Raw genomic sequence first — 57,671 nt, 5'->3', positions numbered from 1 at the left:
GAGTATTAACAGGGATATTATAATTTGCTTCATTAATCTTAAGTGCGGTGTTTTTAATTTTTCTAACTATACTTTCTTCAATATTATGATCTAATGCAAAAGACCTCTGGGACTTATACGATTTAATCCAAGTATCATAGATATAGTTACAAATAATATTGCTTGCTTCAGCCATAATAACAAAGAAATGTTAATCATTTAAAAATAATGCGTACTAAAATGCGCATTATCAGATATTTTCTTATATTTGTTTTATCATTACAAGTATGTAATGTATTTTTGCGATTCTTCATATAGAAAATATTTGAAGCATTCGCTTTGAATCTCGCGTTAGAAAACTGGTAATTTTATAGAAACGAGATGATAAGTAAGATGCTCACGTCCATGGCGTGGGCTCACTTATTGTTTCCAGGTATACCAGTACCTCTAACGCAGTAAGTTGAGTTCCACGCCTTTTTTATTGCACATATTTTTAGGCAAAACTCAACTTCTATTCTTAGCAACGCTTTTTTAAGTCTCGCAATACCATTAAAAGAATTAGTGGGGAAAGACACTGCCTCCGTCTGGCTGCAACAGGCACCGGCAGTTGGCTTTCCTATTCAAAAAAACTTTAAATGAAATGCCTATGCAGTAAAAAATCTCATCTACTCTTTAAGTCATCGTTGAACTTTCGACTGTAAGAGTTTAGTCTCTAGACTAATAAAAAAGGGCCCTCTAATTCGTCGCCAAACTACCTAGAGGACCATAGCTAATAAAACTAACATTTTACTAAACCAACCCAATATTATGAATAATTTTTCATTTTCTAGGGGTAGAAAGGCTTTTTGTTTCCTGTTTTTAATGGGAAGTGTATTGTCTTTTTCGCCCATTCGAGCCAATACTTTTCTGCGGCAAGCTATTACTACAACCCAACAATATCAAATACAGGGAACTGTCACCGACGGTGACAATCCTTTAGCAGGCGTAAGCATTTCGATAAAAGGAAAATCCAGTGGTACCGTAACGGATTATAATGGCCATTACACCCTTTCTGCATCATCAGGCGATATACTAGTTTTTTCATTTATCGGCTATAGAAAACAAGAAATTCTTGTGCAAAATCGTACTACAATTAACATCACCCTACAAGAAAATACAACAAAACTTCAGGAGGTAAAAATCAATGCGGGATACTACTCTGTAAAGAACAGTGAACGTACTGGAAGTATTTCCAAAATTACTACGAAGGACATAGAGAAACAGCCTGTTACCAATGTATTGGCAGCAATGCAGGGACGTATGGCAGGAGTCAATATCACACAAACAACAGGAACACCAGGTGGTGGGTTTGATATCCAGATACGCGGACAAAACAGCCTGCGCGTTAATGGAAACAATCCGTTCTATATCATTGATGGAGTTCCCTATTCCTCTGATCCAATTGGTACTGGTATCAATTCGGCAGTACTGCCTAATCAGCCCAGTCCGCTCAACAGTATCAATCCCGACCAAATTGAAAGTATTGAGGTGCTAAAAGATGCAGATGCCACTTCAATTTATGGCTCTCGCGGTGCTAATGGTGTGATATTGATTACCACCAAAAAAGGCAAGCCTGGAAAAACCCAATTCACAGCCAAACTTTTAACAGGTACGGGAACCGTTACGCGATTCATGGACTTGATGAATACCGAACAATATATTGCTATGCGAAAAGAGGCTTTCGCCAATGACGGTATCGATCCAATACCGTATTATGCATACGATGTAAACGGAACATGGGATCAAACCCGATATACTGATTGGCAAAAAGAATTAATGGGAGGTACTTCTCTCATTACTGACATTCAAACATCGCTTTCAGGCGGTTCGCAACAAACACAATTTTTGGTAAGTGCCAATTTCAATAAACAAACCTCTGTCTTACCCAGTGATTTTGTCTATAAAAAAGGCAATGTACGTCTGAATGTAAACCATACCTCTGATAATAAAAAATTCAATATTACTTCTTCCGTAGGCTATACGGCACAGAATAACAATCAAGCCCGTGGAGATTTGATGAGAGAAGCAGTAACCATAGCCCCAAATGCACCTGCACTCCATAGCCCTGACGGTTCATTGAACTGGGAAAATAATACTTTCAACAACCCTTTGGCTAATCTTGAAGGAGAGTATACCGCCGACACCAATGATCTCATTGCTAATGCTGTGATGTCCTATCAATTGAATGATGCTTTACAATTCAAAGCAAATTTTGGATATACCGCTCTTGCCAATGCCGAAGTTACTGCTAACCCATCAACACGATACAATCCTGCATATGGGATAGGTCCGGAATTTTCCTCATTAATCGTAAGCAATGCCGACCGTAAATCTTGGATTATTGAGCCACAGTTGAACTGGAATAAAATCCTCGGAAAAGGGAAACTGGATGCACTGGTGGGGAGCACTTTCCAAACACAAAATAGTAAGCAGCTCTCACAATATTCCTTTGGCTTTTCAAGCAATAGCCTTATTTATAATCTGGCATCAGCTTCCAATATCTTTACATTGGTAAGCGATGAATCAGAATACAGGTACCAAGCTTTTTTTGCGCGTATCAATTATAATTGGAACAGTAAATATATTGTTAATGCTACCGGTCGTCGTGACGGTTCCAGCCGTTTTGGTTCAGGAAAGCAATTTGCAAATTTTGGAGCTGCTGGTCTTGCCTGGTTATTCTCAAAAGAGAATTTATTTAAAGACAATAGCGTTTTAAGTTTTGGTAAAATCAGAACCAGTTACGGTATTACTGGCAACGACCAAATTGGCGATTATCAATACCTAGACACCTACAGCTCTTCGGGAGTGAATTATGGTAACATTGTTGGGCTGCAACCAAGTCGTTTATTCAATCCAGAATTTGGATGGGAAACCAATAAAAAATTTGAAGTGGCACTGGAAACAGGTTTCCTGAATGACCGTATCTTTTTTACTGCAGCTTGGTACGACAATCGATCTTCCAATCAATTGACCGGAATACCGTTACCTGGAACTACAGGATTTTCATCTTTGCAGGCCAACCTGAATGCAACAGTGCAGAATCGGGGTGTAGAACTGACTTTACGCACTGTAAACTTTCAAGCCAAAGATTTCTCATGGATAACGAATATCAACCTGACTTTCGCAAAGAATAAACTTTTAGAATTTCCCGATTTGAAAAGTTCAAGCTACGCCAATCAATTTGTAATCGGAGAGCCACTCAATATCCAAAAAACATATCATTTTACGGGTATTGAATCACAAACTGGATTATACGCTTTCAAAGATGCAAACAATGATGGCATGTTGACAAGTGCCGAGGACAAAACTGCTATAAAAGACTTTAATCCCGAATATTATGGCGGTTTTCAAAATACCTTGAAATACAAACGTTGGCAGCTTGATTTCCTTTTTCAGTTTGTCAAGCAAATCAATTATAATGCATCAACATATTTTAGTTTTCCGGGTTCCCCAAGCAATCAGCCAACTACAGTGCTAAACCACTGGCAACAACCCGGAGATATCGCTGCTTATCAAATTTATACAACAGGTTCAAACAGTGCAGCTGTCGAAGCCTCGTATAAATATTATGAAAGTGATGGTACTATAAGTGATGCTTCCTATGTGCGATTGAAAAACATTTCGCTCTACTATGACATACCTGTAAAAGATCTTCAATGCAAATTGTTTTTCGAAGGACAAAATGTTTGGACACTTACACATTACAAAGGTGCAGATCCTGAGTTTAAATCGGCAGGATATCTTCCTCCTCTGCGTATCCTTTCAGCTGGTGTACAGTTTAGTTTTTAATTATAAAAATGCACAGATGAAATGGGCATAACCTAAAATTGGTCGCGAAAACCAATGAAAATATGCGAATTACATATGACATTTAAAAAACAATAAATATCAACATATGAAAAAGTTCAATATTAATTTATACTTCTGGAATACCAAAAATTCGCTGTGGGGAATGGTATTCGACGCTTTATGGATACTGGCTCTTGCTTTACTTATGAGTGCCTGTGATGATTTTATAGATGTGGAGCTGCCAAACTCTCAATTGACAACAAATACTGTTTTTGAAGAAAAAGCAACGGCAAATGCTGCAATGACAGATATTTATTCAAAAATACGCGATACTGGACTATTGACGGGCTCGCCAAGTGGACTATCTCATTTATTGGGAATTTATACGGATGAACTGGATTTTTATGGTGTGTTGGCAAGCGCTCCACCATTTTACAACAATTCATTGATTGCTTCCAACCCCGATGTAAAAGAATTCTGGAATAGTACTTACAATCAAATTTATGCTTCCAATGCTGTAATTCTAGGCGTGTCAATTTCTTCTATGCTCTCTGCAACAGATCAAAAGCAGCTCATAGGTGAAGCACTATTTGTTCGTGCGCTGCTTCATTTTTATCTGGCTAATATTTATGGAGATGTGCCGTATGTCACTACTACAGCTTATGCTGAAAATCGTGTGGCTATTAGAATTCCGGTAGCCTCTGTTTATGCCAAAGCAAAAGCTGATTTAGAGCAGGCGATAATTTTGTTACCAGAAGAATATGTAACTTCTGATCGAGTACGTCCCAATAAATATGCTGCTCATGCGCTGCTGGCACGAGTAGATTTGTATGCTGGTCTTTGGAATGAAGCGTCAAATGAAGTTTCGGCTGTACTGAACAATACAACGCAATATATGAATGAGGAAGACTTAGATAAAACTTTTCTCAAAGAATCTACAGAAACAATCTGGCAATTGGCTCCCGGATTTTCCAATGGTAATACCTTGGAGGCGAAAACCTTTAACTTTAATGAGGGACCTCCACCGATATCAGCTTTAACCAATGATTTTATGAACGCTTTTACAGCCAATGACAAACGAAAAGTCCATTGGACAAAAGCCATTACAGATGGGGTTACAACTTGGCACCACCCATTTAAATATAAATATGGAGATTCAAACACTTCTTTTGAATATTCCATCATACTGCGCTTGGGAGAAATGTATCTGATTAGGGCAGAAGCGCGCGCGTATTCGGGTGACTTAATTGGTGCAAAAGAAGATTTGAATACTATTAGGCATAACGCTGGATTGGCGGATACTTCGGCTATTACACAGGATGAAATCCTTAATGCTATTTTACAGGAAAGGCGCTTGGAATTGTTCTGCGAATTTGGTCATCGTTTTTTTGATCTGAAACGGTTTAACAAGATACAATCAGTTCTGTCAGCCATAAAACCGGGATGGGATCCACATGACGATTTGTTTCCGATTCCGGAAGCAGAATTAAATCTCAATCCAAATTTAAAGCCTCAAAATCCAGGATACTAATGGATTCTTTTTTATACAACTGCAAAATAATTTGGATTAGTTTTATTTTGTTTTTGATGACCTGTCTGGTAAACGGACAGGTCAAAAAAACACGGCCTCTTACCCAAAAGGATTATCATTTATGGAGTATGCTAACTCCTAAAAATACTTCGGATGATGGGGAATGGGTTAGCTATACATTATCGTATGAATCTGGCATGGATACTTTATTTGTCAAAAATTCAGTTACTGCCAAAACGATTGTTCTTCCCAAAGGGTATAGTGGAAAATTTGTCGGCAATTCGTGGTTTGGATTCTTGCTACCTGAGAATACATTTCAATTGATCAATCTGGACAATGGAAAAGCACAGAATATGGTAAACGTACAAGATTTCACTTTTATAAAGGATAATGTGTACCTAATAGTGTACTGCAGTGGGACAGATGGTAAAACCAACATTGTCATTAAAAACTTAAAAGGAGATACCATTGAAAAGGTAGATAATGTGACTTCGTTTTCGATGAATCCTAAAGGGAATGCAGTTGGGTATTGCACTTCAACGCAAATCGAGAATGCCGTTGGATTGCTCCAATTTGGAAAAAAGATTACCAACGCTATTGTTATCAAGAGTGCAGTAAAACAGTTTGAAAATATAGTATGGAAAAGAGACGGAAAATCAATTGTTTTTGTTGGGAAATCCAATGCTGCTAAACCTTTTATGGCAGATGCCGTTTTACACTATGTGATTGAAAGCCAAAAATTATTCGAATATGATACCACAACAGCTCCAAACTGGCCGAAGGATATGATATTAAATGCAAATTTCACTTCTTCCCTTGGTATTTCGGATGATGGGGATCGCATATTTTTTATGATGAAGAAAAATGATAAAACTATCGTACAAAACCATTCCGGCATTCAAATATGGAATGAGGCTGATAGAGATTTGTTTCCTTTGCGTAGTAAATATGGTGGAAAAGAAAGTCAGCCTCGCTTGGCAGCATGGTCTCCAAAAAATGGAAAGTTGATGACTGTTGGCGATAGTGTTCATTCGATTGCAATGCTGAATGGAAATCAACACTATGCAATAGTCTATGATCCGAACGAAAATAAACCATCATGGAAGCAAGAAGCCGACAGGGATTATTTTCTGCTCGACTTACATACAGGCAGTAAAACGCTATTCCTAAAACAACAATCCGGAGGTGTTGGAAATATAAGCTTATCTCCTGATGGAAAATATATTGCTTACTTTAGAGACCGTGACTGGTGGGTTTATTCTATTGCAAAGCAGATGCATACAAACATCACCCAAAAAACTGGAATCGCATTTTATGATGATTCGATGGACATGGCCGAAATACAACCATATGGTGTAGTTGGCTGGTCAGTTAATGATGGAACATTATTGCTTTATGACCACTTTGACCTTTGGCAAATAGACCCAGATAACGGCAATAGATCCCGATGTACCAATGGACGTGAACAAAATCAAATGTTCCGGATTATTGAAAATGCTAATGGGTATGCTGACGGAATTGTGTGGAAAGGAAATGAAATTGATGATGCGTTTTTAATTCTTAAATCAAATGCCCTTGATAATAATTTTTCGGGTTATTACACATTAGAAAATAAACAAAAGTTACTGCCTATTGTCTATACACAGAAATACATCAGTGCCATTCATAAATCAAAAGAAAATGATTCTTATATGTATTTGAGCGAAGATTTCAATATTCCACCATCATTGATTGTAAAATGTAAGGGCAAGCCGGAAAAGATTATTTTTCAAAGTAATCCACGGTCCGATCAATATGGATGGAGTACTTCAAAATACATCGATTATAAAAATGCCAAAGGAGTTCCTATGAAAGGGGTTTTGGTCTATCCTTTTGATTACAATCCAACAAAACAATACCCAATGATTGTTTACATTTATGAAAAACAAACGGCAATACGGCACAGGTATATCAATCCTACTTTGTTGAATGGCTCAGGACTGAATGCCAGTATCTTTGCCAGCCAAGGCTATTTTATATTATATCCGGATATTGTTTACACCTTAGGAAATCCAGGTTTTTCAGCAACAGATTGTGTAACGTCGGCAACTAATGCAGCAATGACAATAGCTCCGATAGACCGCAACAGAATTGGGTTGACCGGTCATTCATTTGGCGGATATGAAACTGACTTTATCATGACGCAAACAGACATGTTCGCAACGGCAGTAGCCGGCTCTGCCATCACAGATTTTGTAAGCTGCTACCTATCGATTAATATCAATCATTTTAAATTCGAGGGGTGGCGATTTGAATACGAACAATTAAGGATGGGGAAATCGTTGTTTGAAGATTTTGAAGGCTATCTGAAAAACTCACCTATTAGTTATGTTTCCAAAATCAAAAATCCAATATTTTCGTATACCGGAATCTTAGATACCCAAGTAAATCCTAATCAAAATCTGGAATTTTATTTGGCCTTACGTCGACTGAATAAGAAACACGTCATGGTATTATATCCAGATGATGATCATGTGATTATAAAAAAAGAAAATCAAATTGATTTAACAAACAAACTTTCAGAATGGTTTGGTTATTATTTGAAGGGAGAAAATAAACCAGAATGGTTTGAATCACAATAGCGTTTTGAAAATAAAGAAACAATGCAGTTCTAGCTTTACTGAACTGCATTGCCTTTTACAATTGGTAACTATTTAGTTAGGTATTTTATACAAAGGGACATCACAAGGTGCATTTGGCGCCGCTTTCCCTTTTAGTTGGCTACCTCCACTTGAAGTACAAATATTAGCACTAGAAACATTGCTACACTGAGCATCAGCATGACACGGATCTGCTTGTGATATAAATCGGTATCCTTGCACATTAGTAAGTGCTTTGTCACTGCTCATGGCTGTGGTTGTAAAAGCACCAACGATTCCTAAAACGATAACTGCCAGTGGCATAATCATTCTTTTTAAAAAAATTGCTTTCATAATAGTAATATTTTATGGTTATGATCTACTCTTTTACAGGTTTTCGATCGTATCCCTGACATCGGCCGATATATTTTAAAATGTTTTATTTTGTGGCAACTCTTGCAGGATGATTTTGGGTGACATATTCCCTTAACTTATAGCAAACTATCTCATGGTCGATCAGTGCATACAGTTTGTTTTCATATACTAACATAGCTTTCATCTTTTTTGCGGAAATTTTATAAATAGGAAAACTGGAACGATAGGTTTTGTCAGTCAGGTCGTATACATCTATTATACTCGCTCTTTTCCATGTAGCATCAGTTTCATACATACCAGGTAATTCTGAATTGACAAATAGCAATTTTCCCTGCACAGCGCTCAATTTATTAACAATCAAAGGCGGCACGGCAAAAGTTTTTTGATTACTGTTTTTAAGTTGCGTTAACTGTATCTGAGCATGACTCACTGTATCAATTGTTTTACCGCGATAATCTAGTTTTAAATTAGTATTAGCCACTATATATTGATTTCGATACAGATAGACATAAACAATCCGATTGAGAATGCTGTTGTATAACAAGCTGCCATCGGTGTCGAACTTTCCATCAAATTGGCTTTGTAATAATGAAGAATTATATTTAGCTTGTACTTTATTGCCAAGGTGTAAGGTGCCAATTCGATTTTCTCCGTTTATTGGTGATAAATAACGTACTGCCATATTCACGGAATCAATTGGAGTAAGTTGAGAAAAACGAGAACCATTGTTTATTCGCAATGACGCAGTCCAATTGGAAATACTTCCTTTAAATACATACGGAACCATTCCCTCAAAAACATAAAAGTTGTCCCCTAAAACTCTGATTTCAGGTCCTCGAAAAGGAACATTCCTTTGTTTTAACTTTATATGATAAATTGTTTTAGTTTGTAGTGCCGAATCCAAAACCATCACTTGTAAAGGAGCAGTATAATTCCCTAAATAAATTTTTCCATTTCCGCATCCGGCAAAATAGTAGGAGTTGTAAATTAAATCGGTTTGATGCACTAGCTCCGCCACATGCTGTGGAAATCGACGAATAAAGCTGTTGTGGTAGTGGGTAATGTTTTCAGAAATAATAAATAGAGAAGCCATTGTGCCAATTCCAAAAGCACCACAGATCAGAAGGACTATTATTTTTACTTTTAATCTCATGACTTTGTAATTTGAGAATAATTTTCATTGTTCTTAGGTAAGAGTATTATAGCAATTCCAGCTAATACAATGAAAAAACAGTTGAAAATAATATGTTGACTCCAAGACAATTTTTGGATTACACCTCCACAAGAACAGGGTACAAAAGAACTATATTTTAATAAGATGTATATATAAGCCGTAAATAAAACCATCAGCGTATATGAGGCTAAAAGTCCTATTAGTCTTAACTTATGAATTAGCAATAATATAGCAATGATTATCTCCAAAGTAGGTATAGCAAACAATATCCAACTGGCAAAAGGACTCAATAGAGGAGATTGCCCCAATTGAATTTTAAAGTTTTCAAATTCCAATAATTTACTGACTGCTGCATAAACAAAAAGTAAAATATAGAGTAAACAGATAGACTCTAAAAAAAAAATTTGCATTTTGGGATTCCATCTCATGACTTCATCTGTTTTTATTTTCCATGAAGTAAAATTCAGGATTTCAAAACAATAACACATAGCTTATTGGGAGCAAAACTTGATCAAAACGGATAAAAAACATTAATCTTCTTCAGAGAGAATACATGGGCAGATTTTCTGGGTAATTCATTTGGGGAATACCCAAATCTTTTTTTAAATGACTTTGAAAAATTAGGATAATTGTTAAAGCCATTCATAGTTGAAATATTTTTTAATGGAATAATAGTTTCTTCAATCATAAAATGAGCTCTTTTTAGACGTTCTTCATTGTAAAATTTATAAATGCTCGTCTTAAAAAAATGACGGAAACCATCTTTTAATTTATATTCGTTAGTTCCAAATTTTTTAGATAGCAATTTCAATGAGGGTAGTGGCTCTTCAAGATTAGCTAAAATATAATCATACAATTTTTGAATGAGCAAGGCATCAGCTTTTCTTGTTTTTAGTTGTTTATCCATATCATTATCAGATTCGATAGGATGATACGATTTTTTTTGTACTGGTGTGATCAGGCTCACTATATAGTAATCACAATCAATCAATTTTGCAAAACTGCAGTTAGTGAGTTGATGCAATTTTTCTTTTGTAACAAAATCAAGAGATAATACTATAGAAGATGGACTCGTATCATTTTTAATAGTACTTAAGAAATCATTTAGTTTGGCATACGAATCAGCTGTAAGAAGAGATTCTAATGATTTATTGACCAATTCAGATTTTGAATAACCTAAGAACGACATAATCTCAGGAGTGAAACTCTGGATAGAAAATGTATTGTTTAGCACAAAAGTAGTTTGTGAAATAAATTGTTGTGAATTATGTGGATTAACATAACCGCCATCAAAAATAGAGTCTCGCATTTCCTCCGCGACCATATTTATTAAAACAGCTATAGTCTCTAACCCATCTCCATAACCTTTTAATGGAATTCGGCTGTTAAAATTGCCTCTCGCCATTTCGAATAACATTTGATGAATTGCAACGATATGATTTTGTTCAATAGGCATTTGCATAATATGTAACTTGCGTTTTATAATTATAATTGATGCAATCCAAATAGTAATTCAGTTTACATTTTTTAAATTAGTTGATTTTTGAATTATAAGTATTTTTTCAAAAAGACTAAAGCATCTTCCTTTTTAGTAAAGATTTGGGTAGGCACAGTAGGCTTACTGATTTGTAAATAAAAAGTGCTTATCGTTAAAATTACTTTTTCATCAACTAATAAACCTACAGCTTCCGTTAAGAGAGAACCATATTGTGCTAGATAATCTCTCCCGGCTTTTTCGGTATCTATAACTCCACGAACATCACACAAAACAGGAAATGATTTTTCATTCTGAAATCGTATCCTGTCAGACACGACTCTTTTGGCTACCTTAAGATTAATAATGGTATTGGGTTTGTATTCAAAAAAGAGAATGCCCTCAGCAATCCTAAAATTTGCATAGTCGTTCTCATAAAAATCATGGGCTGCAATCATGTTTTATGCTATTTAATTTGTGTAGTAAATTAACAAAAATATAAACATTAGCTACTAAAGATGATGCCAATTCGGGATTATTTGTTGCTATTTGGTGTTTTAGTTGTCAATTCGGGAATTTGACTTGTCAGTTTGGGATTATTCAAAAATCATATAAAATACTTTCATTTATTATAATCAATTTTAGCAATTCATTATGAACCATTTAAACAATCAATCTTAAAATTAACCAACAAAAAATTAAAATGGCAAAAATCAAGCACAATAATTTTATAGATACAGTGGATGAAGTTTTTTCGAATGCAAAGAAAGAAGGCATATTACATCTTTATGCAGAAGATAAAATTTTAACAGGCAGAACAATCCAAATTAAAGGAAAAGAAATGTTCCATTTTGGGACAACAGGTTATCTTGGTTTAGAACAAGACAATAGACTTAAAGAAGCCGCGATCCAAGCCATTCGTGATTATGGCACGCAATTTCCTCTTTCAAAATCATACATTTCCCATCCACTATACCATGAATTAGAAAGTAAAATCGAACAAATGTATGGCATACCGCCTATTATTACCAAGAATAGTACGTTGGGACATTTAGCCATTATTCCAACTCTTATTAGGGATGAAGATGCAGTCATAATAGATCATCAGGTACATTGGAGTGTTCAAAATGCTTGTCAACTTTTAAAATTGAGAGGAATTCCGGTAGAAATGATTAGGCACAGCAATTTGGATATGCTGGAAGATAAAATCAAACAGTTAACCTCTAAATGCAACAAAATTTGGTATATGGCTGATGGTGTATATTCTATGTTTGGTGACTATGCACCCATTCCGGAATTATTGGCTTTAACTCAAAAATATCCTCAGCTTAATCTTTATTTTGATGATGTACATGGAATGAGTTGGAAAGGCAAAAACGGAACTGGTTTTATTTTTGATACCATCAAAGAATTACCTGAAAATTGTATTGTGGTGAGTACACTAAGTAAAACTTTTGGAGCCAGTGGCGCAACATTATTTTGCAAGAATCAACAACTGCGAGAAAAAATTAAAAATTTCGGCGGACCGTTAACCTTTTCAGCTCAGCTAGAACCTGCATCTGTAGCGGCTGCAATCGCCTCAGCAGACATTCATTTATCTCCTGAAATAGAAGTGAGACAAAAAGACTTAGCTGATAAAATCGGCTATTTTAACCAATTGTTGTCAAAGGGCGGCCTTCCCATAATTTCAAAAAATGATTCGCCAGTGTTCTTTTTGGGAATGGGTACACCCGCAACAGCTTATAACTTTGTCCAAAGATTATTCAAGGAAGGATTTTTTCTGAATTTGGGAATTTATCCCGCTGTGCCAATCAAAAACACAGGTGTCAGAATTACGCTGTCCAGTCACAATCAAATACAAGATATTAAAGCATTAGCAGAAACAATGGAATATCACTTTCCTAAAGCTTTGGAAGAAACAAATAATACCGAAAACAAAATCAGACATGCTTTTGGAATAGACAGTAGAAGAACTGAAAAGATTTCAGTATTAAAAGAAAATGAGCTTTTTATCGAAGAAAAAAACACCATCCAGAACATACAAAAAACAGAATGGAATCAATATATGGGTAAACAAAATATTTTCGATTGGGAAGGAATGATTTATTTAGAAAGAACATTCAGCCAGCATGATGACCCAACAAATAAATGGGATTTCTATTATTACACTATTAAAGACAATAAAGGTAGTATAGTATTAATGACCTTTTTCACTTATGGCCTATGGAAAGACGACATGTTAGCCACTGAATCTGTTTCCATCCATTTGGAAGAAATTAGAAAAACCAATCCATTATACCTCACTTCAAAAGTATTGAGTATGGGTTCTTTATTTACAGAAGGAAAACACTGTTTCATCAATCAGGAACATCCTTTAGCTGAAAAAGCAATAAAACTTTTATTGGACAATATAGAAGAAAAATACAATATATTAAATGCAGATATGCTGGTGTTAAGGGATTTTGAAGAAGGTAATAAATACAATAAAGCGATCTTTGATCAAGGATATTTCAAAATTGATATGCCGGAATCCTGTGTAATGCAAAACAAAGTTTGGCATACGTATAATGAGTTTACAGAAACATTGTCTCTTCGTTCCCGTAAACATTTCAATAAAGAGATAGAACCTTATGAAAAGCACTATGATGTTGCAATAAAAGACAAATTAAACAAATCAGAAATAGCAAGAGCATACCAACTCTACAACAATGTAAAAGATAACAATTATGCTATCAATACTTTTCGGTATTCCCAAGAAGTTTTCGAAAACATGAATGAAAGTCAAAACTGGGAGTTTATAATATTAGCATTGAAAGCAGATACCGAAAATTCATTTGTAGGAGTTATGTTTTGTTACAAAAATAGCAATCACACCTATGTTCCGGAATTAATAGGTATGGATTATAAATGGGCAAAAGAGTACCAACTATACAGGCAATTGTTATTTCAAACCATAAAAAGAGCTAATGCGCTCCAATTTCCAAAAATAGACTTTGGAGTCTCAGCCTCCTTTGAAAAAAGAAAGTTAGGAGCCCAAATAATTCCAAAGGTTGCTTATGTTCAGGCAAGAGACAATTATGCAATGGAACTTATGAGTACTTTGCAAAATGATTACAAATCAATTGCTAAAGGATGAAGATATTTGACACCTAATTTTAAAAGATATGTTTGAAAAAACGATTGAATCATTTAATGCTGTCTGCAATGAAATTTTAGAAGCAAACGAAACGATGCAAAATAAGGCTTGCAATGGAATTGTATTGTGTAATAAAACTTTAACGAACTTAAAAGAGATAGTGGATAAAAATGATTTTAACACTGTTCCGGAGGAGATCGATTTTTTCAAAAATATCAAACCCGTTCCAATGAGTTTATTGATTTATTTTACAGAAGTACGTTCCTGCGAACTAAGAATGCCAAAGGCGGGTAAAACCTATAAAGTTCAATTTCTTCAGAAAGAATTGCGAAAAATTAATAAATTCTTTTACAGAAATGCTGATTTTGTGCATTATATGGAACAAGGATACTGTTACCTAGATCATCAATTCTTTACTAGAAACCATCGGGATAATTTTCCATTCACGCCCATGACCGATTACTACCAATTTCCTGAATTTTCAACATCGCAAGACATGCTTTGGGCAAAAGTAAAAGCAATGTACCGATTCATTCATTACATCAGACAAGCACTGAAAAGGCTAAAAGTAGATGATTCTGAAATATTTGAAGAAAAAAAGCATAAAGTATTGGTGTGGACAGGACCAAAAACTGCATTAACAGAATTAATTTATGCCTTATTTTCGAATGGGGCAATTAATTATGGTGCGGCAGATATTAATACGATAACAGCATCATTTGAAGATTTTTTCAACATCAAACTAGATAACATCTATAAAACCTATACCGAAATCAAAGCCCGTAAAAGCAGTAAGACAAAATTTCTAGAAGAATTAACCTTAAACCTACAACAAAAAATGTCCAGAGAGGATCAAGAGTAAAGTTGTAACTACAAAAACCTAAAAGCAGTAATCCATATTTATGTGGATATACTGCTTTTTTTTATGCTAGAATCAATCAAAGAATACTTCTAGTAAAATTAAGATTTTACAAATTTAAAATGTTAATTTTTTTCGTACTACGAAGGCTGTTGGGATCAATCCAATAATTACCGCTAAATAGACCAACTGCTATCACTTAAAAACTGAAATCATAAGCGAATTCATTTTCATAGAATTATTTTCTAGTAAAACCAGGGCTTTACGAATTTTAACTGTTAAAATTTCACCGTACTACGAAAGCCATTGGGATAAAATCTGATAAAAGCAACTGAATTTTGTAAAGTATAAACAGGTACCTCTATCTTGACGAATTGTTACCTACTGCTTACTGAACCTAAAAGATCGATCATGAATGTTGACAGAATGGAATTTATGGCTTGGATGGAGCGAATCATGGAAAGATTCGACATCCTTATGGAATTGGTAACTGTAAAAAATCAGCATACTGCTATAGATGGCGAAGAGTTATTGGACAATCAGGATATTTTGCAGATGTTAAAGATAAGTGCACGATCCCTTCAGCGATACCGTTCCTCCGGCAAATTGCCTTATTATACAATCAGCGGGAAAATTTACTATAAGCTCTCGGACATACACCAGTTCGTGAGGGAAAGTTTTAAGACTCCTATCTCCAAAAAAAAAGCCAACGGTTGACAAATAGTTCCAACGGATACCAGTTAGCGAAAAACATTTAAAAAGACTTTTACTTTCGATATCAAACTTAAAATTTCAAATTATGAGTGGGCAAAATTTAGACAAACCAAATTCTTCCGAACAATTATCCGAAATACTGCTGGTACTTGATAAAAAGAAAATGGAAATTATGGCAGTAAAGGGCATTGGCGAAAATGGCAAACTGGAAACCGTTGAACCCATAAAGAAAAACCAAAACCAGTTTGTGAAGGTGGATAAGCAGGGTGATATCTTTTCCAACTTCTTTTCTAATTTTTTTAGCCAATTAAAGGATCCTACCAGTTTTTCATTTTTCAAAGTTCCCGAACCACTGGCTATTAATGTGGCAAAAGAAATGCAGAAGCAGATAAAGCATCCAACGCCTGAAGGTGAACAATTAATGATGCAACTTGAAGTGAAAACGGAACCAAGTCAGAATTATAAACATGAAAATCAAAATAGTATGGAAACAACACAAACAACACCGGAAACGAGCGAGTATCGTTACAAACCAGAACAGATTGACTGGAAAACAATGGACAGTCTTGGACTGAACAGAGAAAAACTGGAAAAGATGAACCTCCTTGATCCTTTATTAAGGGGCTTTAAAACTAATGAGCTAGTACCTATAAGTCTTAATCTCGGCACTGCCGTAACCAGATTGGATGCAAGATTATCTTTGCAACACAATGATGAAGGGCAGGTTATGGTAGCCATTCATGGCATCCGAAAAGAGCCTAACCTAAATTTTCCTTTTTTCGGCCATGAGTTTACAAAGGAGGATAAAAACAACCTGTTATCTACTGGTAACATGGGTAGGGTGGTCAATCTAACGAATCCAAAAACGAACGAGCCCATTCCCTCTATTGTCAGCGTGGACAGGCTCACTAATGAGTTAGTGGCACTTCGTACGGATTTTTTAAAAGCTCCTGAGGAAATCAAAGGGATAAAACTTAATCAAGAGCAAAAGCAAACCTTGCTTGAAGGGAAACCGCTTTATTTGGAAGGTATGGTTTCCAAAAAAGGAGATCCTTTTAATGCTACCGTACAATTCAATGCTGATAAACGTTTTGTGGAGTTCCTTTTTGACGGAAGAAACACCAATAATCAAACGCTAAATCATCAGAATGGCCAATCGCCGGAAGCCCCGAAAACTTTTAGGGGTAAAGAGCTTGACAATGAGCAGTACCAAAAGTTAAAAGATGGCCAGACAATCTATCTAAGCGGTTTGGTGGATAAGAAAGGCAAGGAATATAATGGGTACATCACTTTCAACAAAGAAACTAATAAAACAGACTTTTCTTTTCAAAACCCAAACAAGATCAAAGAAGAGGTAAAACCTACAGAAGTCCATAAAACCCAGACGGCGGTCAATTCCGAAGGTAAGACCAACGAATCTACCAAGAACATCAAAGAACCCTTAAATTCAGGGCAAAAAAATCCAGACAGCAAGAAACAGCAGGAGCAACAGGAAACTCCCAAAGCACCTGCCAAATCCAAGGCACATAAAATGTAATATGTGATGAAAGTCGTTATTGCAGAAAAACCAAGTGTAGCAAGAGAAATAGCCGTTCTGTTGGGAGCATCCGAAAAGAAGGATGGTTATCTGACAGGTAACGGCTATTTTGTTACGTGGGCATTCGGTCATTTAATAGGATTGGGATTGCCCGAAGATTACGGAATTGTGGGATTTGACAAAGCTGCTTTGCCAATACTTCCTAATCCTTTTTTATTGACGACGCGCAAAGTAAAAAAGGACAAAGGTTATACAGCAGATACGGGAGCATTAAAGCAATTACAGGTAATTGAGCAGCTAATCAATCGCAGTGATAAAATCATTGTGGCTACCGATGCGGGGCGTGAAGGCGAATTAATATTTCGTTACATCTACGAATATCTAAAATGCAGTAAGCCCTTTGAACGTCTTTGGATCAGTTCACTTACCGAAAAAGCAATCAAACAGGGCTTTGATAGCCTAAAACCCGGAAGTGATTTTGATGGATTATATAAGGCGGCACAGGGCAGGAGCAGAGCCGACTGGCTGGTGGGAATCAATGCTTCTCAGGCGCTTTCAATTGCCGCGGGCAGTGGCATTTATTCGCTGGGGAGAGTGCAAACACCTACACTTGCTTTAATTTGCAGGCGTTATAAGGAAAACAGAAATTTTTCGGTACAGAAATATTGGCAGATTCAATTGTCCCATACTAAAGAGTTCATTGACTTTAAAAGTCTTTCCAAAAACAAATGGGAAGATAAAAAGACAGTGGAAGACGCACTAAAGTCCATCAGAAGAAATGATAATGCGGTCACTGTTGCCTCTGTAGAAACCAAAAAAGTAACAGAACAACCGCCTTTGTTATTTGACTTGACAGGTTTGCAAAAAGATGCCAATAATAAGTTGAATCTAACTGCTGAAGAAACTTTGAATATAGCCCAAAGTCTGTATGAAAAGAAATTTATCACTTACCCGCGTACCGGAAGCAAATACATTCCTGAGGATATGTGGGCAGAGATTCCCAATCTTATCAGGGCTTTACAGGATATGGAAATCTTCAAACAAGCAGTAACCAAAATAAAATGGGGACAATTCAATAAACATATAGTGAATGACCTACATGTTACCGATCATCACGGTCTGCTGGTTACGGACAAAATACCTTCGGCATTACCTGCCATGGAAAATGCTGTTTATAATTTGATTGCCTTTCGATTGCTGGAAGCTATTTCGCAAGCCTGCATTAAAGAGATAACAGACGTCACTTTACAGGTTTTGCATTATGGTTTTGTGTTGAAAGGCAACAAAATATTGGAGGTAGGTTGGCGTAGCATAAGGGGCAATTTTTCTGATGAAAATACAGAACCAGTGCAGGAGCTACCAGAACTAAAAAAAGGTGATAATCTTAAAATAAAAGAAGCTGCCATTTTGGAAAAGAAGACCAAGCCACCTATACTTTATACTGAAGCTGGACTTTTATCGGCCATGGAAACCGCCGGAAAGGAGATTGAAAATGAAGAGGAGCGAAAAGCATTGCAAAACATTGGTATTGGAACACCTGCCACAAGAGCCTCCATTATTGAAACCCTATTTAGTCGTAACTATATCCAAAGGGAAAAGAAAACTCTGATTCCCACGGGAAAAGGATTGCAGGTGTATGAACTTATAAAAGATAAAAAGATTGCAGACGTAGCGATGACCGCCGACTGGGAGTTGACTTTGCAGAAAATAGAAAACAACGAAAGTAATGCAGATACTTTCCAAAAAGAAATGGAAAACTATGCTACATCCATTACCAATGAATTATTGCAAACTGTAATTGCACAAGAAAATTTGGCCATGCTTGATTGTCCCAGATGCAAAAATAGACAACTGATTATTAGGGATAAAATTGTCAAATGTCCTAATGAGAATTGTAATTGGGTACAATTCCGAAATGTGTGTGGTGTGCAAATTGGTATAGCCGATATTAAAAGCCTCGTCAATAAAGGGAAAACTTCTCTCATTGAAGGAATGAAAAGTAAATCTGGAAAGAAATTTGATGCTTATATTGTACTGAACGATAAAGCGGAAACCTCCTTTGAATTTGAAAAATCGAAATATCTAAAGAAATAATGAGCAAATTCTATTATGACACAAAATGAAATAAAAAACCAGATTTATCATGTTACCGGAAAAGAGGTAATGCTAGTCGCACAAACATAACCTAATGATTAGGGGAATGTTTGTAATATTTCAAAATTTGTAAAGAGCTAATCTTAAATCAATGGATATAGCCTGAAAACGGTTTAGTTCAGAATTGAGTTTTTTGTAAATTATAAATGTTATATTTTAGCCATAAATAACTGAGCTTATGCAAATAGATATTAAAGGGAAAATAAATGAGAAAAAATTGGCATATAGTAATACTCTATTACCACTTTATGAAGCTATAGTAAATTCAATTCATTCAATTGAAGAGAGGGATATTAAAACTGGTATTATTGAAATTGACATCATTCGTTCAACTCAAGAAAAATTAGATTTAGAAGAATCTGAAAACTTACCAGATATAGTTGATTTTACAATTAAGGATAATGGGATAGGGTTTAATGAAACAAATTATGATTCTTTTAATTTTGCTCATTCAACATATAAATTTTCTAAAGGAGGAAAAGGAATTGGTCGATTTACTTGGCTAAGGGCTTTTAATAAAGCCGAAATTGAAAGTAGATATTTTGAAAATGACCAATGGAAATTAAGGAAATTTAATTTTGAACCAACAAAGCTTGGAATTGAGAAACATATATTAGAAGACGTAAATGGAATTGAAGAAAGATATACTACTGTTAGATTAAAAGGCTTAAAAAATGAATATAAAAAGTGGTGTAATAATAAAGCTGAAGATATTGCCTTAAAGATAATTGAGCATGCTTTTGTTTATTTTTTAAATAAAAATTGTCCAAGGATAATTTTGAAAGATATGAATGAACAAATTATCGTAAATGATTTATTTAATCTTTTTACAAAAGGGCAAGTAAGAACAAATAAAGCTAAAATTAGAAATAGCGAATTCAAATTGAGTTTTGTAAAACTTTATAGCAATAGAGTAGATAACAAAATTCATTATTGTGCAAATACTAGGGAGGTGATTTTTGATAAAATTTCAATTGATATTCCTGAAATGGATAATTTTTTAATTGATAATGAAGGTAACAATTTTTCTATTGCGGTTTATGTTGAAGGTAAATATTTAGATGAAAATGTAAATGATGAACGAACAACAATTTTTTTTACAAAAGGAGAAATCCAATTTCCAGACCAATTATCTCAAGAAGAATTAAGAAAAAGTATTACTGACTTCATTTATAAAGAATTTGAAGATCAAATCAGCAAGCTTTCTAAAACCAGACTAGAAAAAGTTTATGAGTTTGTTTCACAACATCCACGTTATAAGCAACTCCTAAAATATAAGCCAAATGAATTAAAAAAAATTCCTTCAACTCTAAGTGAGGAAAAGATGGAGTTAGAGCTTTTTAAAATCCAACAGACTTTGGAACTCGATGTTAAGAAAGAAGCTAGAACTATTTTAAAGTTCATAGAAAATGAGGACGATAAAGATGAGTTTACAGAAAAGCACAAGGAAATCTATGCAAAAATAATTGAAGTCGGAAATTCTAAATTATCAGAATATGTAATTCACAGAAAATTAGTTTTAGAATTATTTGAAAAATTTCTAAAAATTAAAGCAACGGAAAAGGCTGTGCATAGTTTAATTTTTCCATTGCAAACTTTATCTGATGAGATTGGATTTGAGGATCATAATCTATGGATGATTGATGAAAAGTTGTCATACCATAAGTATCTAGCTTCTGATAAAAAATTTAAAAGAATAAAATTAATTGAATCACAATCGAGTGAAAGACCAGACTTAATAGTTTTTAATAAACCTTTTGCTTTTTCAAACAATAATAAACCTTATGAATCAATTGTTCTAATCGAATTCAAACGTCCATTGAGGGATGATTATACAGATGAAGAGAATCCAATTCAACAAGTTACTAGATATGCAAGAGAGATAATTGAAGGAGAGGCAAAAGATAAAGATAAGCGTGAATTTGATATACGGAAAAACACACCAATTTATGCTTATATTATTTGTGATTTGACTAAAAAATTGAAAGGCTATGCAAATGATAGCGGATATAAACTTTTGCCAAGCGGTGATGGTTTTTTCTTCTTTAACGATAATTATAATATGTATGTAGAAATTTTAAGTTTTGATAAAATTTTAAATGATTCAAAAGAAAGGAATAGAGTTTTGTTTCAAAAACTGAATCTATTGTAAAGACAAAGGGAGTTAATTGGTAAAATGTTAATTGTTTTACTTAACAATAAGTACAATAGAACTTAGATTAAAATTAACTCCTTGTTTCAGAATATGTTCCATGAAATTTCGAGAATTTTAAAGTAATAAATGTTTAAAAACAAATTGTATTTCAACTCAATACTCTATTTTTGTGTTGATAATTGCTTTTGCAAAACAATGAAATTTAGTAAATAAAGATGGTTGAATTTAATATAGTTAGAGGAGATTTAAAAAACAAGCCAGAATCTTCAAGACAACTTGCATCTTTCTTTGAATCAAAGAGAGATAAGTTGACTGGTACTCTTTATGTGGGATATCCAATAATTGGAACTTCTGACGGAGGGTTTCAAATTGATGCACTATTAATAACAAAAGAATTAGGATTAATAATTTTTAATTTAGTTGAAGGAGTAGATGCACGTGATTATCAGGATATTCAAGATGAAAATTATACAAAACTTAAATCAAAACTTTTTCAACATAAAAATTTAACATCTAGAAGAGAATTAGCATTCAATATAAATACGGTCACTTATGCCCCTGCACTTCAAACTTCTCCGCAGATTGAAGATTATGTTTGTTGTGTAAATGATGCAGATGTTGAAAGCTATTTAGAAAGAATTAAATCACCGATAGATGCGTTTTTTGAACCTCTTTTGTCAGTTATTCAGTCTATAACATCAATACGTAAAAACAAATCAAGAGAATATGTTGTCAAGGAAAACTCTAAGGGTGCTATATTAAAGAAATTAGAAGATTCAATCGCTAACCTAGATAGACAACAAAGTGCTGCAGTAATCGAGACTGTCGACGGAGTACAACGAATTAGAGGATTAGCAGGTTCTGGAAAAACTATTATTTTAGCTTTAAAAGTAGCTTATTTACATGCTAAAAATCCAGAATGGAAAATTGCTGTAACTTTTAATACAAGATCATTAAAAGATCAATTTAGGAAATATATAAGAATGTTTAGTTATGAACATATTAATGAAGAACCGAATTGGAAAAATATTGAAATTATCCATGCTTGGGGAACATCTTCATCGGAAGGGATATACTATAATATTTGTAAAGACCATAATATTGAGTACATTGATTTTAATTCAGCTAAGCAATTTTCCCCTATTTATGGAAAAGAATTTGATAAAGTCTGTGAAAAGGCAATAAATGAAGTCACAGATTTTAAACAAAAATATGACCTTATTGTAATTGATGAGGCTCAGGATTTTTCAAAAGAATTCTTAAGAATGTGTTATAGTATTTTGAAAGACCCAAAGAGATTGGTGTATGCTTATGACGAGCTTCAGAGTCTTAATATTAAAACAATGGATTCACCAGAAGAATTATTTGGGAATGATATTAAAGGAAATCCATTTGTAAAGCTAGTAAATGAAGTAAATCAGCCTAAACAAGATATAATACTTTATAAGTGTTATAGAAATTCTTTGGAAATTTTGACTAGTGCGCATGCTTTAGGGTTTGGAATATATAAGGAAAGTTTAGTACAAATGTTCGATAATTCTAACTTATGGAATGATGTGGGGTATAAAATTGTAAAAGGTACGTTGGAAGAAGGGAAAGATGTTATTTTAAAAAGAACTAGTGAGACTAGTCCAGATTTTTTATCAAACCATTCTTCAAAGGAAGATTTGTTGGTATTTAAAACGTTCGAGGATAATGAGGATCAAGTTAAGTATATTGTAGATCAGATAGAGAAGAACTTAACAGAGGATGAATTAACGCTTGATGATATTATGGTAATTAATCCTGATCCCTTAACTACTAAAAAATTAGTAGGTGCCTTTAGACAGAAATTATATGATAAAGGTATTAACTCCAGTTTAGCTGGTGTTACTGCTTCACCAGACATATTTTATGATCATGATACTATTACCTTTACGGGTATATACAGAGCTAAAGGAAATGAGGCTGCAATGGTATATGTAATTAATTCGCAATATTGCTATGATGGAGTAGAATTAGCAAAAAAAAGGAATATTCTATTTACTGCAATGACTAGAAGTAAAGCTTGGCTTAGAGTTTGCGGATATGGCACAGACATGAAAAGGCTAGAAACAGAATTTGAAAAGGTAAAAGAGAATGATTTTACTTTAAGTTTTCGATATCCTACTTCAGAAGAACGTAAGCATATGAATATAGTGAATAGAGATATGTCAGAGCAAGAAAAAAACAGTATTCAAAAGAATCAAAAAAATCTTGTAGAATTACTGAAAGATCTTAAAGAAGGAAAAATTCAGAAAGAAGATTTAGATAGAGATTTGATATCACAAATTCAGAAACTTGTATGACAATAGAACAGGTTATACGTCAAATAAATGATGTTACATCTAAATTAATTGGAGCTAGTCTTTCTGAAGAACAAAATTTTCCATCAGAAAAGGATGGTTCAGTTTATATATCTGGAAATCATGATCTTTCCATAGCTTTGAAGAATTTGTCATATAATGAAATTTATACCACATTAGAGCAAGAAAAAAACTTTAACATTAAGATGATGGATGGTGCTTTAATACAATTGATGTATAATTTTGATAAGTCTAATGGAATGTTAAAAAAGTGCAGATTAGCTTTTTTTCCTTCACCTAATCTAGAAGAATTTCAAAATAATAGTGAAATTTATGAGTTGGATGAAATTTATGCAGATGTAATAAGCAAAAATATAGTTAGCACACCTATAAGGTTTGACTATGATCCAGTAAATCATATTCCAGTTGAGCATCCTAATTCGCATATGACTATTGGTCAATACAAAAATTGCCGAATACCTCTCTCAGTTCCATTAACTCCTAACATGTTTATTGATTTCATTTTGCGTAGTTTTTATAACACTGCTAAAAAGAAATTTACTGAGCAATTAGTTTTTGATAAAACAGATTCGTTTGATGAATGTATACATGATGCTGAGAGGAAAATACTCCATTTTAATATGTCTAAATAATGTATTATAATTATGCTATAATATTTTCAACGGCTTCTTAACCATTTGCCAAGGAAAAGGTTTTTCCATATAAAACGTTTTTTGCGAAATCTTGATGTGTTTGTAGTTAAGTTGTTTATACTGCTTACAAAATGATCCTAAGTCAACTAAATAATATCTAGCTTTTTTGGAGCACAACACTATAAGTGTGCTTTATTTTTGTGGTAAGTATGATATTTATAAAATATCGAAAACTTTTTGCGTGGAGGGAAGATGGCTGGACCGGATAGAGAGCCGAGATAGATTCTCTTTTATGCGATTATATGTTGTCTCTGGGGTGATCCTTTTGCACCAAATGTTGCAAATCAGGATCATTCTTAATACGCTCCAACTCAGTTTCAATAACCAGAACAATATCTTGTTTTATTCTCCGGTAGTTGGTTTCAATTTCCTGTTTCATTTTGTCTTCTCCATGTTCATCTACAAAAGTTAAAATTTCCGGTATTTTTTGATACGACTTAGTTTCTGAAGCTACTTTACTTTTATCTACAACAATTTCGGCGTGAAAAATTTTCTGTTCGATACGTTCATCAAAATTATCGGATACTGCCCCCACAAATACTCCCTGTGTTAAGGTCGAAATTTTCGAGGCTGGTATTAAACTATCCAATTGCGTAGATATGGAAGTAGATTTGTCATTACGGTTAATAGTAAGACTCTGGCGTTTTTGTAACACTTTACCGAAGCGTTCGGAAAGGTTTTTGGCAGTTTCACCAACAACTTGGCCACTGAATATGTTACCCACGATATTTTGAATTACTTTGCTTTCCTTGTCCCCATAATCACGGGTTAATTGCGAATAATCCTGAAATCCCAAACATACTGAGACTTTATTGCTTCTTGCAGTCGCAATAAGGTTATCCAGTCCTCTAAAATAGATGGTGGGAAGCTCATCTATAATTACAGAACTTTTTAATTGCCCTTTCTTATTGATGAGTTTTATAATTCTAGAATTGTATAATCCCAACGCTGCTGAATAGATATTTTGACGGTCAGGATTATTGCCTACGCATAGTATCTTAGGTTCTTGGGGATTATTTATGTCCAGTGAAAAGTCATCTCCGGTCATAACCCAATATAATTGGGGTGAGATCATTCTTGACAAAGGAATTTTTGCCGATGCTATCTGTCCCTGCAGCTGGTCTTGCGCGCCTCCTTGCCATGCATCCATAAATGACGATAGATAATTTTCCAGATCAGAATAGGAAGTCAGGATCGTAAATACTTCCGAATACTTTTTGTTTAATAATTCTATGGCGTGAGGAAACGTACAATATTTACCGTTTTCATAGATTTTAAGAAACCAAATAATGGCCGCCAATAAGATGATTGGAGATTCTACAAAGAAATCCCCCTGCTTCTGTATCCAACTTCTGTTAAGATTTAGCATTATCGTATTGGCTGATTCGTATGCATCGGATATATCAGTCATAAAATCTGGATTTATTGGGTTACAACGGTGGCTTTTTCTAGGGTCATCAAAATTAATGATGTAAAATTTCGGTTTTACCTTGTACTTATCAGTATGCTTTAGCAAATGGTTATAGGCAATTGTAGATAGGTCGTCAAATTTGAAATCATAGATATACATTGAAAAACCTTTTTCAATATGCTGTTTGATGTAGTTGTTTACAACAGCATACGATTTACCCGAACCGGGTGTTCCCAATACAATGGTTGCCCTAAAAGGGTTAACGATATTGATCCAGCCATTATGCTCTTTTTTATTGTACCAGAATTTGGTGGGTAAGTTTACGGAATATTCATTTTGCATTAATTTAGTTTCCTGCATAAAACTTTCATTCTCATTGTTGAAAATATCGTCCATCAGGTTATTGTTCAGTAATCGGTGCGTCCATACGCCCGCCATTAATAAGGCAATATATCCTAAAGCCGATGTGACCATATAAATGAAAGTTCCTATAATTGGCGATAACTTCAAGAATGGGGTGTTCAGAAAGAACATCACAAATCCAATTCCAAAAGTTATATGAATTTTAGGCAAGGTTATTTTCTCATTCTTCACGCCTTTGGTTCCAAGACAGCTTAAGGCCAGCAGAATTATGGCAAATATTTTGGTGTAAAGGGTATGTGAGAACAAACTGGCAGTCTTTTGGAACTTAATCAATATCTTATTAATAATTTCCATTGTCCATCCCTTTTCAAGAAAAAAGCCATAGCAGTACCAATAAAAGTGCATCAGCACTATCAGAATGCTTACAGCCCTCATAAAAGACATTATTTTGGCTAAACCTCTTAAATCGTCTTCTCCCTGCATTATTTTGATTTTTAATGTTCGTGAGGGAATTTATGGACTATGAAGGCAGCCTATAAAATGTGGTACACATTGGCAGTGCGTGGCGGTATTTGGCTGATTGTTATTGCTGGCCTCTTTGGCGTTTTCTTTTCTTCTTCATCTTATTGGCAAAATCCATTTCCTCGTAATCTTCACCTTGTGATGTAGTCAGCAACCCTCCAAAACTTTCCATGATACCAGTTTCATTTGTGTTGAAAGGAGGAACTTCTTTATTTAGAAAACCAAATAATTCGTGAGGCTTTTCGGTAGGTAGGTCTTCCATTTTGCTGTGTTGCGATCTTTTTGGCTGAGGTTCTTTGAGGTCTTTTATTCTCGGTTTGATATTATTATTCCAATAGTCATTAAAGGCATTAGCTGAAAATTCCTTTTCTAGACGGGAGCCGTTCCATACTGTTCTGGAATTGTGGTCGATAAAAGTCATTCCATAAATGCGCCCTGTATCATTTCTGCGGTCAATTACGTTAATTCCATTTTCAGCTAATTGCTTCTTAAAGCTTTTTTCATCCTTTGTCGATTGCAAGGCAATTGAAATCGCAGATTTGATAGCTGGTTTTGCTGTATGGTCTTTTAGGGCTTTCTTTGATCCTTCAAAATGCAATTCCAAAGAAGGGAGCCCTGCATTTTTACCGAATAGGGAAGCCTTGAATGGATGCCTGGATCTTTCTCCTTTTTCATTTAAAGGGATATATAATAATCCATGCCGGATTTTTCCCTGTAGTTCGCCTTCCACTTTTTCGGTGGTAATATTGAACAGGGAGAGCAGTGCATTGTATTCGCCTAATGTTTGGAAATTATAATACTTAGGGAGATGACGGACAACTGAAGCAATCTGGCTTTTTATATCTCCTGCTTGGTAATTCACAGGATGGAAAATAGTGTCATTTTGCTTGTGCCCTTTCTCCGTTGCCGGTATCAGACCGTATTTGTTTTCTAACTCACGACATACGTTCATAGACCGTCTTTTTTCAAACTTATCCGAAATCTTTCTACCTTCTTCATCTATACAGACGGATACTATATGGATATGTGCGCGATCAATATCGGTATGTTTGAACACCACAAAAGGCTGTTCGCCATAACCCATCTCCTTCATATAGTTCTCAGCCATCAATTTAAAATTTTCATCACTTACATTATCCTTGGGGTCGGGATTGAGAGAAATGTGCAAAGTTGGTTTTTCGGTATTGCGATTGGCTATCAGATAAGGTTCGAAAGATCGAATCAATTGAGCCACGGAATAAAGACCTTGAGGTGTTTCAATTATCCTATTGGTAAAAAGAATTTGTCCGTTCTCTTTCTCCACTTTGAGCTGATTGTATGCCAAAGCTCCATATAAATTGCTTGCTCTACCAATTTTTGCTATCATTTCAATACTGTTTTTTCAAATGATTTGCTTCAAATTCTTCTGTGAGCTGAATGATTTTTTGACATAACACAGCCATTTCAGCCGTCTGTTTTTCCAATTTGTAGAGATACGCGGACGCTTTTTTCTCTGAAAAATTGCGGTACAGTAACTTTACAATCTGGTTGTAATTCACGCCAATGGATCGGAATTGACTGTGAAAGGAAGTCAACCGCATATAAAAATCCAACGTGGCCTTGTCAATTTTGACAGTTTTAATCTCTTTACCAAACAGTACGGAGATGATAAATTTTGCTTTATTGGCCATTCCTGATGCTTCAAAAAGCGATAATAATTTCGCGTTTTCTTCGTCTGTAAGGCGAAAAACATGACGGTGAATACTCGGATCGGTCTTAGGAGTTCGTCCGCCTTTATTCTGTTTTCTGTTATTGTTTTCTTTCATCATTAATCCATTTTTAACTTCAACAAAAAAAGCCTGACTTCGGAAGGGTTTTCAGTTCCCGGCAGGGCAAGTTGTTTTGAGGCACGAACTCGGTTTCGAGTGCCTCAAAACACAACTTGCCGTGTTCTGGCGAACACAAAAATCCGCCCTGCGGGACGGATTAAATGTAGCAGGGAAAAACGGCTTCAGGCCGTTTCCCTTACTCACTGATATGTCAAAAGGCTTATGCATAAAACCATTAATAAAATCACATTACAAAGTAAATCTCTCTTTATGAGAATATTGCAGAGCGTCTTAATGCCAAATAGTGCCAATGAACGCTGATATGTTCCAGTATAGAATAAGTACTTATATATCTGCATTTCTTTGTACCTGAATGTGTATGTAGGCAGTTAGGTATGTTGGTACGTACCAATGTAGGGACGTTAGTAAGCATGTAGTTACTTATCTATGTGTAGGCGTACTGATGTGGATACTTGCAGGTGAGAATATATATTCACATGGTTGCATAAGTACAAATTTACAGATATGGGTATATATATAATTATTTCTAAAGATAGATGCCTAAATGTATTGGTACTTAAAGATATATATACATATTTATGAGTTCAAGTAGAGTTCTACGTACATAGCTCTACAAAAAATTGCATGAGTATGGCTAACAATGGATTTGTATATAAATATGTAGAGATATAAGTGAATATTAAATACAATTAAAAATGAAAACAGAACACAAAACAGTATTCATTGCTTTTTCTTCCCAAAAGGGAGGCGTAGGCAAAAGCACATTTACAGCTCTTGTGGCCAGTAATTTGCATTATCGCTTGGGTTTCAATGTCGCAGTATTCGATGCCGATTTCCCACAACATAGTTTAATGAAAATGAAAACTCGAGATTTGGCTATGGTTATGGAAAATGAGTTTTTAAAAAGAGCGGCTTTCAAACAATTTACGACCATTAACAAAAAAGCTTATCAGATCATTCAACATAAGGCTGATGGGGTATTGGAGGCGGCGAATGATTTTTTAGAATCTGCTCCCGTTCCGGTTGATTTTATCTTTTTTGACCTGCCGGGAACAGTTAACACTCCTGGTATTTTGAAAGCTTTGTCAGGGATGCACCATATTTTTACGCCTATTATAGCAGATCGTGTAGTTATGGAAAGTACGCTTGTTTTTAGCCAGCTGATGAAGGATGTTATTATGAAAAAAGGAGAAACCTCCATTGAAACCATTAACCTGTTTTGGAATCAGGTAGATGGTCGAGAACGTTCGCCTTTGTACGATGTTTATAATAAACTTATTGGCGAGTTGGGATTAAGCTTGATGCAATCTCAAATCATGAACAGTACACGTTTTCGCAAGGAAAGTGAAGTTGGCGCAAAGACTGTTTTTCGGTCAACTTTAATGCCACCCGATGAACGCTTGATGAACTCTTGCCGATTAGATCAGTTTATGACAGAATTTTTAAGAATCGTTCAATTGTAATACGATGGAAAAAGACAATAAGAAAAAAATAATTCCTGAAATCAACGAAGAGTTAATGATGAATTTAATGGTTGATGGAGTAAAAAAGGAGGGATTGGAACTTCCCCAAGAAGAATCCGAAATTCTGGTAAAAACATTCCATGAAAAGCCTTTAGCGAAGGAACGAAACAGAGGGAAGAAGGTAAATGATCAGGATTATAAAAATATATTTTTTAAAAAGACTGTTACCAATGCCCGTGATGGCAAAACGGTATATATCCGACCTGATTTTCATGAAAAACTGTCCCGAATTGTACAAGTTATTGGCGAAGATAAGATAACCATTTATGCCTACTTGGACAATCTTCTCGAATATCACTTTCAGGAGTTTGGTGAGCAGATCACCACAAGTTTTAATGATAAATACAAACCTATTTTATGACTATGGAAGCAGTAATTGTTATATGTCAGCTCATTGTTATTATCCTGTTATTGCAGGACAAGATTGTAATCAAAAAAATATCGCAACAAAGGTCAAAACAGAAAAAAATTAATCAGAACCTGCCAGATATTATGGGGCAACCCAAACCAATGAGAAGTCTTTCGATGCCAAAGGATGCCACTGAAAGCCAAAATAAAAAGCAGGACATGAGAATAGATATTTTTGATATTGAAATCGACTATGAAGAGGTCGATTTGCAAATTCCGCAGGAAGAGCTGGACGAAGTTTTAGAAAATATGCCTGATTTTGATGAAGAGGAAGAAGAATGGAACAGGTATGGAATATTTGGTGGGAATGACGGTTTTGCCCAAGGGGTTACCTTTGAAGAACTAAGCACCGTGGGGATGTTGTTGAAAAAAGAAAAATTGGAGCCATCCCAAAAGGAAACTGCAGTTGCTATAGTTCAGAAGATACAGGGAACCGAATTATTCAGCCTACTGGAAAATTCTATGGAAAGTGCTTCCCGTAAAATAGCGGAGCTGTTGGACGGGAGCCTTTCTTCTGAAACTAATTCCGGTTCTTCCATTTTGCGGAAAAAGGATTTGCAGGATTTTGATATTGGGGAGTTTGTGTGAGTAAGTTGTATGTCAAATTAATTTGGTTTAAATCCATTCATGGTCACTATAAAAAAGCAAAAGCCTGAGAACATAAGATCCTCAGGCTTTTTTTATGGTTCAAAAATCCTTTCGAAATTTTTTCTGTTTTACAAAGTTAGTATTTGAGGGCAATTTCGGTTCGAACTCCATCAAGGATCATCATTTTTTTTATGAAAGATATACTTCTTACCTTAGTCTCTACTTTTTGTTTGCATGTCCATTATCATACTATATAATTTTATTAGATCAAATGGAAGAACATAGCCAACTATAATATTAGTAGTTCCAGCAGCACTCTGCAGATAATCAGAGCGAAATCGTAATCAACGTAGATGAACCTCCATTCAAGAATTTAAGATCAGCATAACATTGAAAATATTGGCAAAAAAACATGATTATAAGTATAAATAATTAATCATGACAATAAAAGTAAAGTCTTTATTAATATTGTAGTATTTTTATTTATTTTTGAACTATATTCATGTTTAACTATTATAGTGACAATCATTAATTAAAATCGTTAAAATTTACACCGCTAGCAACCAAAACCACGCAAAAAAATTATGAATTTCAAAAAATCAAGTCACTATACTTCAGCAAACCTGTATCAAAAGGTGCTATTTCAATTTCAATTGTAGAATCTACAATCTTGCTTAATCCAAAAACAAATCACACAACAAGTGCATTTTAGTTCTATTTCTCAAAAAATAGAATAGAACAATAATGCCTCTTTTCAAAAAACCACAACCAATTAATGAGACAAACAATTCTACTATTATGTTGCTTTCTTTTTTTATCAAATACTTTGCAGGCACAAAGATCAGGCACAGTTAAAGGATATGTAACAGATACCATAAACAATACTACTTTAACGAATGCATCAGTCTCTTTGTTAAGAGCACAAGATTCCATTTTAATAAAATTTACCCGAGCCAAAGAAAATGGTTATTTTGAGTTCAATAATATTAAAGCCGGTAAATTTATTTTACTGGTTTCTTATCCCAAATATGCAGATTTTGTGGATCAATTTCCTGTTGATTCCACAAAGTTAATCCAAGATTATGGTAAAATTAATTTGGCTGATAAAGGAAGATTACTATCCGAAGTAATTATAAAAGGCAATAGAGCCGCCATGAAAATCAAAGGAGATACGTTAGAATTTGATCCAAAAGCATTTAAAATAGAACCTAATGCAAAAGTGGAAGATCTGATAAAACAATTCCCAGGAATACAAATTGATAAGGATGGAAAAATTACCGCTCAAGGCGAAACTGTAACCAAAGTTTTGGTTGATGGTGAAGAATTTTTTGGAGACGATCCAACTTTAGTTACAAAAAATCTACGTGCGGACATGGTTGATAAAGTACAATTGTACGACAAAAAAAGTGATCAGGCCGCTTTTACAGGAATTGATGATGGTCAGAAAACCAAAACTCTAAATGTTAAACTTAAAGAAGACAAAAAAAATGGTCATTTCGGGAAAGTAGAACTCGGAGGAGGAACTGATAATTTTTACAAAGGTCAAGCCATGTTTAATAAGTTTTGGGATAAGAAAAAATTAGCAGCTTATGGCATTTTAGGCAACACCGGACAAGTAGGATTAGGATGGGGAGATAAAGATAAATATGGCCAAAGTAGTTATCAAGTAACTGATGACGGCGGTATTAGTTTTTCAAACAATGGAAATGATGAATTAGATAGTTGGGATGGACAATTTAATGGTGAAGGAATTCCAGTAGCTCAAACTGGCGGAATTCATTTTGACAATAAATGGAACAACGATAAAGAATCTATCAATATAAATTATAAAATCGGCGATATCAAACTTTCAGGAAATCGCAATGATATTAACCAGCAAAATTTAAGTTCTAGTAGTATTTATAATACTTCAGACAAGAGTTTTGAGAAAAACATGACTAAAAATAAACTTGATCTAGCTTATGAAATTAAAATTGATACTACTTTAACTTTAAAATTAAATGTAGATGGATTATTTAAAAATAGTAATTCAAGTGATGCAGAAATACGAAAAGGTACTGACGAACAAGGTAACCAATTGAATAATTCGAAACAGACAACTACAAACGATGTTGATGATAAAATATTTAATATAAATACTTTATTAACCAAAAGACTTAAAAAAACGGGCCGAACATTATCTCTTAATTTAAGCCAATCAAATACAGATAGCAAAAGTGATGGTTATTTAAATTCTAGAGCTGAATTTTTTACACCATCCGTAATTAGTCCAGATAGCACCAAAGTAGTCGATCAAAATAAAATCAATAATATTAGCAATACAGCTTTTAAATCAAATTTAATCTATACCGAACCGTTATCCAAAAGTCTAACTGTAATTCTTAATTATGGATTCAACAATAGTAAAGGAAAAGCTGATCGTAAATCTTTTAATCAGTCTTCAAATGGCGATTATAATGTTTTGGATCCCATCTTTAGTAATAATTATGAATTAGACCAAACGATAAACCAACTTGGAGCGATTTTTAATTACAAAAAAAATAAAACTGTTTTTTCTTTTGGTTCTAAAATTAGTGGTGTAAACTTTGAACAATATGATGTTTATACAGATAGTTCTTTTAAGCAAAAATTTATCAACTATATGCCTCAGATAAACTATCAATATAATTTTAAACAAAGAGAAGTACTGCGTCTATCGTATAACGGAAACACTGACCAGCCGACACTAGATCAAATACAGCCGATACCAAATAATCTAAACCAATTAAATACGATTTTGGGTAATCCAAATTTAGATCCTTCTTTTAGAAATAATTTTAGAGGAAATTATTATTCGTATAAAGTACTTAGCAATCAATATTTTTCGGTTAATGGATCGTATAATTTTACGGTAGATCCAATAATAAGTAATGTGGTTACAAATGACAGAGGACAAAGTATATCACAATTTGTAAACCTAAAAAACAAAGCTGCAACAAGTTATTATTTGAATACTAATTTTGGCAAAACAATCAAAGCCATAGACATGACAGCTGGAATTGGTTTAAGTGCCAACAAAAATGTAGACTATAATTACATCAATACAAAACTGAATCAAACTAAAAATTCAAGTTATTCCTTTAATTTAAACTTATCAAAGTATAAAGAAAAAAAATACAATTTTAATACTAACTTCGGACCTACTTACAACGTTGCTGATGCAAGCATTAACGAAAATAGTGATAGCAATGGCTGGGGTTTTAATGGAAATTTCTGGACTAGTATAGAATTACCTTTCAAACTAGAAATTAGCACAGATGGTAATTATCAATATAATGGAAAAACGCAAGTGATTCAGGAAACTTTTGAACGTTTTATTTGGAATGCATCTATCACCAAAAAATTCTTAAAATCAGATAATTTAAGAGTTTCAATAACGGGAAGAGATCTTTTGAACCAAAATGTAGGATTTAATCGTTCTGCATTCAATGGAAATATCAACCAAAGTACTTATACCACTATACAAAGATACATTATGTTCTCTGTAAGCTGGGATTTCAGCAAAATGGGCGGAGGAGAAATTAAACAAAACTAAAACCATGAAAACAATAATAAATCGCATCTTAATTTTAATAATTGTATTGACAAGCTGCAATACTTTTGCACAAAACAACCACTTTGTACAAAATGGCGTAATCGAATTTGAGAAAAAATCGAATATGTATGCATTGATTACAAAAAAAATAAAAGGAGAAACGGATAGTTATTATCAAGCTGCTTTTGAAAGTTATAAAAAAACCAATCCACAATTTAAAATTACAAAAAGCATTCTCAGTTTTTCAAAAAACAAGAGTTTATACAAATGGGATGAAACAAATCAATCAGCAGCCAACAGTTGGATTGGTGACGATGCAATGGCTAATTTAAAAAATGTTATTGCCACAGATCTTGATACAAAAACCAGTATTACACAAAAAAATGTTTATGACGATTTATACTTAGTTAAAGACAGTTTACGCAAAATTGATTGGAAAATTACCGATGAAACAAGAGAAATTGCAGGTTATGAATGCCGCAGAGCAAATGCTATAGTTCTCGATTCAGTTTATGTTGTTGCCTATTACACTATTCAAATTCCATTCTCAGGCGGTCCTGAATCTTTTACAGGCTTACCTGGAACAATTTTAGGCTTGGCAATGCCACATGAAAATATGACATGGTTTGCCACAAAAGTTACTGAAATTCCAGTTTCTGACAAAGATTTAGCTCCACCAATTAAAGGTAAACCTACCGACAATAAAGAACTAAACAAAACACTTTTGGATGCTTTGAAAGACTGGGGAAAATGGGCAAAAAAAACATTACAAGCCTACTCTTTGTAACTAGCTATTAAAACTGACAAGTTTAACTCCAGTTTTAACTACATAAATTACCTCAAAGAGTTAGCAAGTAATCAAGATTCTAATGAGAAGGCTGAATCTGATTCAATAAGGCGATCTCTTAAAAACTTATTTCCACAAAGAAGTTATAGTAGCATAGATGAAACATTACTGAAAATAAAAAAGAGTAGAAGTACTTTGGATTTTTTAAATGTAATTGAAGAACTAAAAACTCCTTCAAGCAGAGAATTTACTGATAAGCTTATCAGTGCGTGAATAAAACTTCAAGGAAATAGAATATACCGTGGAAATTATTCAGAAGATGATAGAAATACTTTCATAGCTTCTATATTGGAAGCTAGTGATTACAACACAAAAGATCAAACGAGATGGAGTACATCAGTGGCTGGTAAATCAGCTGGAGAAATCGATATTTTTATTTATGACAAAAAAGGTTCCCCTTTTACAATTTTGAGGCTTTAAATTTAGATTCACTTAAAACTGATTACACAATACTTCATATAAATAAGATTTTTACATATGATACTTCTGGTCTTGAATGCAATTTTATTTTAGTTTATTCGTCAGCTAAAAAATTTAGTGAATTTTGGAATAAATACACCACCTTCATTTCCAAACATACTTATCAATATCAATTTTTGTCTTTTGAAGAAATAAATGACTACCCATATACAGATATCAAAATAGGAAAGGCTAAACATTTAAGAAATGGCAAGGAAGTATTATTATATCACATAGTAGTTGACCTTTTATGACTTATATTGTAAACCTAATTATTTGTGTTGAATCATTTCTTTCTTCAATATATGCTTTGGGGAGAACCCCGAGCTATTAACAATTCCAGTACATTTTGCAATAGTTTCTATATTCCATCGACTATAATTCTGTCTATTATAATTAAGGATAGGATAGTATTTAGTAGAACCACCTGTATAACCTTTACCGACGCCAATAACCACACAACAAGTTCGATTGGATTAACTGATCATCCAAAACTATTATATTTACCCCAATCATCTTTGTCTTCTGATTAACTAGCAGATGAAACACGTTAACTACATAAAAAATTAGAGAGGTTAAGACATTAAAATGCTATTTGTAATGCCACTTACTGCCAAATAATTCCTCTAAAAGCTACTTCATTTTAACATCGCAATTTCCGTGACAAATTTGTTCCGAAATCCTGCAACGAGCAGGAATAAGTAACAAATTAATTCATTCAAATCATGGAAAAACAAAGAAAAAAAGTCCTGCTTGCAATAATGGTAATGCTGTCAGGCTTTGGTGCATTTGCACAAGGAGATGGTTCAGCAGGTATAACCGAGGCTACCCAAATGGTAACTTCTTATTTTGATCCTGCTACACAGCTAATTTACGCCATTGGGGCAGTGGTAGGCCTTATAGGGGGTGTTAAAGTGTATGGCAAATTCAGTTCAGGTGATCCTGATACAAGCAAGACGGCTGCAAGCTGGTTTGGTGCCTGTATCTTTTTGATTGTTGCAGCAACCATTTTGCGTTCATTCTTCCTTTAATCCCTTGTCTTATGAATTACAATATCAATAAAGGCATCGGAAGAACGGCTGAATTTAAGGGGCTGAAAGCACAATACCTGTTCATTTTCGCAGGTGGACTGCTTGGTACGCTCATCCTGGTGATGATACTTTACATGGCCGGCGTAAACTCGTATATCTGTTTGTTTCTTGGAGCAGGCGGTGCTTCATTGATAGTATGGCAGACCTTTTCACTGAACAAAAAGTATGGTGAACATGGGCTAATGAAAATCGGTGCAAGAAAAAGGCATCCCCGATACATCATCTGTCGTAAGCCGGTACGCCGCTATTTAAGGTTCACCCCTAAATTGAAAGTCGTATGAGAAATGTAGCCAAGATCACAACGCTGGAAAATAAGTTTCCCTTACTTGCGGTAGAAAACAATTGTATCCTGTCAAAGGATGCTGACATTACCGCCTGTTTTGAAGTGCGTTTGCCGGAACTGTTCACGGTGGCTTCTGCGGAGTATGAAGCCATTCATTCCGCTTGGCACAAAGCCATCAAGTCTTTGCCCGATTATACGGTTATCCATAAACAGGACTGGTACATCAAGGAAAACTATGCGCCCGACATTGCGGATGATGGTTTGAGTTTTTTGGGTAAATCCTATCAGCAACATTTTAATGAACGCCCTTTTCTCAACCACTATTGTTATCTGTTCCTGACCAAGACCTCTAAGGAGAGAATGCGTATGCAGAGCAACTTTTCATCGCTTTGTAAAGGAGCTCTCATACCAAAAGAAATCAGGGATAAGGAAGTAATCCATCGCTTTATGGAAGGGGTGGAACAGTTTGAACGTATTGCAAATGATAGCGGATTTGTCGGCCTAAGACGCCTTTCGGAAGAGGACATCATTGGTACCGATGAAAAACAAGGAATACTCGAACAGTATCTAACGCTGTCAAAGGAAGCAGGGAAATCAATGCAGGACATCGCATTGGGAGCAGAAGAAGTGCGGATAGGCAACAAAAGATTATGCTTGCACACCTTATCTGATACGGATGACCTGCCGTCAACCGTGTCGGTAGATACCCGTTTCGAAAAACTATCTACCGACCGAAGCGACTGCCGTTTGTCATTTGCTGCTCCAGTGGGATTGCTCTTAAGCTGCAATCACATCTATAACCAATATCTGTTTTTGGATAACAGTGAAGATAACCTGCAAAAGTTTGAAAAGTCCGCAAGGAATATGCACTCATTGGCTCGTTATAGCCGTGCCAACCAAATCAATAAAGAATGGATAGAACGCTATTTGAATGAAGCACATTCATTCGGACTGTCGTCCATCAGGGCTCACTTCAACGTCATGGCTTGGTCGGATGATCTTGGTGAACTTAAACACCTAAAGAACGACAGCGGTAGTGCCTTGGCACTGATGGAATGCAAACCCCGTCACAATACCACCGATGTAGCGACACTCTACTGGGCAGGAATGCCGGGAAATGCTGGAGATTTTCCAAGTGAAGAAAGTTTTTATACCTTCATTGAGCCGGCTTTGTGCTTCTTTACAGAAGAAACCAACTATCATAATTCGCCATCGCCGTTTGGTATCAAGATGGCAGACCGTCTGACCGGGAAACCCATTCATCTGGATATTTCCGACCTGCCGATGAAGCGTGGTATTATCACGAATCGGAACAAGTTTATATTGGGGCCGTCGGGAAGTGGCAAATCTTTCTTTACCAACCACATGGTTCGGCAATACTATGAGCAAGGTGCACACGTCTTGCTTGTTGATACGGGTAACTCATATCAGGGACTGTGTGAACTTATCAAAGGGAAAACCAAAGGCGAAGACGGGGTCTACTTCACTTACACAGAAGACAATCCTATTGCCTTTAATCCTTTCTATACCGATGACGGTGTTTTCGACATCGAAAAAAGAGAAAGTGTCAAAACCCTGATACTTACGCTTTGGAAACGAGATAATGAACCGCCGACCCGTTCCGAAGAAGTGGCCTTGTCCAATGCGGTAAGCGGCTATATCGAACGTATAAAACAGGATGATGCATATCCTTCTTTCAATGGTTTTTATGAGTATGTGCAAGGCGATTATCGTAAGGTATTGGAAGAAAAACAGGTTCGGGAAAAAGACTTTGACATTGCCAATTTTCTGAACGTACTGGAACCTTACTATAAAGGAGGGGAGTACGACTACCTGCTCAATTCTGATAAGCAATTAGACCTGCTTTCCAAACGCTTCATTGTGTTTGAAATTGATGCAATCAAAGATCATAAAATTTTGTTTCCCATTGTGACCATCATCATTATGGAGGTATTCATCAACAAAATGCGAAGACTGAAAGGCATCCGAAAGCTCATCCTGATTGAAGAGGCTTGGAAAGCTATTGCCAAAGAGGGAATGGCAGAATATATAAAGTATCTCTTCAAAACGGTCAGAAAGTTTTTTGGAGAGGCTATCGTAGTGACACAGGAAGTCGATGATATCATTCAGTCGCCTATAGTCAAGGAAAGCATCATTAACAACTCCGATTGTAAAATTCTGCTTGACCAGCGCAAATACATGAACAAGTTCGATGATATACAGGCTATGCTCGGACTTACGGATAAGGAGAAGGGACAGGTGCTTTCGATCAACATGAACAATGACCCATCAAGGCTTTACAAGGAAGTATGGATTGGTTTGGGTGGAACGCATTCGGCGGTATATGCCACAGAAGTGTCCGCCCATGAATATCTCGCCTATACCACCGAGGAAACGGAGAAAATGGAAGTGATGAGGCTTGCCGCTGAACTAGGTGGAAATGTAGAACTGGCTATTAAGCGGATAGTCCAGCAAAGAAGAGAAAAGTAAAAACATTTATAAATCAAATAACGAACAACAATGAACAAAATATTTTTTATGGTGTTGACAGCCCTAATGCTGGCTGTAGCACCATCCGCAAAAGCCCAATGGGTAGTTACAGACCCCACAAATTTGGCTCAGGGAATTGTTAACAGTGCCAATGAAATTGTGCAGACTTCATCCACCGTATCCAATGTCATTAAAAATTTTAAGGAAGTTGAAAAGGTATATAATCAAGGCAAAGAATACTATGATAAGTTGCAAGCAGTGAATAATCTGGTAAAAGATGCCCGAAAGGTACAGATGACGGTACTGTTGGTTGGTGATGTATCAGAAATCTATGTGCAGAATTTTGGCAAGATGATTAACGACCCTAGCTTTTCTACACAGGAATTAACAGCTATTGCCAATGGTTATTCTGCGCTGCTTAACGAAAGCACCACACTGCTTAAAGAACTCAAACAGATCGTAAGTGCTTCCAGCTTATCGCTAAATGATAAAGAACGTATGGATATTATTGACCGTGTGTACAAAGAAGTTAAGGAATATCATAGCCTTGTGCGCTATTTCACGAACAAAAATATCTCGGTAAGCTTTATAAGGGCAAAAAAGCAGAACAATACTAAAAGAGTACTCGAGCTCTACGGAACTGCTGGGCAAAAATACTGGTAGATTATGGAACCTAATAATCTTCACGAGGTTCTGCGCTCCTTGTATGATGAGATGCTGCCGCTGTCCGCCGATATGGCAGCAGTGGCTAAAGGAGTGGCCGGTTTGGGAGCTTTGTTTTATGTGGCCATTAAAGTATGGCAGTCACTAAGCAGGACAGAGCCTATTGATATTTACCCTTTGCTTCGTCCTTTTGCATTGGGTCTTTGTATTATGTTTTTCCCAACAATGGTACTTGGAACCATTAATGCTGTGTTAAGTCCACTGGTACAGGGGACCCATGCCATTCTTGAAAATCAGGTGCTTGACCTGAACGCCCTACAGACTAAAAAAGACCTGTTGGAACGCGAAGCAATGCTTCGGAATCCTGAAAACGCCTATTTGGTATCAAATGAAGAGTTTGATAAAAAACTGGAAGAACTGGGCTGGTCGCCATCCGATCTGGCCACGATGACAGGGATGTACATGGAAAGGGGGATTTACAGTATAGAACAGTCTGTAAAAAACTGGTTCAGGGAACTGTTAGAAATTCTGTTTCAGGCAGCTGCTCTGGTGATTGACACTCTGCGGACCTTCTTTTTGATTGTACTGTCCATATTGGGGCCAATTGCTTTTGCCATATCGGTATGGGATGGTTTTCAGCCCACACTTACGCAATGGCTTACACGATATATCAGTGTGTATTTATGGCTGCCTGTAGCAGACTTATTCAGTTCCATGCTTGCTAAGATACAATCCCTAATTATAGAAAGGGATATCGAGATGCTTGCCGATCCAACATTCATTCCCGATACTTCAAATACGGTGTATGTGATTTTTATGATCATTGGCATTGTGGGATATTTTACCATCCCTACAGTAACGGGCTGGATCATTCAGGCTGGAGGTGCGGGGAATTTTACCCGTAATGTGAACCAAACCGCAGTAAGAGCCGGAAATATTGCCGGAGCCGGAGGAGGTTCAGTAGTAGGGAATATTGGAGGTAAACTACTTAAGTAATGTAAAACCACTAATCTGTAAAAAATGGAATTTAAAACGCTAAGAAATATCGAAAACAGTTTTCGCCAAATCAGGCTTTATGCCCTTGTTTTTGCCGTTCTCTGCATAAGTGTAACAGGATATGCCGTATGGTCATCTTACCGGTTTGCTGAGGCACAACGTCAAAAAATTTATGTACTGGACAATGGAAAATCATTGATGCTGGCACTTGCACAAGATGCATCGATCAACCGTCCGGTTGAGGCAAGAGAACACGTAAGACGTTTTCACGAACTGTTCTTTACGTTGGCTCCCGATAAGAATGCTATCGAAAGCAATATGAGTAGAGCATTCAACCTTGCCGATAAAAGCGCCTTTGATTATTACAAGGATCTTTCGGAAAAAGGGTATTATAACCGTATCATATCGGGAAATGTGCAACAGCGTCTAGAAGTGGACAGTGTAGTATGCAATTTTGATAAGTATCCTTATGCGGTACGCACTTATGCCAAACAATTCATCGTCCGTTCCAGCAATGTAACCAAACGTAACCTGATTACATCCTGCTATCTCTTGAACTCTGTTCGATCTGATAACAACCCGCAGGGCTTTAATATCGAAAAGTTCGTTGTTGTAGAAAATAAAGATATAGAAGTCATCGAACGCTAAAAACAGTGTTATGGAAACATCAGCAGATTTAAACACGTTCGCTAAAATCCTCACCGACAAAGGGTATAGCGGTTATTTCCACACGCAGGGTGCGTATCCCGGAAAGCTAAAAGACAGTATCAGTGAATACCTCGAAAGTTGCCGTAAAGGCACCGACAGTCTGCCTAAACAAGAACTGTTGCTGATAAGCTACCTACAATGGTCAGGAGAAGATTCTCCTCGTGTAGAATGCAGTATGTGGGTACAATACCTGAACAGCAAATTCTCTCTCCACAGAATGGAGGTAGCAAAAAAAGATGGTTTCGGACAACTGCTGAAAAAATCTGATCTGACTGGCCTTTCGATACTATCCACACCCAAAGCGCTGGAAGCAATCGCATTGGTCAATGAAGAGCTCAATCAAAAGGAAGAAAAAAGACCAAAGCGTTTAAGGCTTTAACAAAAGAAATAGCAAGACCATGAAAGAATTGAGAGCAAACATAGGCAAGTATTTTGATAAGCTGGAAGAACGTTGGCGGGGACTTTCAGTACGAAAACAGCACCAATATATATTGTACTTCTTTATGGTTTATCTTTTGCTAACGGCTGGAATCATAGGTAAAATTTGGTATGATACTTCAATGTGCCGTAACGATTTAGTCATTGAGCATATCGAGAACCCTGTTACTAAAAGTAAATGAAAGTCCTGGAAAATTGCAGAACGCATTTTAAACAATTTTAAAAAATAAGATTTATGAAAGAAAATGATAACCAAAAAAAGGTTGTTCGGGTAACGGAGGGTAATCCGAAAGAAGCTGATGATTTACTGTTAGAGAGTAAACTGAACAAATCCCAAAAGCTTAAAAAATCACTCATTTTTGGTTTAATGGGCGTAGTTTTCATAGGCTGTATGTATTTAATTTTTAATCCTTCTTCCGATAAAAAAGAAATTGATAAAATTGGACTAAATGATAATGTGCCTCAGGCTACGGATGCAGCAATGCCTGCCGATAAGGGTAAGGCATATGAACAGGAAATGATGGAGCGTAAGAATCAGGAAAAGCAGAATGCCTTGACCTCTTTGTCTGATTACTGGAATACAGACGAAAAAAGTGAATTAGGAGAAGAATTGCCAGAAGAGGAAAAGGGCAATGAGGTTGGCAATGGAACCGGTAAAAACAGAAATCCTGCTTTGAACAGTTATCATAATGCACAAAGCACATTAGGCTTTTTCTATAAGGATGATAATTCTGAAACGCAGATACTCCGAAAGCAATTGGAGGAGTTAAAAGAAAAGCTGGCTGAGAAAGATGTTGCCGAAAAAGTGACGGTAGATGATCAATTGGCATTGATGGAGAAATCCTATCAGATGGCTGCAAAATATCTTCCTTCCAATGTTAAGACTGGAGAAACGGCACCTACCAGTGGTGCTGTTTCCGCGTCTCTTTCCTCTAGAGAAAAAGAGCAGTTTACGGCATTTATTTCTGCAAGAAAGAATGCCGTGTCTGCCTTGTACCGTGAGTCTTCCGACAGTGTCTTTTTAGCAGATTGGAGCCAGAAAAAGAACAGCCGTTTTTATACTGCTGGTGCTTTAGAACAAGTGGTGCAACCTAGAAATAGTATTAAAGCCTGTGTGATGGAAACTAAGACCATTATTGGTGACGGTGGTGTGCGCCTACGGTTATTGGAACCAGCCAAAACACCTAATCATACCATTCCTAAAGGAACAGTTTTAACGGCCAATGCCAAACTTGAGGGAGGACGTTTACAGCTTAAAGTTAGTTCCATAGAAATAGAAGGAAACATCATCTCGGTTGATATTTCGATTTATGATTTGGATGGACAACAGGGTCTGTATGTACCATCTTCGCCCGAAATGAATGCCCTTACCGAAATGGCTGGCAACATGAGCCAGCAAACCGGTACGAGCCTGATGCTTACCCAATCGGCAGGACAGCAGGTTGCTGCTGATTTGAGCCGTGGGGTTATACAAGGTGTTTCAGGCTATTTCTCCAAAAAAGTGAAGACACCAAAAGTTACTGTAAAGGCAGGATATCAATTATTCCTCGTCTCCAAAAAATAATGTTAAACTAAAACAGAATTAAACAATGAATAATCATTTTAGAACCTTTTGGGCATTTACCCTGATTATGGGCTTTGCCGTATTTTCTTTTGCGCAAGACAGTGCAAAAATCCCACTTGTTTTGGGCAAGATAGAACCCTACGATATGGATGTTACTTATGATAAGACATCCCACCTGATTTTTCCAGCAGTTATCCGCTATGTGGATCTGGGCAGTGAATACCTGATTGCGGGAAAAGCAGAAGATGCGGAAAATGTACTTCGTGTAAAAGCATCCGTAAAAGATTTTGAACCGGAAACCAATTTTTCGGTGATTACCAATGACGGTCGTTTTTACAGTTTCAATGTGCATTACAATTCATCTCCGGAGGTATTGAGTTATGACCTGCTGGCAATGCAAAAGGCAGTGGACAAAACGGGTGGAAATGATGTGCTTTTTGAAGAGTTGGGGAACAATTCACCATCTTTGGCGGGATTGTTACTGGAAACAATTTACAAAAACGATAAGCGCACCGTAAAACATATCAAAACGAAAAGTTTCGGTATACAGTTTATTCTCAAAGAAATTTACATCCATAATGGCAAATATTATTTTCATACGCAACTCGTAAACCGCACTAATGTTCCTTTTCAAATTGATTTTATTAATTTCAAGGTAATGGACAAAAAGTTCGCAAAGCGTACCGTGGTGCAGGAAATACCATTACTACCATTACGCACTTACAAGCCACTAGGTGAGATTGCCGGAAAAACAACCGATAAGAACGTGTTCCTGTTGGATCAGTTCACCATTGCTGACGACAAGGTGTTATTGATTGAGATTTTCGAGAAGAACGGGGGCAGGAATCAAAGGCTTCGGGTCAAAAATTCCGATCTAATAAAGGCTCGTTTGATTGACGATATCCAGCTGAAATTTTAAAAAATCTTTAAAGAACCGACTTGCTATTTTGTCTGCAAGTCGTTTTTTTTGACTGTAATTTTTGTAATTAATTGATTTTGTGTAAATTGTATTAAATTTTAATCTTTATAATATGGATGCGGTTACTTCTCAGTTGGTATTAGGGATTACTCCTCTTGTTATAGGTGTAGGGCTTATCTACTGGATAAACCGCCGAAAGTTTTACAGACGTAATTTAGCAGGCTTGGAGGGTTTTTCTAGCTATGAGACAGCTCTGTTTGTTCGTTCCTTGGAGCGTATTGGCAAGTGGCTCGCATATGGCTTGATTATCATTAGTATTCTTGTGCTGTGGTCATACTCAAGGATGAAAAAAGATATGGAGAGACAGCAGCAGCAGGTCAAAATTAAGTATCCAGCCCAACAGTAATGCTCAATTCACAACCCGCTTTTCTTTCCAAAAGCGTTTTTGACTTATCCCAAATTATTATTCGAGGATTTTAACTATAAACAGCTTAACTATTTCATTGCTTTCAGAGACAACTTCAAAATGAAATTTTATGAACAAAGTTTTCTGTAAACTTCTATGAATTATAAATTTTATCATCTGTATCTATTTTCATTATCGTGGTTTAAATTTCATAAATACAAAATGAAAATTCAGTAAAGCAAATTGAATCAAGTGGCATTCTTTTGCTTCTTTTCTTTGGCCACTTTCGCGAAAAGAAAAGAAGTCCGCTAAAACAGTAAAAGAGATAATGCATGTCCCTTAGAATAAGATTCAGATTGTGAAATTATAATTTTTGAATAGGCGACTACCTTTGCAGGTAGTCACCTGTAATTATTAATTAAGGTTTAAGATTTCTGCTCCGTCTGTTGCAAAGGCAGTACATAATTCAAATGCCTTCTGTGATTTGAGTTGGGCTGTTCCACCCATTACGATACTTTGTAATTTGGCTTCATCATCTTTGTAATTGCGTACATTCTGATAGTAGCCTGTCACGGCATTATACGCCCCAAACAAAGTTCCTTTGGTGGTGTCCATTTGTTGGCTGTCGCTTGTCATGGCGTAGGCAAAGGCATCCTGTACAATATTTTTGAATACGGTAGAAATTTCATCTTCCGCACCTTTTTTGAGTAAAGCCAATGTTTCCTTGTTTGGGCAAAGAGCCAATTGGATTAGCTTTTTTACTTCTTGGTCGGAAACCTTCACTTTAGTCCAATCATTAAATATGCCTTCTAGTTGTGCGCTCAGGGTATTTGCTAATCCCATAATCTTGTGTGCATTCTCAATGCGTTGTTTTGCGCCGGACGTATGTTTGATACGCACTACGTTAGTCATCGAACGAAGCGAGGCATTAAGGGTGTTTTGGCATACAATACGGACAGGGGTAAAAGCGGCTGTGATGCTTCCGCTGCCATCATGCGAAGTGGTCAGGAAAATGTACTTTTCCGTTACATCATCGCCATTGCCCACACGGATATAGTCGGGCAGTTTGGCTGTGATAAATATGCGTTCTCCGTTGCCCAATGCGCCAGCCGTTTCATATAATATGCCCTCGTCACCCCCTACAATGGCATCAAAGAAATTAAAAGCTTCACGATTTTGCACGATGTGGTAATCATTGCCCACTACACCCAATACGACATTGTTATCGGTGCGAATACTGGCAAAATATTTGGGAACGTGCAGTTTGTTGTTGCTTATCTCTATACCGTTTGCCGTTTCAATAATCTCCGAACCTTTTGTGTATAGTGGGGTTTTGATAACTTCATAGTCTAAGCCTGCGTGTTTTATCGCTTCTTCGCTTGTTGGATATTGTTGTACAATTTGCCCCAAACCGTGCCAAGCTTTTTGGTTTACGCTAAAAAATGAATAACGTCCTGTTTTCTCGTTGAAATTGATATTATGTGCCATGATAAAAGGATTTAAAAAATTGATAATTATTTAAAAATAGGTTGTTAGAAAGGGAAGTCATTCTCCGTTTCCTGTGCTGTAGCCTTGTTTGCCTGTACGGTTTCTGTTCTTTTACTGTTTCCATGCAGTTTGATTTGTGAGGAGTGGAAATTAAGTCCTGCGCGTGCTTCTCCGTTATTGTTTGTCCATGCTCTTGCACTTATCCTGCCTGTGAGTTCCACAAGAGAACCTTTGGTTAGTATATCCGCTACCTTTGGACTAATCCAGTAGGTGCAATCAAAAAACGTTGTCTGCTCTATATGTTCGCCTGCTTTATTTCGGTAGTTTTCGTTGGTCGCTACTGAAAAGTTTACTACTTGTTTACTGTTCGACAATGTGCGTACCTCCGCATCTTTTGTCACTCTTCCGATAATATTCATGATTTCTGCTTTTTAACTGTTATACAATTTGTTACACTTGCTTTTCATTCAATCTGCTCGCCACCAAATAGCCTTGTTAGCTTTGCCTATATTTTTTTAGAATATTTATTCGGCAATGAGAGGAGGCGCTGTTTTGTTTCATTCCATTTGTAATATTTAATTGATTGTTTTTTATATCTGACATTTTTTTTATTCGTGTAAAGAGCCGGAGTATGCTGGTTTTGTTTCATGAGCATAAAAAAGGTAGGGTTCAGGAAAACCAAGGTTTTTGAAAAAAATACAACCCGCATGGGTGGAGATTTTTTTTAAAACCTCCAAGGGCTTGACCTTGGTTTTCCGTTAAGAACCCGTAAATACCTTTGCTCCTGAAAAAAAACAAGCATCCGTGCTCCTAATCAAATGAAATTGGAAGTAAGGAAATCGAATGAGAAAAAAGGGAAAAAATGCTAAAACAACAGAATGAAATTCAAACCACCAACATATTTTTTAATAGCTCTATTTGAAGAAAATTATTTTGTAATGTGAACTTTAAAAGAAAATTAATAACAGGAAAAGGGAGAGAAATAAAATAGCACATATCTGTCTATTTATGAGTATAAGTCCGTATTAGGTTGACAATTAATAGTATTCAATTGTCGTTTGGATAGTATTGGATACGTTGAAAAATTAAGTAAATACAAAAGGAGTAATTGAAAGAGAGTATTCAAAAACAATGAAACGGAAACTAAATAGTTTTCGTTTCAATTGAGTTTTTTGAAGTTGAATTAATAATAGACAAAGTGAGCGGATCTGTTTCTCCGGAGAAAAACGTATTTAATATTTCTTGAAATATGGGATCCGTATTTTCAATTTGAGAAAAAAGAGTCATGGAAGATCGTAATTTAAGAGCATCTAAATCTCCAAATATTTCTTCTGCCGATTTTTGTTTCCAATTTAACAACAGAGTAGTAATTTCAATGAGGTGCTTGCCTAATATGGGATGATTCAGAAATTCTTGGGCTTCTTTTAAGTTGGCAATCGCATAATACTTTGCAGTATCACTATGTCCCAATCCTTTTATTTGGGGAAAGACAAACCACATCCAATGAGTATCTTTTTTGCCTTTTTTAATTTCAGAAAAAGCGGTAAGATACATTTTATTTTGTGCCTCTAAAAAGCGCATTAAAGCAGTGTTTTGATTCTCCATTTTTAGTGGTGTTTTAATGAAATCGAGTTTGTAAAATTACGAAAAAAGTCACGGTATAATTAATGAAATGTAATCAAGACTTCATTTTATGTCTTGGCAAATTAATTTCATGTTCCTGCGGATAGGGAGCCCGGTGCGTCATGCTGACATCTTCCCGAATATGTTCGTGAACCTTATACTGCCTGTCTTTGGTGTTGGAATACCTCGGATCGGGAATGAAAGGCATTTTGGCCATTTTGGTTATAGTAACGGTGGGAAAATGATAATCCACTTCCACAGTTCCCAAGAGAAGATAACAGCCACCTCCCTGAAAAGGATATTGCGTCAGGCTGTCGGGAAAGTGCGCCGTATCGAAATATTCCCCTTCATAATCAATCCAGGTTCCAAAATACATAGTCCCTCTGTTGGTTGGGACATGCTTTCTGGAAATAAGATAAGCTAGCATTTTTACCGTTTTTTTATGATGATTTACCAACTCTTTTGCCATTACAGTACCTCTGTATTTGGTTTGTAACAAGTCAAAAGGAGAGAAAGAGACCGGGAAACTCAATAGCTCAATTTCATCGAAAGCATCTTCAAAGACAGAGCGTTCCAATTGGGGAAGTTTATAATCCTTGACAGGTTCCTGAAGCAGCATCAGATTACGGTTTTCGGGCTTGAAGTTGACCAGAATTAATCGGGCGATGACCAGCAATTGGTTTTTGGATTTTCCCGTAAAACGGAAAGCTCCGATAAATATCAGAATCTGTATGCCTTCAATGCCTATGGGCACGCGGTTGATGAAATCTTCAAGTGATTTATAGTCGCCATTTTGTTCTCGTTCTTTTATCATGAAATAGGCCATTTTGGTTTCCAGTCCTTCCAAATGCATCAGTCCCAGATATACGTCGGTACCATAAAGGGTCGTTTCATATTCGCTCTTGTTGACACATGGGTTGTGTATGGTTGCTCCGGACATTTTGGCTTCGTGAACATATACTTCGGTACGATAAAACCCGCCTTGATTATTGATGACAGCGACCATAAACTCTACGGGATAGTGTACTTTAAGATATAGACTTTGATAGCTTTCCACGGCATAGGATGCAGAATGCGCCTTGCAGAACGAATAGCCAGCAAAGGATTCAATCTGACGATAGATTTCTTCACTGAGTTTTTGAGGATGCCCTTTTTGGGCACAGCAGACAAAGAAATTGTCCTTAACTTTTTGCAAAGCTTCTTTGGAACGTTCCTTTCCGCTCATGGCTCTGCGGAGAATATCACCATCGGCTGCAGGGAGACCACCATAATGCAGGGCAATCTTAATTACATCTTCCTGATAGACCATAATACCATAGGTTTCACCAAGTTGTTGCTGGAATACCTCATGGAAGTATTCGAATTTATCGGGATGATTGTGGCGAAAGATATATTCTTTCATCATGCCTGATTGTGCAACACCGGGGCGTATGATTGATGAGGCAGCCACAAGCGTTTTGTAATTGTCACATTTTAGACGGCGCAATAAACCACGCATGGCGGGGCTTTCAATGTAAAAACAGCCAATGGTTTTACCTCGGGCCAAAAAAGTATTGGCTACGGCTTCGTCTTTGGATAAGGATGTATTACGGATATCCACTTTAACACCCCTGTTTTTTTCAATAAGTTTAACGCTATCATCAATGTGGCCAATGCCTCGCTGACTTAGGATATCAAACTTTTCAAAACCGATGTCTTCAGCAATATGCATATCGAAGAGCACAATTGGAAAACCTTTGGGAGGCATTTCCAAAGGAGTATAATTGGTAATAGGCTCTTCAGAAATTATAATTCCGCAGGAATGCATACTGCGCTGGTTTGGGTATTTCTCTAACAGCATACCATATTCCTGAACATATCGTACAATGGAATTGTTGTCATGCAATGCCATCGGGTTTTTAGCCAACATATCCAGTTCTTCTTTAGGCAAACCAAAAACTTTACCGACTTCCCGAAATATGGAGCGGTATTTGAATTCTACATTGGTTCCGCAGAAAGCGACATGATCGGCTCCATAGCGATTGAAGATGTATTGCAGTATGACATCGCGCTCTTTCCAACTCCAGTCAATATCAAAATCGGGAGGGCTCTTGCGGTTAAGATTCAAAAACCGCTCAAAATACAAATCAAGTTCCAGCGGGCAGATATCGGTAATCCCGAGACAATAGGCAATTATGCTGTTGGCTCCGCTGCCACGACCGATGTGCATAAATCCACAGCTGTTGCTGTAGCGGATAATATCCCAAGTGATTAAAAAATAACCACTAAACTGAAGTTGGTCAATCACTTTAAGTTCTTTTTCGACTCTGGCCTTGGCTTGAGGGTTGTTCGTTCCATAACGCCAAATTAGCCCTTGTTGGGCAAGGTTGGTTAGCAAAGCCAAGTCACTCTTGCGATTATTGGTATAAAACTTCTTGTTTTTCGGAGTTTTGAAGTCAAACTCGAAATTACATTCTTGAATTATATTTTCGGTATTGAGAAGTATGTCGGGATACTCTTCATATTTAGCCACCAATTCTTCTAATGGCAACATCACTTCGGTTGTACTGCAGTAATCGTCGGGAGTCAGTTTGGAAAGGATGATGTTGGTAGCGATCGCCCGTAGAATCTTATGGAGGTTGAACTCTCTTTTGGTGCGGAAAGTTACAGGCTGCAAAACAACCATTTTATGTTGTCTTGCTTTCCATTCTTCATGAAACAGTTTTAGGAGCTGTTCGGGACGAATTCCTATGTATTCATTTTCTTTTAAAACGGCAGGTACATTTTCTAATGAATAAATAACAAACACGTTATTGAACTCTGGGGCATGATAGGGGAGTGGTGTTCCATCAAAATTATGCTTTGTCAGAAAACGGTTCATTTCGGAAAGACCTTGCATATTTTTGGCAAGTCCAATGTAACGAAGCTGGTTGTTGCATCGAAATTCTATACCGACCAACGGTTTTATTTCCACATCGTTGCATGCTTTTATGAAATCGTAAATACCGGTAACGGTATTGATGTCGGTCAATGCCATAGCTTTCACTTTTGATGCAACAGCCTGTTGTATCAAGTCCATCAGCGGAATAGTGCCGTAGCGCAGGGAATGAAAGGAATGACAGTTAAGGTACATTGGGATTTCGTTTTAAAATTTCAGCTTTGTTGTTGGGTTTAAAGGTGGCCCCGGCGCATCGCATAACTGCATCAAAACCATACCGGCTTTTCATTTTATCCATGGCTTGGTATAATGATAACATTTCTTCAGTATCTTCAAATAAGTTGATTTGATAGGTTCCGCGAACCAAGCCGCTAAAACGGATTCCGATTAGTCGTAACCGCATACGGCGCTGATAGAGCTTATCAAATAAATCGGTAACGCTTTTAGTTAGGATGTGGTCGGCAGATGTATATTGCACCCGACATTGTTTGGTTTCGGTATCAAAATTGGCATAGCGTATCTTAACCACTATCGTTGAGGTTAACCATTGTTCACAACGGAGTTGAAAGGCCAGTTTTTCGACCATGCCCATCAGCACCGATTTGAGTTTTACAATGTCAATGGTATCCTGTGAAAAAGTATGTTCGGTTGAAATGGATTTTCGTTCCGTATAAGGTTCAACGGGACTGTTGTCAATACCGTTGGCTTTTTTCCATAACTCGAGACCATTTTTGCCAATCATGCGTTGGAGTACTTCGGCAGGCATTTCGGAAAGAGTCTGAATGGTACGGATACCAATACGTGATAAAAGCTGAAAAGTTACATCACCAACCATAGGTATTTTTTTAACGGATAACGGGTTTAAAAATGGCTGTACCATCTGTTGGGGTATTTCCAGATTTCCCATTGGTTTTCCTTCTCCGGTTGCAATTTTGGAAACGGTTTTGTTGACCGATAAAGCAAAGCTTATTGGTAAGCCCGTTTCTTTGGTAACGCACTGTGCCAGCTCATTGGTCCATTTGTAGCTTCCGTGAAATTTATCCATGCCGCTAATATCGAGATAGAATTCATCGACACTGGCTTTTTCCATTATTGGGGCTTTTTCCTCGATAATTTGGGTAACGTTGTGGGATAATTTGGAGTACAATTCCATATCACCTTTCATCACTTTTGCTTGTGGACAAAGGCGGAGTGCCATTTTAATAGGCATTGCTGAACGAACGCCAAAGGTTCTTGCTTCATACGAACAGGAAGCCACCACACCGCGGTCTCCACCGCCTATAATTAGTGGTATTCCAAGTAGTTTTGAGTTGCTTAACCTTTCGCAGGATACAAAAAAAGTATCCAAATCCATATGTACAATTGCTCTTTCCATAGCCATTACATTTTTATACACTACAAAATTAGTACAGGTTGTAACAAAATTATTTATATTTGCTGTTACAAATTGTAACAAAAGTGTTATGTCCTTATTTTCAGACAACATCAGAGCCCTTAGAGTAAAACAAAAGATATCGCAGGAGAAACTGGCCGAAAACCTTTCTATTACAAGGGGGAGGTATGTGAAGTATGAAGACGGCACATCGGAGGCTCCCTATGATATTTTGAAGAAAATAGCGCATTATTATCATATCAGTATTGATTTATTACTGTCGGTGGATGTGCGTAAAATTGACTCCCAGGATTTGCTGAAATTGGAAAACAACCGATTGGTACTTCCTATTAAGGTGGATAGCGAGGGAGAGAATTTTATAGAAGTGGTAACACAAAAAGTGAAAGCCGGTTATTTAAACGGTTATGCTGATCCTGAATATATTGAAAGTCTGCAACATATTTCACTGCCTTTTTTAGGCCCTGGTAAACACAGAGGATTTCCAGTGGAGGGGGATTCGATGCCACCCCATGAGGATGGTTCTATTATAATTGGCCGTTATTTAGAATCATTGGGCGAGGTGCTTGATGGTAAGACCTATATTTTTATCACCAAGCGCGAGGGGATGGTGTATAAACGTCTCAATAAAAACAAAAAGAATGCTCTGGTTTTGGAATCTGACAACAATTTTTACCCTGCTTACGAAGTCAAAGCTTCAGATGTATTGGAGATTTGGGAATATGTATGCAATATTGGAAGAAGTGACAGGAAACCCGAAATTCCAAAACCTGTAAGTGTGGAAAAAATGTTCTTAGAATTAAAGCGTGATATATCTGACGTTAAAGAAAGTATCAAGAAGTGATTAAAAGCTATTAAGTATTTAAGTTGACATTTAAATTTCTATTTTTTATTGGTATTGCCTCCCGCTACTACAGCGGGTTTGGATTTAAATTAAGCCCATTATTCGATTTGCCAAATCATTCAAATACAAAACCAACTTTCCATTAAGCCTATTGCCCAAATCCGTTGTAGTGGCTGTTACCAGTAGTTTTTTTATTCTGTTATGAACTTTATTAATTCCTTTCCAATTTTACTTGTTCTTAAATTCCATTGGTTTTTATTATTCTCGACAACATTAGCGCTCCAATATCCTAAAAGATGATAGTTTTGAAGGCCATTTTCTAACAGTTTATAGTAAGATTTGTCGCCATCGGTATATGTTTTGGCAAGATTTTCTGTTAATTCATCTTGGTATTTGTAATTGTCGCTATTCTCATTCTCATTAACATCTCTCAAAATCATCAAATGCTTAACTGTTAGATTTTCAATCATTTCAAGAAATATAAGTTTTTTATTTAGTTCAGTAGTTTTGCTAACTGCTGATTTAAAGTATGATTTTAATAAAGGAATTTTTTCCTTTTCAATGTTATTAATATAAGCACGAGAACTCTTTTGAAATATAGATTGAAATTCTTCATCATCAAAAAAATCGCTTTTAGTGCGTTCACCATTTTCAATTAACGTTTTAAGTGTTTGGTCAATATAATCAAACCATTCTTCAAGCCTTTTTTGATATTGAGGAACAATAATTATTTCCATCAATTCACCTATAAAAGAACCTGCGAATGGAATTGCTCCCAAAGCTCCTTTGGTTAATTTTAAGGCATAATCGCTGGAATTTTGGATTGGTTTTTGCATAATGTGTGTTTAAAATTACTGGTAACGTTCTGACACTACAGCGGGTTTGGGATTAAATTAAGACCATTCTTCGGATTTGCCAAATCATCCCAAATACAAAACCATCTTTCCATTAAGCCTAATGCCCAAATCCGTTGTAGTGGCTGTTACCAGTAGTTTTTATTTTTCTTTAGTTAGTTTATCTAATTCTTTTAGTAAGGTTGGAATTCTATATTCACCATTCATTATTTTAATTTTGTCTGTAGCTTCATTAATATTTATTCCAATAGATGTTATAAATAATGGTTTCTTGCTTTTTCCTCTTAATAATAATTGTTTGTTTTTATTTAGAGATATAAAGTCAGTTTTTGCAACACCAATTATTGGTATTTTGCTAGAAAGTTTTTCAAATAAATAAGCTCCAAGCCCAAACTTGTCATTATCATCTAAATAAACAAATCCATCAATTATTATGAAATCAATTTTTGTTAAATCCAATTTGGAAATCAAACTGATTATACAAGGCAACTCTCTTTTATAAAATTCACCAGGAACATAATTTTCAATATTACTGACTATTTCAGAATGACAACTATTAATTTCCAATGAGTTCCATTGTTCAAATATCAAACAAACTGTTTTAGCTTTGTTTTCAAAATAATATGAGTCAATAGCTAATATCATCAATCAAAAATGATTTTAGAAAGATTATTGTTGATATTGGAATGATTGTTATAATCATATTCTCCACTTTCAAGGCGTTTTACAAATATTTTTGAATTGTGAATAAAATTTTCTTCAATATGTTTAACTCTGTAATTTAAATTTTCTTTTAATTTAATTTCACTGTCATTTATCATATTATTTATAATGTATAATGCTTCTTTTTTATTATTAGTTCTATAAAGTTCAATAATCCAAGAATTTAATAAAACAAAAACACAACCTCTAAAGTCAAAACTATCTTCTGGATAAATATAAATATGTTCCTGTAAATCTTTATATCCTTCTTTTAATATTTTATGGTAATAAATAATTTTAGATGTAGGATGATTGTTAACAATTAAATCACTTGGTTCAGTTATAATTGCCAAATTACCTGTTGATGAAAATAGTTTAGTTACTTTTTCATTTCTTGTAAGTCTTTCATTTCCATTTTTATAAAACCAGTTTCCGTTTTTTTTAGTTAAAATTCCATCTTCGTCAAAAATCACATAATTATTTTCAGAATCGTAACGTATTTGCCCATTTTCATACCAATTTTTACCTGAAATGTACTTACCGTCAATGTAAGTACAATCTTCTTCAATTTGTCCGTTTAAATAATATGAAATTGAACGACCATCTACATTTCCATTTTTGTATTGGACATAACTTTTACTATCTTCATACAATATTGTACCTGTAAATAATTTTCCATCATATTGCATAAATGTATGAAAGTCATACATATTACTTTCAATTTTTGGGTCGTCTCTATCGATTATTGGTTCTCTCATAAAATTACTGGTAACGTTCTGGTACTACAGCGGGTTTGGGACTAAATTAAGCCCATTCTTCGGATTTGCCAAATCTTCCAAATACAAAACCAACTTTCCATTAAGCCTATTGCCCAAATCCGTTGTAGTAGCTGTTACTGGCTGGTTATTTTAACCGAAATTATGATTTCCATCGTAACCATTTCACGCTTCTATAAGCAAATTCCAATTTTTATATTTCAGCTTTTTCTTTTTTACGATTAATTGTTTTTAAAAGAAACTTGAAGAAAAAAAAGATTGAAGTAATTGTAACAATGGCAAAGAATATTAAAATTATTGTTGAAATTATTGATGCTGGATTTAAACGTGATTGGCCTTGGTGTAAGGTCAAATTATTAAACATCCAGTAAACAAGTGACCAATATAATAAAAACGCAGATGCTAATATGGAGATAGCACTTAAAATCAATTTATTTGAATTATTAAATTTCATAATGTTCCAATTTATTCAGTTTAAGAGTGTTTTTCTAACTTTCACTCTTCTGCTTTTCAGATTCCAATTTTCAAGTTTCTGTTGGCAAGTTCCAATTTTCACGCTTCGCTTTGTCAACTTTCTGCGAGTTGTGAACTTAGTTTCCAAATCAAATCTACCTGCGTAATTTCGGTATAACTAGCCAGTAACGTTCTGGTACTACAGCGGGTTTGGGACTAAATTAAGCCCATTCTTCGGATTTGCCAAATCTTCCAAATACAAAACCAACTTTCCATTAAGCCTATTGCCCAAATCCGTTGTAGTAGCTGTTAGCACTCGTTTTTTTCGCTTTCGATTATGTCTTTTAGTTCTTCTATTCCGGCTTTACATTCATACCAAAAGAATCCATATAAAACTGCTGGTAATAGTAGAAACGCAAGATTAAAAAGACAATCCTCAAGTTTAAAACTTGGTTTTGTAAATATTGACAGATTAATCACTAATCCAATAATCGCAAATACATTTAAAGCAATACACGCGACTTTTTCAGGTCTCATTTTAATTTCTATTTTGGTAACATTTGATTCACGGATGATATTTCCAAACATTATAGGAAGCAAAGCATTTTTATAATTTACAAGTCGTTGAATTTCAAATTCATTTCCGTCAATTTCTCCTTCAAAAGGTTTTTCGTACACTTTTGAAAATAGTCCATATCGAAAAAATTGAAAATCAACATCTTCAATCGAATCTTGAATTCTATCAATAATTAATTCAGGTTCTAATTTCGTTTCTAAAGTTATCTTTTTGTATGGTAATATTTCCATTCAACTGTGTTTGTAAAATGAGTGCTAACGTCAGTCTGTGAAAAAACTTCGGTTTGATTGTAAACAAATATAGTAAAATAGTGGTGTAAAAACAGGATTTTTCGTATTTTTAAGAATGCAACATATTCTAGGAATTTCCCGCCACCAGATGCGTATTTCAAGTT

At 35.7% G+C, this 57,671-nt stretch carries 46 protein-coding genes; 27 read left to right on the top strand and 19 right to left on the bottom strand.

The window, feature by feature from the left end; translation table 11 throughout:
- Positions 1-786 precede the first annotated feature (786 nt).
- The 3 genes from VLC96_RS04095 (at position 787) to VLC96_RS04085 (ending at position 7,959) form a co-directional block, all read left to right on the top strand.
- Positions 787-3,807, top strand: a complete 3,021-nt coding sequence (locus VLC96_RS04095; protein WP_325260779.1) for a SusC/RagA family TonB-linked outer membrane protein — start codon at positions 787-789, stop codon at positions 3,805-3,807.
- 106 nt (positions 3,808-3,913) lie between these two features.
- Positions 3,914-5,338, top strand: a complete 1,425-nt coding sequence (locus VLC96_RS04090) for a RagB/SusD family nutrient uptake outer membrane protein (protein WP_325260778.1) — start codon at positions 3,914-3,916, stop codon at positions 5,336-5,338.
- A complete protein-coding gene (locus VLC96_RS04085) occupies positions 5,338-7,959 on the top strand; it encodes an alpha/beta hydrolase family protein (protein WP_325260777.1) in 2,622 nt (873 codons plus the stop codon). Before VLC96_RS04090 ends, VLC96_RS04085 begins: the two co-directional genes overlap by 1 nt.
- A 72-nt stretch (positions 7,960-8,031) precedes the next feature.
- Here the strand turns inward: VLC96_RS04085 and VLC96_RS04080 are convergent, their stop codons facing one another.
- The 5 genes from VLC96_RS04080 to VLC96_RS04065 form a co-directional block, all read right to left on the bottom strand.
- Positions 8,032-8,310 (bottom strand): DUF6520 family protein, encoded by a 279-nt coding sequence (locus VLC96_RS04080; RefSeq protein ID WP_325260776.1) that lies wholly within the window; start codon positions 8,308-8,310, stop codon positions 8,032-8,034.
- 85 nt (positions 8,311-8,395) lie between these two features.
- A complete protein-coding gene (locus tag VLC96_RS04075; RefSeq protein WP_325260775.1) occupies positions 8,396-9,484 on the bottom strand; it encodes a hypothetical protein in 1,089 nt (362 codons plus the stop codon).
- On the bottom strand, positions 9,481-9,915 hold the full coding sequence (locus VLC96_RS19110) for a MauE/DoxX family redox-associated membrane protein (RefSeq protein WP_414655561.1): 435 nt from the start codon (positions 9,913-9,915) through the stop codon (positions 9,481-9,483). Before VLC96_RS19110 ends, VLC96_RS04075 begins: the two co-directional genes overlap by 4 nt.
- Before the next feature lie 101 nt (positions 9,916-10,016).
- Complete coding sequence (locus VLC96_RS04070) at positions 10,017-10,967, bottom strand: helix-turn-helix transcriptional regulator (protein ID WP_325260774.1); 951 nt, start codon at positions 10,965-10,967, stop codon at positions 10,017-10,019.
- A gap of 86 nt (positions 10,968-11,053) precedes the next feature.
- Positions 11,054-11,437: a DUF7793 family protein gene (locus tag VLC96_RS04065; protein ID WP_325260773.1), complete on the bottom strand. Its 384-nt coding sequence runs from the start codon at positions 11,435-11,437 to the stop codon at positions 11,054-11,056.
- A 245-nt stretch (positions 11,438-11,682) separates the two neighbouring features.
- Between VLC96_RS04065 and VLC96_RS04060 the strand changes: the two genes are divergently transcribed.
- The 8 genes from VLC96_RS04060 (at position 11,683) to VLC96_RS04025 (ending at position 24,511) form a co-directional block, all read left to right on the top strand.
- Positions 11,683-14,115 carry an aminotransferase class I/II-fold pyridoxal phosphate-dependent enzyme gene (locus tag VLC96_RS04060; protein WP_325260772.1) on the top strand — a complete coding sequence of 811 codons (2,433 nt, stop codon included), beginning with the start codon at positions 11,683-11,685 and terminating at the stop codon, positions 14,113-14,115.
- Between the two features lie 28 nt (positions 14,116-14,143).
- Complete coding sequence (locus VLC96_RS04055) at positions 14,144-14,977, top strand: RteC domain-containing protein (RefSeq protein WP_325260771.1); 834 nt, start codon at positions 14,144-14,146, stop codon at positions 14,975-14,977.
- 408 nt (positions 14,978-15,385) lie between these two features.
- Entirely contained in the window at positions 15,386-15,691 is a 306-nt protein-coding gene (locus VLC96_RS04050; protein WP_325260770.1) for a helix-turn-helix domain-containing protein, read from the top strand.
- An 82-nt stretch (positions 15,692-15,773) separates the two neighbouring features.
- Complete coding sequence (locus VLC96_RS04045; RefSeq protein WP_325260769.1) at positions 15,774-17,225, top strand: DUF3945 domain-containing protein; 1,452 nt, start codon at positions 15,774-15,776, stop codon at positions 17,223-17,225.
- A gap of 6 nt (positions 17,226-17,231) precedes the next feature.
- Positions 17,232-19,319 carry a type IA DNA topoisomerase gene (locus VLC96_RS04040; protein ID WP_325260768.1) on the top strand — a complete coding sequence of 696 codons (2,088 nt, stop codon included), beginning with the start codon at positions 17,232-17,234 and terminating at the stop codon, positions 19,317-19,319.
- 238 nt (positions 19,320-19,557) lie between these two features.
- Positions 19,558-21,531 (top strand): hypothetical protein, encoded by a 1,974-nt coding sequence (locus VLC96_RS04035; protein ID WP_325260767.1) that lies wholly within the window; start codon positions 19,558-19,560, stop codon positions 21,529-21,531.
- 218 nt (positions 21,532-21,749) lie between these two features.
- Entirely contained in the window at positions 21,750-23,861 is a 2,112-nt protein-coding gene (locus tag VLC96_RS04030; RefSeq protein WP_325260766.1) for a DEAD/DEAH box helicase, read from the top strand.
- Complete coding sequence (locus tag VLC96_RS04025; protein ID WP_325260765.1) at positions 23,858-24,511, top strand: DUF2290 domain-containing protein; 654 nt, start codon at positions 23,858-23,860, stop codon at positions 24,509-24,511. Before VLC96_RS04030 ends, VLC96_RS04025 begins: the two co-directional genes overlap by 4 nt.
- Positions 24,512-24,809: 298 nt before the next feature.
- Here VLC96_RS04025 and mobC read toward each other — a convergent pair whose 3' ends face one another.
- From mobC to mobA, 3 genes are all read right to left on the bottom strand, one after another.
- Entirely contained in the window at positions 24,810-26,828 is a 2,019-nt protein-coding gene (gene mobC, locus VLC96_RS04020) for a conjugal transfer protein MobC (RefSeq protein WP_325260764.1), read from the bottom strand.
- 100 nt (positions 26,829-26,928) lie between these two features.
- Positions 26,929-28,233 carry a conjugal transfer protein MobB gene (mobB, locus tag VLC96_RS04015; RefSeq protein ID WP_325260763.1) on the bottom strand — a complete coding sequence of 435 codons (1,305 nt, stop codon included), beginning with the start codon at positions 28,231-28,233 and terminating at the stop codon, positions 26,929-26,931.
- Between the two features lies 1 nt (position 28,234).
- A complete protein-coding gene (gene mobA / locus VLC96_RS04010; protein WP_325260798.1) occupies positions 28,235-28,672 on the bottom strand; it encodes a conjugal transfer protein MobA in 438 nt (145 codons plus the stop codon).
- A gap of 719 nt (positions 28,673-29,391) precedes the next feature.
- Between mobA and VLC96_RS04005 the strand changes: the two genes are divergently transcribed.
- From VLC96_RS04005 to VLC96_RS03935, 15 genes are all read left to right on the top strand, one after another.
- On the top strand, positions 29,392-30,159 hold the full coding sequence (locus VLC96_RS04005; RefSeq protein WP_325260762.1) for a ParA family protein: 768 nt from the start codon (positions 29,392-29,394) through the stop codon (positions 30,157-30,159).
- A gap of 4 nt (positions 30,160-30,163) precedes the next feature.
- A complete protein-coding gene (locus tag VLC96_RS04000) occupies positions 30,164-30,580 on the top strand; it encodes a DUF3408 domain-containing protein (RefSeq protein WP_325260761.1) in 417 nt (138 codons plus the stop codon).
- A gap of 2 nt (positions 30,581-30,582) precedes the next feature.
- On the top strand, positions 30,583-31,215 hold the full coding sequence (locus tag VLC96_RS03995) for a conjugal transfer protein TraD (protein WP_325260760.1): 633 nt from the start codon (positions 30,583-30,585) through the stop codon (positions 31,213-31,215).
- Positions 31,216-31,990: 775 nt separating this feature from the next.
- Positions 31,991-34,789, top strand: a complete 2,799-nt coding sequence (locus VLC96_RS03990; protein WP_325260759.1) for an outer membrane beta-barrel family protein — start codon at positions 31,991-31,993, stop codon at positions 34,787-34,789.
- 4 nt (positions 34,790-34,793) lie between these two features.
- Positions 34,794-35,576, top strand: coding sequence for a GLPGLI family protein (locus VLC96_RS03985; RefSeq protein ID WP_325260758.1), 783 nt, complete (start codon positions 34,794-34,796; stop codon positions 35,574-35,576).
- Between the two features lie 1,244 nt (positions 35,577-36,820).
- Positions 36,821-37,126, top strand: a complete 306-nt coding sequence (locus VLC96_RS03980; RefSeq protein WP_325260757.1) for a DUF4134 domain-containing protein — start codon at positions 36,821-36,823, stop codon at positions 37,124-37,126.
- An 11-nt stretch (positions 37,127-37,137) separates the two neighbouring features.
- Positions 37,138-37,467 carry a DUF4133 domain-containing protein gene (locus VLC96_RS03975; RefSeq protein WP_325260756.1) on the top strand — a complete coding sequence of 110 codons (330 nt, stop codon included), beginning with the start codon at positions 37,138-37,140 and terminating at the stop codon, positions 37,465-37,467.
- Positions 37,464-39,959, top strand: a complete 2,496-nt coding sequence (locus VLC96_RS03970; RefSeq protein ID WP_325260755.1) for a TraG family conjugative transposon ATPase — start codon at positions 37,464-37,466, stop codon at positions 39,957-39,959. The genes VLC96_RS03975 and VLC96_RS03970 overlap by 4 nt, the downstream gene beginning before the upstream one ends.
- 48 nt (positions 39,960-40,007) lie before the next feature.
- Positions 40,008-40,622 (top strand): DUF4141 domain-containing protein, encoded by a 615-nt coding sequence (locus VLC96_RS03965; RefSeq protein ID WP_491700813.1) that lies wholly within the window; start codon positions 40,008-40,010, stop codon positions 40,620-40,622.
- Between the two features lie 3 nt (positions 40,623-40,625).
- Positions 40,626-41,618 (top strand): conjugative transposon protein TraJ, encoded by a 993-nt coding sequence (traJ, locus tag VLC96_RS03960; protein ID WP_325260753.1) that lies wholly within the window; start codon positions 40,626-40,628, stop codon positions 41,616-41,618.
- Positions 41,619-41,642: 24 nt separating this feature from the next.
- Complete coding sequence (gene traK / locus VLC96_RS03955) at positions 41,643-42,266, top strand: conjugative transposon protein TraK (RefSeq protein ID WP_325260752.1); 624 nt, start codon at positions 41,643-41,645, stop codon at positions 42,264-42,266.
- Positions 42,267-42,276: 10 nt separating this feature from the next.
- Positions 42,277-42,705: a hypothetical protein gene (locus VLC96_RS03950; protein WP_325260751.1), complete on the top strand. Its 429-nt coding sequence runs from the start codon at positions 42,277-42,279 to the stop codon at positions 42,703-42,705.
- Positions 42,706-42,999: 294 nt separating this feature from the next.
- Complete coding sequence (gene traM, locus VLC96_RS03945) at positions 43,000-44,328, top strand: conjugative transposon protein TraM (RefSeq protein ID WP_325260750.1); 1,329 nt, start codon at positions 43,000-43,002, stop codon at positions 44,326-44,328.
- A 25-nt stretch (positions 44,329-44,353) separates the two neighbouring features.
- Complete coding sequence (traN, locus tag VLC96_RS03940) at positions 44,354-45,247, top strand: conjugative transposon protein TraN (protein WP_325260749.1); 894 nt, start codon at positions 44,354-44,356, stop codon at positions 45,245-45,247.
- A gap of 112 nt (positions 45,248-45,359) precedes the next feature.
- Positions 45,360-45,653 carry a molybdenum ABC transporter permease gene (locus VLC96_RS03935; RefSeq protein ID WP_325260748.1) on the top strand — a complete coding sequence of 98 codons (294 nt, stop codon included), beginning with the start codon at positions 45,360-45,362 and terminating at the stop codon, positions 45,651-45,653.
- 414 nt (positions 45,654-46,067) lie between these two features.
- Here the strand turns inward: VLC96_RS03935 and VLC96_RS03930 are convergent, their stop codons facing one another.
- The 5 genes from VLC96_RS03930 to dinB all read right to left on the bottom strand — a co-directional run bounded on the left by VLC96_RS03930 (position 46,068) and on the right by dinB (position 53,056).
- A complete protein-coding gene (locus VLC96_RS03930; protein ID WP_325260747.1) occupies positions 46,068-47,141 on the bottom strand; it encodes a DUF932 domain-containing protein in 1,074 nt (357 codons plus the stop codon).
- Positions 47,142-47,185: 44 nt separating this feature from the next.
- Entirely contained in the window at positions 47,186-47,560 is a 375-nt protein-coding gene (locus VLC96_RS03925; RefSeq protein WP_325260746.1) for a single-stranded DNA-binding protein, read from the bottom strand.
- A 724-nt stretch (positions 47,561-48,284) separates the two neighbouring features.
- Entirely contained in the window at positions 48,285-48,746 is a 462-nt protein-coding gene (locus VLC96_RS03920) for a DUF1810 domain-containing protein (protein ID WP_325260745.1), read from the bottom strand.
- Between the two features lie 73 nt (positions 48,747-48,819).
- Complete coding sequence (locus tag VLC96_RS03915) at positions 48,820-51,876, bottom strand: DNA polymerase III subunit alpha (RefSeq protein ID WP_325260744.1); 3,057 nt, start codon at positions 51,874-51,876, stop codon at positions 48,820-48,822.
- Positions 51,866-53,056, bottom strand: coding sequence for a DNA polymerase IV (gene dinB / locus VLC96_RS03910; RefSeq protein ID WP_325260797.1), 1,191 nt, complete (start codon positions 53,054-53,056; stop codon positions 51,866-51,868). Before dinB ends, VLC96_RS03915 begins: the two co-directional genes overlap by 11 nt.
- A gap of 88 nt (positions 53,057-53,144) precedes the next feature.
- On the opposite strand from dinB, the gene VLC96_RS03905 reads away from it, so the two are divergent.
- Positions 53,145-53,915, top strand: coding sequence for an XRE family transcriptional regulator (locus tag VLC96_RS03905; RefSeq protein WP_325260743.1), 771 nt, complete (start codon positions 53,145-53,147; stop codon positions 53,913-53,915).
- 191 nt (positions 53,916-54,106) lie between these two features.
- Here VLC96_RS03905 and VLC96_RS03900 read toward each other — a convergent pair whose 3' ends face one another.
- The 6 genes from VLC96_RS03900 to VLC96_RS03875 form a co-directional block, all read right to left on the bottom strand.
- On the bottom strand, positions 54,107-54,751 hold the full coding sequence (locus VLC96_RS03900; protein ID WP_325260742.1) for a hypothetical protein: 645 nt from the start codon (positions 54,749-54,751) through the stop codon (positions 54,107-54,109).
- Between the two features lie 159 nt (positions 54,752-54,910).
- Entirely contained in the window at positions 54,911-55,414 is a 504-nt protein-coding gene (locus VLC96_RS03895) for an endonuclease V (RefSeq protein ID WP_325260796.1), read from the bottom strand.
- Entirely contained in the window at positions 55,414-56,229 is an 816-nt protein-coding gene (locus VLC96_RS03890) for a toxin-antitoxin system YwqK family antitoxin (RefSeq protein WP_325260741.1), read from the bottom strand. The genes VLC96_RS03895 and VLC96_RS03890 overlap by 1 nt, the downstream gene beginning before the upstream one ends.
- Positions 56,230-56,440: 211 nt before the next feature.
- Entirely contained in the window at positions 56,441-56,701 is a 261-nt protein-coding gene (locus tag VLC96_RS03885) for a hypothetical protein (protein WP_325260740.1), read from the bottom strand.
- Positions 56,702-57,009: 308 nt separating this feature from the next.
- On the bottom strand, positions 57,010-57,507 hold the full coding sequence (locus tag VLC96_RS03880) for a hypothetical protein (RefSeq protein ID WP_325260739.1): 498 nt from the start codon (positions 57,505-57,507) through the stop codon (positions 57,010-57,012).
- The coding region (locus VLC96_RS03875) for a hypothetical protein (protein ID WP_325260738.1) at positions 57,480-57,671 on the bottom strand (192 nt) is incomplete at its 5' end. The genes VLC96_RS03880 and VLC96_RS03875, both read right to left, overlap by 28 nt.

The organism is Flavobacterium sp. (genome assembly GCF_035456085.1).
Lineage (GTDB): Bacteria > Bacteroidota > Bacteroidia > Flavobacteriales > Flavobacteriaceae > Flavobacterium.
The sequence above is the reverse complement of the archived record's forward strand: the minus strand, read 5'-3'. Positions and strand labels throughout refer to the sequence as shown.

What these genes read in the sequence shown, in the direction of transcription:
- mobB (WP_325260763.1), bottom strand. Translation starts at nt 28,233, where the DNA reads ATGATAGCAAAAATTGGTAGAGCAAGCAATTTATATGGAGCTTTGGCA.
- traJ (WP_325260753.1), top strand. Translation starts at nt 40,626, where the DNA reads ATGGAACCTAATAATCTTCACGAGGTTCTGCGCTCCTTGTATGATGAG.
- VLC96_RS03900 (WP_325260742.1), bottom strand. Translation starts at nt 54,751, where the DNA reads ATGCAAAAACCAATCCAAAATTCCAGCGATTATGCCTTAAAATTAACC.
- VLC96_RS04065 (WP_325260773.1), bottom strand. Translation starts at nt 11,437, where the DNA reads ATGATTGCAGCCCATGATTTTTATGAGAACGACTATGCAAATTTTAGG.
- VLC96_RS04035 (WP_325260767.1), top strand. Translation starts at nt 19,558, where the DNA reads ATGCAAATAGATATTAAAGGGAAAATAAATGAGAAAAAATTGGCATAT.
- VLC96_RS03890 (WP_325260741.1), bottom strand. Translation starts at nt 56,229, where the DNA reads ATGAGAGAACCAATAATCGATAGAGACGACCCAAAAATTGAAAGTAAT.
- VLC96_RS04025 (WP_325260765.1), top strand. Translation starts at nt 23,858, where the DNA reads ATGACAATAGAACAGGTTATACGTCAAATAAATGATGTTACATCTAAA.
- VLC96_RS03925 (WP_325260746.1), bottom strand. Translation starts at nt 47,560, where the DNA reads ATGAATATTATCGGAAGAGTGACAAAAGATGCGGAGGTACGCACATTG.
- mobC (WP_325260764.1), bottom strand. Translation starts at nt 26,828, where the DNA reads ATGCAGGGAGAAGACGATTTAAGAGGTTTAGCCAAAATAATGTCTTTT.
- VLC96_RS04095 (WP_325260779.1), top strand. Translation starts at nt 787, where the DNA reads ATGAATAATTTTTCATTTTCTAGGGGTAGAAAGGCTTTTTGTTTCCTG.
- VLC96_RS04030 (WP_325260766.1), top strand. Translation starts at nt 21,750, where the DNA reads ATGGTTGAATTTAATATAGTTAGAGGAGATTTAAAAAACAAGCCAGAA.
- traN (WP_325260749.1), top strand. Translation starts at nt 44,354, where the DNA reads ATGAATAATCATTTTAGAACCTTTTGGGCATTTACCCTGATTATGGGC.
- VLC96_RS04045 (WP_325260769.1), top strand. Translation starts at nt 15,774, where the DNA reads ATGAGTGGGCAAAATTTAGACAAACCAAATTCTTCCGAACAATTATCC.
- VLC96_RS03920 (WP_325260745.1), bottom strand. Translation starts at nt 48,746, where the DNA reads ATGGAGAATCAAAACACTGCTTTAATGCGCTTTTTAGAGGCACAAAAT.
- VLC96_RS04080 (WP_325260776.1), bottom strand. Translation starts at nt 8,310, where the DNA reads ATGAAAGCAATTTTTTTAAAAAGAATGATTATGCCACTGGCAGTTATC.
- traK (WP_325260752.1), top strand. Translation starts at nt 41,643, where the DNA reads ATGGAATTTAAAACGCTAAGAAATATCGAAAACAGTTTTCGCCAAATC.
- VLC96_RS04060 (WP_325260772.1), top strand. Translation starts at nt 11,683, where the DNA reads ATGGCAAAAATCAAGCACAATAATTTTATAGATACAGTGGATGAAGTT.
- VLC96_RS03885 (WP_325260740.1), bottom strand. Translation starts at nt 56,701, where the DNA reads ATGAAATTTAATAATTCAAATAAATTGATTTTAAGTGCTATCTCCATA.
- VLC96_RS04000 (WP_325260761.1), top strand. Translation starts at nt 30,164, where the DNA reads ATGGAAAAAGACAATAAGAAAAAAATAATTCCTGAAATCAACGAAGAG.
- VLC96_RS04055 (WP_325260771.1), top strand. Translation starts at nt 14,144, where the DNA reads ATGTTTGAAAAAACGATTGAATCATTTAATGCTGTCTGCAATGAAATT.
- VLC96_RS03880 (WP_325260739.1), bottom strand. Translation starts at nt 57,507, where the DNA reads ATGGAAATATTACCATACAAAAAGATAACTTTAGAAACGAAATTAGAA.
- traM (WP_325260750.1), top strand. Translation starts at nt 43,000, where the DNA reads ATGAAAGAAAATGATAACCAAAAAAAGGTTGTTCGGGTAACGGAGGGT.
- VLC96_RS03980 (WP_325260757.1), top strand. Translation starts at nt 36,821, where the DNA reads ATGGAAAAACAAAGAAAAAAAGTCCTGCTTGCAATAATGGTAATGCTG.
- VLC96_RS03950 (WP_325260751.1), top strand. Translation starts at nt 42,277, where the DNA reads ATGGAAACATCAGCAGATTTAAACACGTTCGCTAAAATCCTCACCGAC.
- VLC96_RS03915 (WP_325260744.1), bottom strand. Translation starts at nt 51,876, where the DNA reads ATGTACCTTAACTGTCATTCCTTTCATTCCCTGCGCTACGGCACTATT.
- VLC96_RS04075 (WP_325260775.1), bottom strand. Translation starts at nt 9,484, where the DNA reads ATGAGATTAAAAGTAAAAATAATAGTCCTTCTGATCTGTGGTGCTTTT.
- VLC96_RS03930 (WP_325260747.1), bottom strand. Translation starts at nt 47,141, where the DNA reads ATGGCACATAATATCAATTTCAACGAGAAAACAGGACGTTATTCATTT.
- VLC96_RS03935 (WP_325260748.1), top strand. Translation starts at nt 45,360, where the DNA reads ATGGATGCGGTTACTTCTCAGTTGGTATTAGGGATTACTCCTCTTGTT.
- dinB (WP_325260797.1), bottom strand. Translation starts at nt 53,056, where the DNA reads ATGGAAAGAGCAATTGTACATATGGATTTGGATACTTTTTTTGTATCC.
- VLC96_RS03975 (WP_325260756.1), top strand. Translation starts at nt 37,138, where the DNA reads ATGAATTACAATATCAATAAAGGCATCGGAAGAACGGCTGAATTTAAG.
- VLC96_RS03905 (WP_325260743.1), top strand. Translation starts at nt 53,145, where the DNA reads ATGTCCTTATTTTCAGACAACATCAGAGCCCTTAGAGTAAAACAAAAG.
- VLC96_RS03985 (WP_325260758.1), top strand. Translation starts at nt 34,794, where the DNA reads ATGAAAACAATAATAAATCGCATCTTAATTTTAATAATTGTATTGACA.
- VLC96_RS04005 (WP_325260762.1), top strand. Translation starts at nt 29,392, where the DNA reads ATGAAAACAGAACACAAAACAGTATTCATTGCTTTTTCTTCCCAAAAG.
- VLC96_RS03965 (WP_491700813.1), top strand. Translation starts at nt 40,008, where the DNA reads ATGGTGTTGACAGCCCTAATGCTGGCTGTAGCACCATCCGCAAAAGCC.
- VLC96_RS19110 (WP_414655561.1), bottom strand. Translation starts at nt 9,915, where the DNA reads ATGCAAATTTTTTTTTTAGAGTCTATCTGTTTACTCTATATTTTACTT.
- VLC96_RS04040 (WP_325260768.1), top strand. Translation starts at nt 17,232, where the DNA reads ATGAAAGTCGTTATTGCAGAAAAACCAAGTGTAGCAAGAGAAATAGCC.
- VLC96_RS03990 (WP_325260759.1), top strand. Translation starts at nt 31,991, where the DNA reads ATGAGACAAACAATTCTACTATTATGTTGCTTTCTTTTTTTATCAAAT.
- VLC96_RS03895 (WP_325260796.1), bottom strand. Translation starts at nt 55,414, where the DNA reads ATGATATTAGCTATTGACTCATATTATTTTGAAAACAAAGCTAAAACA.
- VLC96_RS03995 (WP_325260760.1), top strand. Translation starts at nt 30,583, where the DNA reads ATGGAAGCAGTAATTGTTATATGTCAGCTCATTGTTATTATCCTGTTA.
- VLC96_RS04090 (WP_325260778.1), top strand. Translation starts at nt 3,914, where the DNA reads ATGAAAAAGTTCAATATTAATTTATACTTCTGGAATACCAAAAATTCG.
- VLC96_RS04070 (WP_325260774.1), bottom strand. Translation starts at nt 10,967, where the DNA reads ATGCAAATGCCTATTGAACAAAATCATATCGTTGCAATTCATCAAATG.
- VLC96_RS03970 (WP_325260755.1), top strand. Translation starts at nt 37,464, where the DNA reads ATGAGAAATGTAGCCAAGATCACAACGCTGGAAAATAAGTTTCCCTTA.
- mobA (WP_325260798.1), bottom strand. Translation starts at nt 28,672, where the DNA reads ATGAAAGAAAACAATAACAGAAAACAGAATAAAGGCGGACGAACTCCT.
- VLC96_RS04050 (WP_325260770.1), top strand. Translation starts at nt 15,386, where the DNA reads ATGAATGTTGACAGAATGGAATTTATGGCTTGGATGGAGCGAATCATG.
- VLC96_RS04085 (WP_325260777.1), top strand. Translation starts at nt 5,338, where the DNA reads ATGGATTCTTTTTTATACAACTGCAAAATAATTTGGATTAGTTTTATT.